The organism is Sphingobium xenophagum, assembly GCF_031457465.1.
Taxonomy (GTDB): domain Bacteria; phylum Pseudomonadota; class Alphaproteobacteria; order Sphingomonadales; family Sphingomonadaceae; genus Sphingobium; species Sphingobium xenophagum_A.
This window is the reverse complement of record NZ_JAVDWV010000013.1, coordinates 110,657-160,466: the sequence shown is the minus strand read 5'-3', so window position 1 is coordinate 160,466 and position 49,810 is coordinate 110,657. Positions and strand designations below refer to the sequence as shown.

Here is a 49,810-nt window from a genome sequence, read left to right as displayed (position 1 = left end):
AGCTCATTCGGTATGGCAGGCTCTTTGCGTCGTGACATAGTGGGACTCCTTGTTACCCATTATGCCCGGCCACACACGGAAATCCTGACAGTCCCTGACACCGGCAATCTTGCAGCGGCTTGATGCGGGCTCGGACAATTCTTATTCGATGCTGCCTTATCTGGCACGAGCCGGTATCGTCGACGTCGGTAGCCTTGAGTCCCCCACTCGCTCCTTCGGGATCCGGATCCTGGCTTGGACCAGTCGTGGGGCTTGCGAGCCGCTGGCGATGGCACTGTCCATGCTGGGGCTTCGTGTGCTCGTTTTCGACGCTACTGCGCCTGGCGTCACCGACGCGGAGGTCGCCACTCTCTTCCGCACGTTCGACGTTCTCATTGATCCACCATTTCTTCCCCATGCCCTCACTGAGGAAATCGCCAGCCTCGTCACCGGCTTGGTATTAGAGCCGACGCAAGCACACCTGATCGACTCCTCTGATCGCCTGAAGCAACTATGGACCATTCTGCCAGGAGACGGGCCTAGCGATGACTGGTGGGCGCCGCTCTGTTTACTGGCGGGGATGAATGCACCGGTGCAAGAGTTTCCCTCTGGCGCACCGACCGACTGGCGTCTCTTCCGCGACAGACGTCGTGATCGCCGGCCCTGTGCTGAGGCCGCCCGGGTCGCGCGACCGATGGCCATGGACGACACGCCATGGGCACTCGGAACAGTCGATGAATGGGCGCCGCCGATCTGCGATCCAGTATCTCGAGAGGAAGATGGCGTAGCTGAAATGCGTTGTCCGCTCACCGAGCCCTCTATTGAGATGCACGCCATGCGTGGGACGTTTCCTGGCAATCTCGCCAACTTTGCACCTGACGCGATCGATCACGGCCGGAACGGTGCCACGATCACGCTGAGTGCTTTAGGAACGGGAGATCGCCCGTTCCGGTCCGGTGCACTCTCGTCGGTCCGTCGGTTCTTGCACGGCCGTTTCGAAATCGAGATGAGGGCCGCGCAGGGAGAGGGCGTAGTTACCGGCTTTTTCCTACACCGGTCCGCACCAAGGCAGGAGATCGACATCGAGATCATTGGAAATGACCCGTGCAAGATGATTCTCAATGTCTACTTCAATCCGGGTAACGAGGGTACCGAGCTGGATTATGGCTACCGCGGTTCGCCCTGCACCATCGATCTGGGCTTCGATGCCAGCGCGGGATTCCATCGATACGCGATTGAATGGTTCCCAGATCGCATCCGTTGGTTCGTCGACGATGCTCTCGTGCACGAACGAGGAAGCTGGGATCCGACACCGATACCGCACTTACCAATGACCATCCATGCCAACCTTTGGTCGCCCCGATCAGTCGAACTGGCGGGTGCCGCCAGCACCCAACTACCTTTGACAACCGCCTCGTTCCGGAACCTCAAAGTGGATGCGATCACCCGAGCATCAATATTTGATCAGTCCGTTCAGACCTTGGCTGAAGGAAGGTCTGCTTTCCGAAAAGTGGTAGCCGAGAGCCGCTAGTCAGCAACCGGCCGGTTGCAGGCTTCATCGGTTGAAAAAGCAGACCGACTGCACTTGAGGATGAAAATAAGCCTTCTGAACGGCAAGGATGGATCGACAGCTACCGTCAGCGAATGCCGCATGATGGGACAAAACGGTCGTGAGGAGCATGCTGAGGAACGGCGGCTTTCCACCTCATTCCAGCCCTTAAATCCCATCAATTACGGCGTGAGATAAGTTGGCATATTTCCTGCAGCCATCCACAGCGCCATAACGACCATCATCACATTTTCAGTGAGCGACAGAAATCCCAAGGGGACATTGCTATCGCCGCCCACGCATGCGCATTTCAGCTCGCGCTTATCCACGTAAACGGCCTTGATGACGGATGCTGCGCCGATAACGCCGATGAACAGTGCGATCGGAACCGACAGCCAATGCAGCGTGCCAGCTATCATTAATATGCCCGCCACACCTTCGGCATAGGGGTAGATGTATGAGAAAGGCACCCACCGCTTGGCGAGAAGGTCGTAATTCAGGAACATGCTTGAGAAGCTATCGACGTTCTGAAGCTTGAGCATCGCCAGCACGCACATCGAATATGCGATGAACCACTCTACCGCGCGCTCGGTAAATGGAGAGGCAAATACGGCGTAGCTGGTGGCCAGCGCCATTAGCGCCGTGATGGCGAATACCGCAGCCACCGGGCGGTATGTCACGGCTTTCGGGTCGCGCACAGGCTTTCCGAACAAGGCGCGCAGATCATCGTAACCACCAACACGCTTACCGTCGATGAAGGTCTGGGGAGTGGCCCTGACGCCATGCTCAGCCTTGAAGTCATCGACCTCCTTGCGCGTATGGAACTGGTGGTCTTCGACTTCATACCCCTGCCTGCGCAGAAGGTCTTTCGCCTTCAGGCCATAGGGGCAGGTATGCTCCTCCATTACCATGCGATAAATCGTGGCTTTTTTATCCTTGGCAGACGCCATTGTCGTTCTCCGCTGGCGTGCCCGTCAGGCTTTGGTGAAGGGGGGTAGCGAGTTCCAGGCGGATGCCGCCGGGAATGAATACAAGAAAGTGGCGCGTTGCCGATCCGGGGCGCATCGGCTCGGGTGGCACGTCGATAATGACTTCGGGGTGGGTGCTAATTCTGCTCCACGCCTTGTCCAGAGCATCATCATTTGCGACAGCCAGTGACAAATGATGCAGGCCGATATTGCCGCGACGATCGAAAGCGCGGGCGGTCATGGGGTCGGCCGCGCGCCAGAGGGTGAGAAGTACCGTGCCATCGGATACGAAGATCGAGGGATAATCCGGTTTGCCGCCAACCAGGTCGAAGCCCAGCACATCGCAGAAGAATGCGCACGCCTGATCGAGATCGGGAACGGTAAGGCCCACATGGTGGATGCCGCAGGTCAGTTTTTCAGTCATGATGTTGTTGCTCCAATTCGGCGACGCGGGCGCGCAAGAGGTCAAGCTCATCCAGCAGGGGCCGGGTAGCTTCCGCGATCTGCGCGTCTGTGAAGCGGGGTGTAATGTGCTGATGGCAGTTCCAATCGAACCCTACTATGTCGATCACGAAAGCCCTCTCTCCTTCGGCGTCGTATCCCGGCACCATCAGCGCTGCGACCTTTTCAGGATCATCGGTGGTATAGGCGTGGCCGATCATTTTGAGCCGACGCCGAGCGGGGTAATCCATCAGGAACAGGCATACGCGATCATCGGCAGCCAGGTTCGCGGTCGAGAGGTATTGGCGGTTTCCACGATAGTCGGCAAAACCGATGCAGTTCCCGGAGATCTGACGCAGAAACCCTGCCGGCCCGCCGCGATGCTGCACATAGGGCCAGCCATCTTCACTCACGCTGGCCAGATAGAAGCTGTCCCGCGCGGCGATGAAATCAAGCTCTCGATTGGTGAGAGCGTCCATCTCGCCGGCATGGGCTTCCATTCGAGCATAGGACGCCCGCGAGCCGTCAATTTCCTGCAAAGCGCGCGACCTTGGGCCGAACATTGTCTTGAGGAATGTTTGTGCCATCGAACATGGGCCTCCCTGGCCGTTTTGGGATCAGCGCTCGACCGACGAGAGCTGCTGGTTATGACAACCGCCCGCCCCATAAGGATGGGCAAAGTTCGGCCAAGCGAGCGCCCCACGGCATCTGTAGGCATAGGCGGCGCCGTGTGGCCGCATCGGCATTATTCTTCGAGCAAACTGCGCAGCATCCACGCGGTCTTTTCGTGAACGTCGAGCCGCCTGGTTAACAGGTCAGCCGTGGGCTGATCGGCGGCAGCGTCCACGATTTCGAAGAGGCTCCGGGCAGTGCGCGCCGTTGCCTCCTGGGCGAAGACGAGGTGATCGACCATTTCGAGCGCTTTCGGCACGCCGACAACCTCGCTGATCGATGTCAGTTCGCCAAACTCGCGATAGGTGCCGGGTGCAGCAAACCCCAGCGCGCGGATACGCTCAGCGATGGAATCGAGGGCGTTCCACTGCTCCGTGTACTGCTCCATGAACATCAGGTGCAGGGTGTTGAACATCGGGCCTGTGACGTTCCAATGAAAATTGTGCGTCGTCAGATAGAGCGTGTAGCTGTCAGCCAGCAGCCTCGACAGGCCGCTCGCGATGCCCGACCGCTGTTCTTCGGTCATCCCGATATTGATTTTCCGCTTGGTATCCATGTCATATCTCCGTTGTTGTCGAGGATCGGTGCCTGCCGGAAGCGCGCCCGCGCTCAGCAAACATCTCGGAATGGGGTTCTTCCGCTGAGCACATTGCGGGCCATGTCGCCCTGATCATGCTCCGCCAGCGACCCGGCGCTGGCGTCTTCCCAGAAGCCTTCATCGGAATAGCAAGCGAGGGCCTGCTCATACCGCGTCATCCGATCGGACTGCTCACGCAGGACGAAAAGGATGGCCTGGACCTCGGAAAAATCATCCCCGCGCCCCTCGCTTACGATAGCCGCGTTGTGCGCCTGGCCGTTGGCCTCAAGGAACCGCGAGGCGATCTTCCGGGATTCTTCGATGATCGATTGTTGCACTGTAGCCCTGGCTCCATAGCGGTTTTCGATTAGGCCGATATTATCGCGGCCCTTAGGCGATCAGGCCGGAGAAATCGGGTCACTGGCTGGGAACGTCTCTTCCAGCGCCTCGTCGAGCAAATCTTCCTGATGCGGAGCATAAGCAGACCGCTCGTAAGGCGTTTGCACGGGGCCATTTTCATTTGCTTGGTTCATGGCGAAATCCTTTCTTTCAATCGTTGCCGGGAGATCGGCCGCTTGCGGACCTCCCGGCGGTGCCCGATCAGCTCTGCACGAAAGCAAGCACATCGGGATTGATGGTGTCGGCGTTCACGGTGAGCATGCCGTGCGAGAAGCCGGGATAGATTTTGAGCGTGGCGCGAGGCAGGATTTCAGCCTGAAGCACACCAGCGTTCTTGTAAGGCACGACCTGATCGTCATCGCCGTGGAGGACGAGCGTGGGTACGGTGATCGCCTTCAGATCGTCGGTCTGGTCGGTTTCGGAGAAGGCCTTGATGCCTTCATAATGGGCCTTGGCGCTGCCCATCATGCCTTGGCGCCACCAGTTGTCGACCACCGGCTCCATCACCTTGGCACCTGGACGGTTGAAGCCGTAGAACGGGCCTGCGGCGACGTCGCGGAAGAACTGAGCGCGGTTGGCTGCAAGGCCAGCGCGCAGGCCGTCGAAAACTTCGATCGGGAGGCCACCGGGATAGCGTGCTGTCTTGAGCATGATCGGCGGCACGGCGCTGACCAGCACGGCCTTTGCGACACGGCCCTTCGGGATGCCGTAACGCGCGACATAGGCAGCCACTTCGCCGCCGCCGGTCGAGTGTCCGATGTGGACGGCATTGCGCAGGTTCAGATGGTCCATCACCGCTGCGGCGTCGGCGGCGTAGTGGTCCATGTCGTGACCCTCGCTGACCTGCTCGGAGCGGCCATGGCCGCGGCGATCATGGGCCACGACGCGGAAGCCCTTGGACAGGAAAAACAGCATCTGCGTGTCCCAGTCGTCCGACGAGAGCGGCCAGCCATGATGGAACACGATGGGCTGGGCGTCCTTCGGACCCCAATCCTTGTAGAAAATCTGGGTGCCGTCTTTGGTGGTGACAAATCCGTTGCTCATGATCGTTTCTCCGTTGCGGGTAGGGTTGGGGTTGGTGAAAGCGGCTGCTGCATTGGGCAGCCAGGGCAGGGTGGCGGCAATGGCGCTGCCAACGAGGACGCTGCGTCGGGAAAGGCTGTCCATGATCGTGCTCCTTGGGAAACTCTGGGTTCGGAACTGGAGATTTCCTGGACAAGCTCAGCCCGACCGGGGGGCATGGGGGGGAAAGGCCGAACTGAGCTTGCCAAGGCCCCTCTTCTAAGGGAGGGGTTGAGCCGACAGCGCGGGGGGCAGCCGCTTGCACTGTCGAGAAACTTGATGGGGGCCGCGTATCAGGCGTCCCTATCGGTGGGTCTGAAGCGCCCGGTTGGTAATCAGGCCTGCGGCGGCAATCGCGCCGCCGGTAATTCCAGCGACATTCGATGCGACGATGACAGGCTGGATTTCGTCAGCCATGCGGCTGAACCACTTCCTGATTGCGGGTACGTGTTTGCCAACGGTCACGGGAATGCCCTCGTGTGTGAATGTCGATTTTGACAGCGCAGAGCATCAGCCCACCACTAGATCGCGCAATGGGGCTAACTGCCGCAGCGCCAAAGCTGTCTGGCAGGCAATGTTGGGAAAGCTGGAATGAACCGCCCGAATGCCGGGCAACTCAAGGAAGGTCAGCCGTAGCGACCGATCGCATCGAGCAAGGTCGACTGTAAGCGATGAACGATCCGCTGAAAGCTGGCATCATCACCAAGCGCCCGGGCCAGGACAATTGCTCCCTGTATTCCAGACACTGCCTCTTCAGCGAGATCCACGGCCATCGCTGGCGGAACCTTTGCCACTTCGAGGCAGTGAGCCAGAGCCGAAATCCACCGAGCGAAGTAGTCCTTCACCTTTACTGCGAAGGTTTCGCCAGAGGAGTTAAGCCCAAGGCACCCGACGACGCACACCCGCCTTCCAGAACGGAAATACGCAGTCACGTCGTCGAACATGGCCGTAACAGCCGCTGCCGGATCAGAAACATTCTCCAGCGGCGAGAAAATCGCGTCAGCGAACCAACCGTCGATGTTCTCAAGGACGGCCTCCATCATCTCATCCTTCCCACCGGGGAAGAAGTTGTAGAGGCTACCTTTGCCAAGGCCCGTCGCCTTCGACAGAGAGGCCAAGGTCGCGCCCTCGAAACCGTGCTCGCGGAATGCCTCTGCCAACGCCGGCAGCGCACTTTCGCGATCAGTGAGGGCGCGCTTGGTACTCAAAGCCCGAGGTCGCTCAGCGAAGCGTGGTCATCGGGACGGCGGCCGAGGGGCCAGAAGAACAGCCGCTCCGATTCCTTGATCGGCATCTCGTTGATGCTGGCATGGCGGTTCGACATGAGTCCGTCTTCGGCAAAGAGCCAGTTTTCGTTTCCGTAGGCGCGATACCACTGCCCGGCATCGTCGCGATACTCGTAGGCGTAGCGCACGGCAATACGGTTGCCGGTGAAGGCCCACAGTTCCTTGATAAGCCGGTACTCGTGTTCCTTGTTCCACTTGCGCTCAAGGAAGCCCTGCGCTTCCTCGCGGTTGGTCGCGAACTCGACGCGGTTACGCCAGCGGGTGTCGAGGGTGTAGGCCAGGGCGACCTTGGCAGCGTCGCGGGTGTTCCAGCCATCTTCGGCAAGACGGACCTTCTCGACAGCGCTTTCGTGGGTGAACGGGGGCAGAGGAGGACGGGACATTGGATTTCCTTTCGAGATGTGAATGGTCTTGGCAAGCGCCGGGGCCGCAAGGGCCGCAGCAGGAAGGGCAGCTATGAAAGTGCGGCGGTTCACTCGTTTCCCCCTATGGGGTTGTTGACTTGTACCTATCGGTACAACGTTTGACCGATCGGTACAAGTCATTTTTTACGCGGTAAATCGGCATCCGGTTCAGCGACTGGAAGACGCTGCATTTTCAGAGCCAGTGGTGTGGAAGGGTGCGCCAAAATATGGGCGGCGCTGGTAGGCGTGGGCCGCGATTAGTGGCTCGTGCGTCGAAACAGTCGGCGCGTCAGAAGGGCTTCGTCGGAAGGTACTTGCCGTCGAGCGTGATGACGCAGCGGTTGCCGCCTTCGGGGTCTTCGCGCTTTTCGAGCTTCAGCTTGAAGTTGATCGCGCTGATGATGCCGTCACCGAAATCCTCGTGGACGAGCGACTTCAGGGTCGTCGCATAGACCTGGATCATCTCGTAGAAGCGATACATGGTCGGGTCGGTCGGCACGCCGTCCGGGAAGCTGCCGCGAACCGGGATCGCCTGCAACAGTTCGATCTCGTCAGCGGTCAGGGCGAGCGTCTCGCCGACTGCTTCGGCGGCACTCGCTGGCAGTGGATGCTGGCCCAGCAGCGCGGCGGTGACGAACTCGCGCGAGAGGCCGCTGTTCGCTGCGATGGCGGTCCAGCTCAGCTGCTTCTCAGCCTTCGACTGGATCACGGCTTCGGTGAGCGCCTTACGGGCGGTCTGGGTCACTTGTACTTGGGTCATGGCTCTACCTTTCATCTGTAACGGTATGGGGGGGTAAGGGGGGCACCCACGCTGGGCGCCGAAATCCAGCGTCCTGCCTTGCAGGGCGTCAGGCAGCGGTGGCGAGGGAGGTCGCGTTCGCTTCGGGATATTCGACCAGATCGACGAACCGGCCAGTCGAAGCGTCATATGCTTCGATCGATCCCTCGCCGATGTCATAGACCCACCCGTGGAGGCGGACGCGCCCTTCGGAGAGCGCCAGGGCGACGGACGGGTGCGTGCGGAGATTTGCGATCTGGGCGATGACGTTTTCGCGCACCATGCCGGCGACCTTGCCGGTCTTGCAGCTATGCGAGTGAGCATCGTTGATCGCCTTGGCTGCATCGGCGTGGCGCAACCAGCTCGAAACGGCAGGCAGCGTGCTCAGGTCGGCATCGTTGGCGATGGCAGTCATCGCGCCGCAGTCGGAGTGACCGCATACCACAATGTCGGCGACACCCAGAACGGCGACAGCATATTCGACAGTTGCAGAGACGCCGCCGTGATGGGGACCGAACGACGGAATGATGTTACCCGCGTTGCGAATGACGAACATATCGCCAGGCTCGCTTTGGGTAATAAACTCGGGAACAACCCGGCTATCAGAGCAGGTAACGAATAACGTCCCCGGTTCCTGCTTGGTTGCGAGTTCATGGAAAAGCGGGATACGCTCGGGATACTCGCCCTCACGGAACTTCTTGAAGCCTTCGATTAGCCTCTGCATTGTTTCGATCTCCTTGCTTGGTGAAGCAGGTATCGACTTGCGGCGTCTGATTGTCCAAGACTGGAAACAGATCAGGTCTATAAGCAGGCGTTATACAGATGCTCCTTCGCCATCTTCGTTACCTCTCGGCGGTCGTGGAGCATGGTAGCTTCACACGCGCGGCGCAGGCCCTGCATGTGTCTCAGCCGGCGCTATCGCAGCAGATACGCCAGTTGGAGGAGCAACTAGGCGTTCAACTGCTGGACCGTTCGGGGAAAGCGGTGCGCGCAACGGATGCAGGCGCAACGTATCTGAGCCATATACACCGGGCCTTTCGGGAGATCGACGCAGCGAGCCGTGCGGCGCAGGACGTGAACGATCTGAGTTCCGGGAGGCTGCGGGTCGGCTTTACTCCCAGCTTCAGCGGCTATCTGATAGCGCCACTCGCGCGGCGGTTCCGCGAGAAATATCCTAGGATTACCCTCGATCTGATCGCCGTGTCCCAAGACGAAATCGAAACCGACCTTGCCGATGACAACCTGGATTGCGCGATTGCATTCTGGGCGTCGAGTGTCACCGGCATCGTTGCGCAGCCACTACACACTGAGCGACTATCGCTGATTGCCCGATACGATCACGCGGTTATGGCGACCGATTCCATTGATGTTGCGGGCATCGAGCGGGAGGAGATGGTTTTGCTGAACGGGGGCTTTGCGACACGTCAAACCATCGACAAGCATTTTAAGCGCCATGGGATCAAGCCAAATGTCGTCATCGAGACAAGTTCGATGACGACGCTGATTGAACTCGTGCGGTCCAGTTCGTTGGTGACAGTCCTTCCGGATGCGGTTGCCTTTGAAAGAGACGACCTGCGTTTCCGCCCCCTTCTACCTGCGATCGATGAACGAAGGGTCGTATTGCTACAACGTGAGGGCGGCTATCGGTCGGCCGCAGCAAGGGCATTCGTCGCTACGCTTGATGCTTTCGTGCAGGAGCTCAGGACCGTCACTGCCTTAGCTTAAACTAGGCACCTCATACCGCGGCGTATGGGGCGAGTACACGTACGGGCGTCAGATTCCCGCGAACGGCCGGTTTCGACCTCAACCGCCACTCTCGCTTCTGAGTGGGAATGACCTAACTTGGTCGCGACCTGCCGGTTACCGGACGGTCCGCACCTGGGGACGCAAAATTGGTACCTGAATGGCAACTAAGGGTCGGTTCCCTCCGAAACGGCGGCACGGTGAACGACTGATTTCAGGATCGCAAAGAGGATGCCGAAAGGTTCGCAACTAGGTGGGGGCAAACGCCTCGCGCCGGTGAAGCGGCGCGACCGCGCTCTACGGCTCGAAGCCAGGCTTCCCGCCGCCGAGCCCCGTCGCCGGGTCTCGGCCTCGCGGTAACGATCGGCTGGCGCGGATCAGCGTCCGCTGACCTGATGGAGCGGGGCTGAGGACGCACACTGCCGGACGGCTGCGCAGCCGGACAGGGTGCGGCGCCCGATGGCGGCCCCGCAGGTACTCCGTCCTCTCGGTCGGGCGGTGCGCCCGGTTTCGCGAGGTTGGCGACAAGTGCCGCCTTGGCCTGCGAATCCCGACCCTGCACCGCTGACCCGACCGCGCCGGCCGGGGGCCATTCTTTCGTTGGCGGTGGCTCCGCCGCCGGGAAGTGCTGCGGTCGCCGCTCGCGCGGCGGCGCTGTCTGTGGCCTCTCCCGGTGGCGCGGGAGTGGGCGGCGCTCCCTGCTAGGCCCGCTCGCGTCCCCGGCAAGCCGTGCTGCGCCCGGCTCCTCCACTTACGTTGCGGCCCTTTGGGTGCCGACGCCGCTCAAGCGGTCCTCTCCGGTTCGCATCTTGCCGCCCACCCCCGCTTCCGGGGGAGGCCATGGTGGTTTTTGGGCGGTGCAGGAGGTGAATGATGCGTGCTCCCACGACCGTCCGCGCGCGCGGCAAGGGCAAGAAACCCAAGGCGTCCGATGGCGGAACCCCCATTGCGGCGACGGCCCGGACGGAGTCCGAAACGGCGCGGACGAACCTTTATGACGAGGTGACGACGCGGATCATCGCCGAACTGGAGGCGGGCCGCTTTCCGTGGGTCCAGCCTTGGGGGCATCCCGATGGTGAGGGCAGCGCGATCAGTCCCGGCCTGCCGCGCAACGCTCTGACCGCGCGCCGTTACTCTGGCGTGAACGTCCTCATCCTGTGGGGCGCGGTCATTGAGCAGGGCTATCCCTCGCAGGGTTGGCTTACCTTCAAACAGGCGCTTGAGGCGGGCGGCTGCGTCCGCAAGGGCGAACGCGGCACCACCGTCGTCTATGCCGACCGCTTCACCCCCGAGGCCGAAAAGGCCCGAGCCGTCGAAACCGGCAGCGACGCGAAGTCCATTCCCTTCCTGAAACGCTTCACCGTGTTCAACGTCGCGCAGTGCGAGGGATTGCGCCCCGGCCTCGCGCCCGATCCGGCCCCCTTGCCCGAACGCCAGATCGTGCCGATCGCCGAGGAAGTGATCGCCGCAAGCGGCATCGAGTTTCGTGTCGGCGGCGATCGCGCCTATTATGTGCCCGCGCAGGACTATGTGCAGGTGCCGCCGCAACCGGCCTTTTTCGAGCAGATCAACTATTACCGGACCTGCCTGCACGAACTTTGCCACGGCAGCGGCCACCCGTCCCGGTTGAACCGCAATCTCGTCAACAGCTTCGGATCGAAGGATTATGCCCGCGAGGAATTGATTGCCGAAATGGGTTCGGCCTTTCTCTGTGCCGCGCTCGGCATCGTGCCGACCGTCCGTCATGCCGATTATCTGGCAAGCTGGCTGGAGGTGCTGCGCGAGGATAACCGCGCGATCTTCCGCGCCGCCAGCGCCGCCAGCAAGGCCGCCGACTGGCTGCTGGCGCGGCACGCCGCCGCCCAAGCTGAGGCTGTCCAAGGCGACACTTCCCACGATGACACCGGCGAACGCCAAGCTCCGCAGGACGAGAGGCTCTCGGCATGATCCTTCTGACCCCCGAACTTCACGCCGTGCTGCGCGTGAATGCCGCAGCGCACCGTGATGCGATGCAAACCGGCACCAACGAACCGGACCCCGCGCCGGTCGTCAAATTCTTCAACCCGCTCGGCGCGGCAACATGGCTGGCAACCGAGCTGTATGATGATGGGGACACGTTATTCGGGCTGGCCGACCTCGGTTTCGGCTGTCCCGAACTGGGATGTTTCAGCCTGTCAGAACTGGCGGCCATCCGGCTGCCCTTCGGCTTGCGGATCGAGCGCGACATCGGCTTTTCGACGGCCGTCCGCCTGTCGGTCTGGGCCGACACCGCGCGCCGGGCCGGGTCGATCAGCCAAGCCCAATCCATCATCTGGCGCATCGAGTCCGCGCCGGTTCCCAAGATTCCGACCGATCCCGAGCAAGGGAAAGGCGGATGACGCGCGGCACGCCCCGCCGCAAGCCTCGCCGGGGAGGTCAACGACCCCGGCAACCGGTCCCGACGCGGCGAAACCGCGAATCCCGTGGCGACGGGACCGGCACTCACAAGGAGTAGACCCATGAAACTCGATTTTATCCCGCTCGACAAGCTGGTCGTGAGCAAGGCCAATATGCGCTACGCCAAGAAGGCCCCCGACGTGTCCGACATCCTGCCGACCGTGCGCAGCCGTGGCATCATCCAGCCCGTCATCGTCCGCCCGAACTGCGCCCCCGAAGGATTCGAGATCGTCGCCGGAAGCCGCCGCTTCCATGCCGCCAAGATCGTCGCCGAAGAACGGCGCGCGGCGGGCGATGCGACACCCGAGCCGATGCCCTGCGCGATTCTCGACGACGGCGACGATGCCGCCGCCATCGAGGCGTCCATGATTGAAAACATGGCGCGACTCGACCCCGACGAGGTGACGCAATGGGAGACTTTCACGCGACTCGTCCGCGAGGGCCGCAAGGTGGAGCAGATCGCCGCGACATTCGGATTGCCCGACCTCACCGTCAAACGGGTGCTGGCGCTCGGCAATCTGCTCCCCGCCATCCGCGACCTCTATCGCAAGGACCAGATCGACGCGGCGACCGTGCGCCATCTGACGATGGCGTCCAAGAGCCAGCAAAAGGCATGGCTGGCACTCGCCGACGACGAGAATGCCTATCTGCCGACCGGCCACCAGTTGAAATCATGGCTGCTGGGCGGGCAGTCGATCCCGGTGAAACATGCACTGTTCGACATGGAGGCAAGCGGGCTTGCGACCATCGCCGACCTGTTCGGCGAGGACCGTTATGTCGCCGATGCCGATGCTTTCTGGACGGCGCAGAATGCCGAGATCGAGGCACGCCGTGCCGCCTATATCGAACAGGGCTGGGCCGACGCGATCATCGTGCCGCCCACGACACATTTCTCGACATGGGAATATGAGAAGGCGGGCAAGCGCAAGGGCGGGCGCGTCTATATCGACGTGCGCGCGACCGGCGAGGTGATCGTCCATGAAGGCTATGTGTCGGGCAAGGAGGCCCGCCGAATCGCCAAGGCGGAAGGGTCGGAGAACGGGACCGGCCAGAAAGCGGCGCGGCCCGAAATGACATCGACGATGCAGACCTATGTCGATCTGCATCGCCACGCCGCCGTCCGCGCCGCGCTGACCGGCCATCCGGCCGTCGCGCTACGCTTGATGGTGGCCCATGCCATCGGCGGTTCGCACCTGTGGCGAGTCAGCCCAGAACCGCAATCCACCCGCAACGACGAGGTGCGCGACAGCCTCGACAACAGCAAGGCCGAGGCCGATTTCGACGAGCGCCGTCGCGCGGTGCTGGCGGTTCTCGGCTTCTGTGCCGAGGAACCGACCGTGACTGGAGGCAATGGCGACGACTATGGCGTCGTCGGCATCTTCCAGCGGCTGCTCGACCTTCCCGATGCGGTCGTCATGGAGGTGATCGCCATCGTCATGGGCGAAACGCTGGCGTCCGGCAGCGCCGCCGTCGAGGCGGTGGGCATGGAGATCGGCGTCGATATGGCCCGCTGCTGGCAGGCCGACGACGCTTTTTTCTCGGCTATCCGCGACCGGGAAGTGCTGACCCGGATTGTCGCCGAGGTGGCGGGCGAAACCGTCGCCAGCGCCAACCGGCAAGAAAAGACAAAGACCCTGAAACGCATCGTCCGCGATTATCTGGACGGCACCAACGGGCGCGACCGGCGCGAAAGCTGGGTGCCGCGCTGGATGACGTTCCCGCCCGCCGCCTATACGGCGCGCGGCGGGGTCGGCCCGGTCGCGGCCCATGCCAAGGCGCAGGCCGCGCGCGAGATCGAGCGGCGGTTGCCGGACGACGACGAGCCTGATCCGGCCGCACCCGGCGCGGTAATGGTCCTGCCGGTCGAAGGGAGTGCCGTGGCTCCCTTCAACGAAGACGAGGCCGACCGCCTCGCCGCCTGATCCTTTGCGGGCGGCGGGAAGCCGCCGCCTGCATCCTTTCATTCACGAAAACTCGGCCGCGCGCCCTCGCCCTGATGGGCTCGGGCGCGCGGGAAAGGAGACCATCATGGCCGACCGCACATCCGCAAGCATCACCATCGGCGGCACCCTGCCGCGATCCCTGCTGCCCGACCTTGCCGCTCTCGTTCAGGCAGAGGGACTGTCCACCGAATGGGACGGCGAACCCTTCAGCCTTGCGATGTTTTGCGAGGGCGTGCCGCTTGAACTCATGGCGCATGAAGTGGCCTGGGGCCGGTTCGAGCAACTCGAAAGCTGGTGCGTCGAGCATGGCCTGCCCTTCGCGCGCTGGTCGGGCGTTGAAGGGAGGCGCGTGACTCCCTCCCATCCGGCCAATGGGGTGCCGAGCGCGTCGTGTTCACCGGCGCGGGCGAGGTGCAGTCCTATGCTGCCGACGAGGATGATTATATCCTGATCTGCCGTTGTACCGTCGATCGTCTCGGCAGCTACGAGGCGATCCTCGCCCACTTCGCGGCGGGGGATTTCGCGGTGCCGCCGCTGCGGTTGGTGCCCTGAATATCGGCCGAGCGCGATTTCAGCCCTGCATCTGGCCTGTCCCGCTTGGGTTTCGGCGGCGTCGATCCCGGCGAAGTGAGCGTCAAGCCGCTCTCCCGCCGGAGGGTGTTGCCATCTTGTGCCTAGCCGACGCGCCCCTGGCCCGGCGGCGCGGCGGCAATCAGCAGGCGCGCGGCGCAGCCTGTCGGAAGGCGAAGGATGTCATCGACATGTCGCTCGCCTCTATCGCCTTTTATATCGGACCCGAAGCCCTGACTGGTCGTCATCGGCCACACCGATGGCAATGCCGGCCGCGTTGCCGTGCGGGCGTTTGGACGGTCGATCCGATGGCGCGGTGGTGCGTCCGCGCTGGGCTCGCCTGATCGTTCGCGAGAGAAGTAACGGCGGCATGGTCGTCGTTTACCACTGCCGTGCCCCGCACCGTTTCCGGCTCCTCGGGCGCATGACCTGGGACGGCCGCAGTTCCGCGAAACCATCGCCGCGCGGCTTATTTCCCCGCCCGCGCCCACCCCACGCGGCAAGCCGCATGGGGACCCTGAGCCTGCGGGCTCCTCGCGGTCGCTACGCTCTCAAATAAGTCTTCGGCTCCGGTCCTCCGCTGCCGCTCCGGCCTGCCGGTTCGCGGGCCTGCTGTGACCGTCCCTCAGGTCCGCCCATCGCCCGGAAACGGTTCGGGGCGACTTTAAGGAGACGAACAATGCCAGCCATCGGTTATGTCACCCGCGACGGAAACGGCTTCAAGGGCCAGCTCAAGACGCTCTCGATCCGCACCGACATCGAGATCATCCCCAACACCCGCAAGTCCGGCGACACCCAGCCCGACTATCGCGTGTCGGCAGCAGGCGTCGAGGTCGGAGCGGGATGGGTCCGGCGCGGCGAAATGAGCGGCAAGGACTATGTGTCGCTGTCACTCGCCGCCCCCGAATTCGGCCCGCGTCGGCTCTACGCCAATCTCGGCCGCGCCGCGGGCCAGGACGATGACGACGCCTTTGCGATCATCTGGAACCCGGCCGACTGAGCGAGCCTCCCCCGCGCCCGAAATGGGCGCGGGGCATCGCCGCCAGCCCGAAACCCCACCCCGAAACAGGGAGGTCGCAATCGCATGGGTCGATTTGCGACCCTGCCGGAGAGGACCGGATCGATCCAATCCGCACCTCTCAGCCGACGCAGGGTGCATCGGCGCAGATGGACCGCCATCATGGACGATACCGCGACACGTGCGCAGGCCGCGCGCGAAACCTGCCCCTTCCTCACCGCCAAGCAGGCGGCCTTTCATCTTGGCCTTGCCTACTCGACGCTTAAGCGCCTGCGCCAGACAGGCAAGGGGCCGATATGCCGCCTGCATGGGCGCACCTGGCGCTATCATATCGACGATATCGAGGCCTGGTCGGCAGCCCGCGCGCGGGGAGGCGACCGTGGTTGAGCGTCGAGGTAATGATCGCCCGCTGCCACTCTTCGCCTGGCTGGAGGTACGGCGCGCCGCCCATGTCCGCCGCCTGCGGCTACGCCGCCGCGCCGCGCTGATCGCCGCTGGCATCGCCTGTCTCGGCCTCACGATTGCGCTGCCGCCGGTGCCCCGGCTAGTGTGGAACGCCAGCGCCAGCGCGCCCATCGGACTCTATGCGGTGTCGCCCGGTGCGGCGCTCCAGCGCGGCGACATGGTGATTGCCTGGCCGCCTACCCAAGCGCGGCAATTGGCTGCACGCCGCCACTATCTGCCATCCAACGTGCCGCTGGTGAAGCGCGTCGTCGGCATGGCCGGAGATAGAATCTGCGCGGTCGATCGCGTGGTGACGTTGAACGGAAGGCCGTTAGCCATCCGCCGCGCCGTCGATGTGGAGGGCCGCGATTTGCCCGCGTGGCAGGGGTGCATCCGGCTGGGACCGGGAATGGTCTTCCTGCTCATGACCGAGATCCCGCACTCGTTCGACGGGCGCTATTTCGGGCCAACGCTGGCGCAGGATGTCATTGGCAAGGCGACCCCGCTGTGGCTGCGCTGAGAACGCTCACGCTCGCCGTCGCGCTGTTCGTCGCGACCCCTGCCGCTGCCGATCCACTCGATCGCTGGCGGGTGGAGATCGCCGAGGCGTCCGCGCGGTTCGGCGTGCCGGTAGCGTGGATCGAGCGGGTCATGCGCGCCGAAAGCGGTGGCCAGACCATGCTTGGCGGGCGACCAATTACATCCCGCGCTGGCGCTATGGGCCTCATGCAACTGATGCCGCCGACGTGGACGGCGATGCGCGCGGCGCACGGCCTGGGGCGCAATCCCCATGATCCACGCGACAATATTCTCGCAGGCACTGCCTATCTACGCGCGATGTATGACCGCTTTGGCTATCCCGGCCTGTTCGCCGCTTACAATGCCGGTCCGGGCCGTTATGCCGCGCATCTTGCATCAGGTCGTGCCTTGCCGGCCGAGACGCGCGCCTATCTCGCACAAGTGTCGGGCACGCCTTCGGGTCCATCGCAATCCCTCTCGCAGCAACCGCCACCAGCATTGTTCGTCGTGCTTCGGGCCAGCCACGAACCCATCACTCCATCACCATCACGCGCGCCAGACGAGCCGTCCGATACGCTGTTCGCGGTCCGCGTACCCCGTTGAGCCTGCAGATGCGGCAGCGTCGAGGGTGTGGGCTGCGAGGGCATCGCGCGATCTCGGACGTAGGAGGGGGCTCGTCTCGGCAAGGTCTAGCATGACGGGCAGCGAAGCGGCTGTGCAAGGCCGGCGGCCCCTCCAATTTTGCCGCGAGCCGGAGGCTGCTGCGCAGCCGAGTCTGTTTGTTGTCAGCGCAACAAAATCGGTTCCTCCGCCGCCGCTGCGCGGCGCTCCGGCTGCGCCTCCGCGGCCCTGACAGCCGCTCCGCCACCCGTCTTCGTAAGGTGTCCTCAATGAGGAGGATTTCAAGCGAAGGAGGCGATCATGACCATGTTTCAACCCATCGGTATAGTGTCGGACCGCGTGGTGGCGACGCTCGTGGCAGGGCTCGAAATCGAGTTCGGCCGGGGCGCGGGCGAGGCGCTGGCACAGCGGTTCCTGGAGGCCGAGGAGAGCGACTTCCTGTGGGACGCAAGGGTGTCGGAACGGTGGCTCGGCGCGTACCAAGCGCAAGAGGAGGACGATTCCGAACTCGGTCGGGTAGCGATTATCGGGCGGTTGGATGGTCGCTGGTTCGTCGCGGTGAGCATCGTCGATGGCGATGGCGACGCGCAGGGATTGATGGGGCGGCGCAGCTTCAGGAGCGAACGGCAGGCCCGCGAAGCCTTTGCGGCGACGCATTGATCAGGGCATCGGAAACGCCGGGACAGGGTGCCGGACAGGCATCGTGTCCCGGCTCTTTTTTGCCTCGGCTCGGGCGACATGGGCGGTTCGAAGGATGGCGAAAATGGGCGACAGGAGCGGTTCAAGCGGAAGGGCGGCGTAAGGCAAGATAAAGCTATGGCACTGGCGAGCCATAAGCCCTTGTCTGCACATCGTTTTTTGGACGCGTGACCGGCACTGCCTTCTGGGCGCCGGTGCCGGTCCGCGCTAAAGGGACGGCATTCCGCCATGTTCGGCGGCACCGGTTTTCATATCGTCGGCTGCGGATCATGCTCGCCGTTCCACACCTTTCGGAATCAGGAAAATGGACGACGACGACAGCTTTGTGCCCACCCTCGGGCGCCAGCGCCAGCAGGGCGGCAAGCGCGCCCGGCGCTATCTCGGCCGCGTCCTCGCCGCCGCCAATCGCGCGCGCAGTGGCGCGGCTGCCACCGGCCTCGCACGAGGGTCGTTCTCGGGCACCCGGATCGGGCGCGGCGCGGGGGTCGGACGGCTGCTCGCCAGTCGCGGCGGTCATGCGGCGTCGAACCGCCGTCGCGTCATCGTCAAGGCGAGCATCGTCAAGCTCGCCGGCAGGGGCGTATCGGCCGCCGCTGCGCACCTGCGCTATCTCCAGCGCGACGGTACGACGCGCGAGGGCGAACGCGGGACGCTCTACGGGCGCGATGCCGATACCGTCGACGGCAAGGCGTTCGGCGAGCGCGGGAAGGGTGATCGCCACCAGTTTCGCTTCATCGTCTCGCCCGAAGATGGCGATCAGTATGACGATCTGAAACTGCTCACCCGCCGGCTCATGGACCGGATGGAAGAGGATCTCGGGACTAGGCTCGATTGGGTCGCGGTCGATCATTTCAACACCGGCCACCCGCACACCCATATCGTAGTGCGTGGGAAGGACATGTCCGGCGCTGATCTCGTCATCGCCCGCGACTATATGACGACCGGAATCCGCGAGCGCGCGGCCGAACTGGTCGATCTTGATCTTGGCCCGCGCACGGACCGTGAGATCGCGCAGGCGCTGCGCGCCGAAGTCGAGCAGGAGCGCCTGACCTCGATCGACCGGGCCTTGCTCAAGGGAGCAGACGCTGCGCGGGTGGTGGCGACCAACGGTCACGACGCCTTCGACCAGACGCTGCGCGCCGGCCGGCTGGCGAAGCTGTCGCGCCTGGGCCTGGCCGAGCCGCTCGGTGCCGGACGTTTCCGGCTCCCGCCCGACCTTGCAGAGACGTTGCGCGCATTGGGAGAACGCAACGACATCATCCGCACCATGCAGCGCGAATTTTCGCGCGCCGCGATTGCCCGAGCACCGGCCGACCAGGCGATCTACGATCCAGCCGCATCCGATTCCCGCCCGCTGGTCGGCCGCGTGCTGGCGCGTGGGCTCGCCGACGAGCATGCCGATCGCCATTATCTGATCGTCGATGGCGTGGACGGGCGCAGCCACTATGTGGCGATCGGCAGGCCTGTGCTGAGCTTCGCCGAAGGGGGCACGGAAACCGACGCCAGCTTGCCGCGCGGCGCGATCGTGCGAATCGATCCGGTCAGCCCGACAGTGCGGGAGGTGGATCGGACCATTGCCGCAGTCGCCGCCTCCAATGGTGGACGATACGATGTGGATACCCATCTTCGCCACAATCCGACCGCAACCCAGGCCTTTGCCGAAACCCATGTCCGGCGGCTGGAGGCGATGCGACGGATATCGGGTATCGTCGAGCGCGAGCCGTCCGGTCGTTGGATCATCGCGCCGGACCATCTCGATCGTGTAGCCATGCATGAGACGCAGCGGCTGCGGGACCGTCCTGTCAAGATCACCATGCTGTCGGCGCAGCCGCTCGACCGGCTGGTCGATGCAGACGCTGCGACCTGGATCGACCGCGAGTTGGTGTCGGGCGCTCCCGTGCCCGTCCGAGATGCCGGTTTCGGCCACGAGTTGCGCGATGCCCAGGCACGTCGGCGGCAGTGGCTGGTGGCGCAGGGTTTTGCCGAGGAGACGGGCGGCAGCACGACATTTCCGAACGGCATGATCGCGGCGCTCCAGCGGCGCGAGCTGCTCCGGGTTGCTGGACAGCTTTCCGATGAGGTGAATATGCCGTTCCGGGAGGCTACCGAGGGCGCCCAGATTGACGGCGTCTATCGCCGTCCGGTTGATCTCGTCAGCGGGCGTTTTGCGCTGATTGAACGTGCCCGTGATTTCACGTTGGTGCCGTGGCGTCCGGCGCTGGAGCGGCAGGTCGGAAAACCGGTGTCCGGTTTGGTGCGGGTTGATGGGATCAACTGGTCGATCGGGCGTGGTCGGAAGGGGCCAAGCATTTCGTAATTGATCGGCACCAGACAGGATCGACCCTTCACGGACGCTCAACATTCAGTTTTCGCTGCCAAGGTGCAGACCGTCCGCTATTTTCTAGGTGTTTTTCTATCCCTCGCTCGCTTTACGGCGACATGGATATCAGACTGCCGAGTTCAGGTCGGTTCAGTCGCGCAAGAGTGCGAGTTCAGGCATCACAACCCATTCGGGCCAATTTAGCACCGCCACTGGGCACGATCTGGTGCCGACCAGCGGAGAATTGTAGATCGCGCTCCAGAATTTCTAGCCATTTCATGGTCGACACTACCCGGTATCCGTCAATGGCATCGATGCGCCCGAAGCGGCCAGCGACTCCCTGACCCGCGCGATCGCCATTTCCATCGGCGCGGTTTCGCCCAAGAGCGCGAAACTTCCGTTAAGGGCAAAGATGCAATGCCCATGGACGGTGGCCACCAGCGATCGCCATCGTTCAACGTCGGTAACATTGATTCGCCGGCGACCTGAATAATCGATGCGCGTTGGGGCGAAGGCCAAGTTGACGCAGCCATTGCGCTTCGAACGCAATTGCACCCAAGCGGCTTTTCATGTGCTGAAGCAGCGATCGAAATTGCATGTGTATCAACCTTTATGATGGTTTTTCACGAACGCGTAGGTTCGCCGATCCGGATGCTGGGCGGCCCGAAATAGCTATCCGGCAGTTTGTCGCGGTAGGCTATGATGGATTCGATCACGATAGTAGGATCGACCATGGCGATGCTGAGCCTGTGTCGTCCAGCTTGAGCAATTGCGGCCTTGAACCGCATGATGCGCATATCCGTCCGGGAATCATGATCATGTGCAGCGCCGAGAAACTCCTCGGTCTCGCGCCGTTCTGGCGTGAAGACGGACACGATCTGTGGTTCCCCGTCATCGATCCACAGCGCCAGCGACAATTGATGCGCAGGATTGACGTTGAGCGTAGGGGCGGTAACCAGATCGAAGGTCCATTCGCCCGTTTCGCCGACGAAGATCGGATAGTCGAGGCGCGGCGCTTTGGCGGGATCGGCAATGGAGGGCGCGTCGACCGGGAAAATCGACATGGCGGCTTCTACCCGGCCATAGTCGGGGATGGCTTCCCACCGGACATTCCCGGCAGGCACCTTGCGGTCGAAGGCATCGGCCGGGATGGAGAACGGCCCGGACAGGCTGCCCCAGCATCCCTTTGCCGATCGCATTTGTTCGGCGGTAGCCTTTATCGCGTTGACCGTGACCGACACGCTGGTTGCGTCATCGCCTTGACTGATCGTGATCGATCCTTCGGACTTGCCGTCCGGCGCTTTGGTCCAGTCGATGTCCACCCAATAGCGCCGATCGGCAGCGCTGGTCGAAAAGGCGGCTTCGTCCTTCAGCATAATCCAAGGTTCGCTGGCCGACACTTTGGCTGCGATCGGCCGCTTGCCGCGGGGAAACACCTCGATCCAGTTCCGCTCGCCGCGCAGGCTGTCGAATGTCGGCAGGCTGGGCGGCAGGTAGAAGCCCGGCCATGCCTGCGTCCGACCCGCGACGGCGACGCCGAACGACGCAACGTCATTCAAATCCAGTTCGGAGACGGGCGGCGGGATGTCCTGCGTGGGCTGATACCAGTCGAAATATCCGATATAGGTTTGGTCCATCAGGTGGTTCCATTTCCCCCCTGACAGATCACGGTTATAGCTGTCCCGTATCTGATGTGCCTGCCCGAACAATCGCTTTACCTCGGCGGCCTCCTGGTTGGTGCTGGCCCGGCCCTGCTCGGCAAACCAGCTATTGCGTGCGGCGGCCACGAGCAATTCGGTCAGATTGCAGCAGCCCCGGATGGGATGAAGCACCAATTGATAATAAGCGGCCCGATAGATTGCCGGCAGCGCCGCGTTCACGGCTTCCGCCCGTTTGCGTAACCCCTGCCACAAGGTCACCATCCGCTCGGCCTCCTGGAAATTCTGGAGGCTGTAAGTTTCAGGGCGCAATTGCTCGGGTTTGCGCCAGGCATTATATTTAGCATAGCGCGACACCAGACTGGCGATTTCAGCCGCGTGAGTCGAACCAAATTCGCGCGCCGCCCATAGCTGGGTCCATTCCGCGATCCGCTCCTTGGTCACCGCCTTGGGATTCCAAGCCATCGCCAGGAAAAATTCGATCGGCAGTTCAAGCGGCTTCAGGTCGCCGATATTGCTGATCCAGATGCGGTTGGCGCCATATTCCAGCGCCAGATTCATCTGTTCCCAGATTTTCGGAAAGGGATTGGTGTTGACCCATTTATAGCTGTAGGGGCCGCCATTCATGTCCATATGATGATAGACGCCAAAGCCGCCCGTGCGGGTCGCGCGCTCCTGCGGCGTGGGCAGGCGGCGGATATAGCCGACATTGTCGTCGGCGAACATCAGCGTCACGTCATCGGGCACCTTCAATCCCGCATCATAATATTTCTGGACCTCGGTAAACAGCACCCACACCTGCGGGATATCCTCGATCCGCTTGCCGGTTTCCTCCTGCAATATGCGGCGCTGATCGGCGATGATCGTTTCGAGCAGTGCGACATCGGACTTGATGCCGCCGGTCCCTTCCATCGCGACGTCGCCGTCGCCCCGCATGCCCACCGTCACCAGCAGTTCGCGGTCCTTACTGCGCCGCGCGCCTTCGCGGAAAAACTGCTGAACCGCCGGACGATTGGTGACATAGTTCCAGTCGCCATTACCGGGCCGACGCGACGTCCATTCCTTATGCGCCCGGTTCATCGGCTCATGATGGGACGTGCCCATGACGATGCCATATTCATCGGCAAGCGGACCGTTTTTGGGATCGTCCTCGTTAAAGGCGTTGTTCCACATGGCGGGCCAGAGATAATTGGCGCGTAGCCGCAGCAGCAGTTCGAACACCTTGGTGTAAAAGTCCGCGTTCATCCCACCGAATTTTTCCGCGGTCCAGGCCGACAGACAGGGCGCCTCATTATTGAGGAAGATGCCGCGATAGCGGACCGCCGGCTCGCCCTGAAAATAACGTCCGTAGGAAATGCGGACCCGGTCGCGCTTCACGACCGGTACATCCGCCCACCAATACCAGGGGGAAACGCCGATATTCTGCGACAGATCGTAAATGCCGTAAATGGTGCCGCGCTTGTCGCTGCCCACGATGACCAGCGCTTCCTTGACGCCCGGCAACGGATCGCGAACCGTCTGCAGGCTGTAGCTTTCCCACTTGCCCCTAATTGGTGCGACATCTATCTTGCCGGTTGCTGCGAGCCGGTCGATCGTTGGACTTTTGCCCAGCGTGCCGATCAGCACCATGCGCGGCTGGTCCGGCATGGGCGACAAGGGGGCGTCCGTTCCCGTTACCCGCTCCACATCCGCTGCAAGATCCCGGGCCGCGCGGAGCACGCCTGCGAAGTCGCCCGGCTCCACGAACAGCGGGATAGCCCCGCCCGGACCAACCAGTTCGAACCCTTTACCTTTTTCATCGAAGCTGACCGCCGCACGCAGAGGACTTGCAGCGAGCGCCGCAGCGATAGATCCGGACAGCATATCGCGACGTGACAGCATCAGAATGTTCCCATTTCCCTAAAACGGCCAGACCACTGGACGAGTGCCCTATCCCTACAGCCGTCAGTATAAGCGAGGGCGACGCATCGCTACGCCGCCCTCTCCTTTCGTCCTTGTTCAGAAGGTGCCGCGCACACCGACGAGATATTGGACGCCTGGCTTGTATTGGGTGAAGGTAGCGCCTTCGAACTGGAAGTAGCTGCGCAGGGTGGAGTTAGTGAAGTTCTGGATGTCCAAGGTTAGTTGCGGTGCGCCCTTCCATCCGAACACCTTTTCGAGGTCGAGGCTGGAGGAGAGGTCCCACTGCTGATAGTCGTCGGAGTAGAGGGCGGCGGCGGGAATGCCGTTCTGGTTGGCACCGCTGCTCTGCGATCCTTCACGGAAGGTGGTGGAAACGCGCAGGTTGACGCCGCCATTTTCATAATAGCCAATGACGTTATAGGTGAACGGTGCGACCCCGAAGGCGGTGGCAGGACCATCGCTGCGCTGATCGACCAGCGTGGCATTGGCGTTAAAGCCAAAACCGCGCACACCGAAGCGATCGGTCAGGAAGTCGAGCGGCTGAACCCACTGGAATTCCAGTCCGTTGACGGTCAGCTTGTTGGGAACGTTGACCTGAGACTGGACCTGGATGGTCGCAGCCGCCGGGCCGCCGCGCAGGTTGATGGCCTGCTGCTGGGTCGGGTTCAGCGAGTCATAATTGATGCCATATTGGGCGAGGAAGGAGAAAGGCTGGGTAGTGATCTGGTTGTTGGTGAAACCAGTTAGCGACTTGCGGAAAGCGCTGAACGATACCAGGCCTTCCTTTCCAGTGTAAAGTTCGACGCCCAGATCCAGATTGTTGGAGAAATAGGGCTTCAACGCGGGGTTGCCGATCGTGGCGGTGGCGGCCGAGGGATCGCCAAAGCCAACGCCAGGCAACTGCGCCGCCGGATCAGGGCGCGTCATCGTCTTCGAATAAGCGGCGCGGATTACGGCCAGATCGCCCAGATCATAGGCGACCGTCGCAGCAGGCAGCCATTTTTCATAGCTGTTATTGGTGCGCACGATGGTAACGATGCTGGGATAGCGCGCGCCGTCGGGGAGTTGCGTAGTGGCGGTAGGCGTGTTGCGCGGATCGCTTAGAGATACGCGGCCTTCGATCGTCTGGTCGGTCTTAACGTAGCGCACGCCGACATTGAAGCGCAGGTCGTTATCGCCGATCTGCTGCTTGCCGCTAGCGGTCAGATAGGTGGCAAAAGATTTCTCCCGGATAAGACCGCCGCTGGCACCCGTGTTTGAGCCGCCCGATTCGGGCGCATTGTCATGAAAGGCGTCATAGTTGGACGCTTTCTTGAACTTGTCCCAGTCGACCGTCACGAAGCCGGCGCGGCCGGGCATCAGGAAGCTGGGCAATTGGCCGACCGGAACCAGCGAACCGCCATAGGTAACGGGACCGGTCTGTCCGGCCGTGTAGCCGGTGCCATAACCTGGATAATTGGGATAGCCGGTTGATCCGGGCACGACGGACGCTGCACCCACGCAGATCGGCTGGCTATTGGGACCAGGCACGAACACATTGGGATTGCCGCCACACACGGCATTCTGCCACGCTTGGCTGTTGTCGAAGCCGCGGATGCGACGGCTGACATCGTCATAATTGCCGCCGAGCTGGATATTGAGCCGCTCATCACCCCAGGTCAGCGCACCGCGCACGCCCTTCGTTTCGTTGACGCGGCGCTCGTCCGAAATGTTGACGCGGCCGCCGTTCCAGACGAAATTATTGGGATCGTTGAGATCGACGCTGGATGTGATCGACGGTGCGCCGTTGGAATTGGCGGTATAATCGACGGTCACGCCGGTCCCCATGGCGGTGACTGGCCCGGCGGTGGGGATTTCGCGGTGGAAGGTGCTGCGGGTATAGTTAGCCTGAACCGACAGTTTCAGGCGGTCGCTCATTTCCCAATCCAGGCCCGGATTGATGCTGTAGAGCTGCGTGGTTTCGGTCAAGGGGCGATATTCGAGGAAGAATTGCGAATTGGCGTAAGTGCCGCTGGTCACCTGACAACCGGCCGAACAATCTTCCTTGTCATAGGTGGTGTTAGTAGGAATGATCTGACCATTGCGGACGATCCAGGCGATATTTTCGCGCGTCAGATTGTTCTTCTTGAAGCCGTAGAGGCCATCGACGTAAAAATGCATCTCGTCATTGGGACGCCATTCGGCGCTGGCGATGGCGTTGATGCGGTCACGACGGCCATATTGCGCGGAGAAGCGACCGAGGCGGGGAATGATGCCATTGTCGATCTGCTGGATGGATGCGCCCGGATTGTTAGCGAGCAGCCAGGCCCGATCGATCGTCTGGCCCGCGATCAGGCCCCCCCCGGCGCCTGCCGGGACAGTGGCCGGGATGGTCCAGTTGCCGCCACCTGTCGCGTTACAGCCTGTAGCCGCACCGCACTGCGCCGCTGTCAGCGCCGGGTTGGTGTAGCCGATCGTCTCGAAGCCGCGGTTGTCGGTGAACAGCCGTTGACCTGACACGCCCACGAGAATGCCCATCGTGTCGTTGGTGGTGCTGAAGATGGCGGAGCCACGCGCGCCGACCTTGTCCACGCCGCTCTGTTTGGTGCCCTGAATATTATAGGTGAAACGCGTGCCGGGGCGATCGAACGGACGGGCCGAGCGCATGTCGATATTACCCGCAGCGCCGCCCTCCAGTAGGTTGGCGGTGTAGCTTTTGTTCACCGTCAGCTTCGTGAAGAGATCAGTGGGGAAAAAGCTCAGATCGACCGAGCGGTCTGTTCCCTGCGCGTCGGTCGCGCCAGATGAGGACACAGCGATCGGCGCGCCGTTCAGCGTCACGTTGGTGAAGTTGGAGCCAAGGCCGCGGATGGCAACGTTAACACCCTCACCATTGACGTCGCGGCTGATGGTGATGCCGGGGATGCGGTTGAAGGATTCAGCGATGTTAGTGTCGGGAAACTTGCCGATGTCCTGCGCGAAGATGGAATCGGTAAAGCCGGTCGATTCTCGCTTGGCATTTGTCGAGCTTTGCAGCGATGCGCGATAGCCGGTGACGACAATGTCGTTGGTCGTCGCGGCGGGATCGTTGGGTGCGATCTGCGGGGCGGCAGGTGCGTCTTGACCTGTGGCATCCTGAACCGCTGCGGTTTGGCCAGCGGCCATCTGCCCAAAGGCGATCGAGCCAAGAGCCGATGCGGCAAGCAAGGCCATGCGAATAGCGGGTTTATGCACCTTCACGATCTATCTCTCCCTAAGTTGCTCCCGCTGTTGCGGCAAGCTCGGTGGTAACGCTACCACGATTCATATGGCAATGCCTGCCAGCCTGTCAAACCAATTCTAAAGTATTTGGAAAACCGGTTTTCCATTCGGCATGACCACTTTCGATCGCTGGATGAATAATCCTATTCTAAGTTCTCGATGTTTCGGACTGCTAATGATTGCGCAACCATTCATCCCTCAATATGCAGCCGTTCCCTTGCCGTCAGAAGGCAACCGAAAGGCCCATTAAGCGTCTTCTGGCTGAGCGGCGGGGAATCTGTTTAGGTCTGCGCGGTAATTGGCCTAACGCCAAGGACGGCCATTAGACCTGCGTATACTGGATCTGATGCACACGGTGCTCGAGTATACGACTCGACTAGCGCAATTGCACCTTGATCGCCATCGATGCATGCCAGGAGCGCCGCGAACAATGGTTCCGGATTAGGATGCTGAGCGCATGGGGCAACTGTGCACTCGGTGCGCTTGCCTCGCACTCTCCACCAGCCGAGCAGGAGACCGAACAGGTTCAGCAGCCCTCGCGTTTGATTGAGCGTGGCGATGCGGGCGTTTGTTGCCTCATCGCGTCTGACTGATGAAGAACAGCGCGCTGTTCTAACGCAGCCGACGAATGTGTGAGAAGTGCAAACGAGATAGGATTTTGTGCGGCTTGTCACTTGGACAAATGTTCGTTTTCCACGATCAGCCGCCTGAAAGCGCCCGGCCTACTACCGGTTCAATGCCAGCCCTTTGTACGACATAAACGTAATACAGTTTTCAGGGGGCTATTTCCCAACGGCCACTTACGGGCGTGGCAACTGCCCCAGCATAGCCGTGCTAGAATGGCGGCTATGCCATTATCATTGCTCCAGAGCCGACCGTCGCGAAAGTCCCATTGGCAGTCAATATAGCTTGTGTGAACTGCTCATTGCCGGGTTGCGTCCCCACCTATTTATTGGCCTACGGAGCTCCAGGTACCATACGGCAAACTTCTTTGCACACTGCGACGATATATCTTTGATTTCCACAAATTGATGGTTGCTATGAGTTCGGTTTTTAACGAGAATCTCGGCTGTGCGCTCTGATGTCGATCATCTGCCCTCAATCCAGCAAGGCGAACTGGATCGGGTGAAGCAATTGCTGATGGTCGAGTTTGCCGAGGCGACGGCGCGCGCAAACCAGCCCTGGAAGAAGAATGGCCGCATCCTCAAGGTCATCCTGTTCGGCAGCTACGCGCGGGACGATTGGGTCGATGAACCCGAGAATGGCTACCAGTCCGATTACGACCTGTTGATCATCGTCAGTCATCCCGATCTTACCGATATTGCAGACTATTGGTACGTCGCCGAGGACAAGATCCTACGCGATACCGCGATCGCCCGGCCGGTGAACATCATCGTTCACACGCTTCAGGAGGTGAACCAAGCGCTGAGCAGGGGTGAATATTTCTGGGTCGATATCGCCCGCGACGGGATCGTTCTCTACGAATTGCCCGGGAGTGCACTTGCCACGCCGCGACCGCTGACGCCCGCTGATGCGTGTGAGATGGCGGGCAAGTACCTCGCTGAATGGCTACCGAGCACCGATAGGGCGTTGACGACGGCACAAGAGCAGGCGCTGAAAGGTGCTGATGATCTCGGATGGCGCAAGGAGGCCGTGTTCTCGCTGCATCAGGCAACGGAGCGGGCCTATATCTGCTTCTTGCTTGTCCGAACCCTGTATTTCCCTCGCTCACACAACATCAAATTCCTGCGGTCACTCGCCGAGGACAGCGAGCCACGGCTGATTCAGGCGTGGCCGCGGGCGACACGGATTGATCGCCGCTGCTTCGAACTGCTGAAGCGTGCCTATGTCGAGGCCCGTTATTCGCCGAGCTACGAGATCGGCAATGAAGACCTTGACGCCTTGTTACAGTCTGCCCGTGCCCTCCGCGAAATCGTCGAGAGCGTTTCGCGCGAACGCGTCGAAACGCTCCGGACAGAAGCCGGCCTCTAACCGCCGATAGCTTCCGGTTCCGGCATTTGACCGGAACAGGCCGGGGCGAGCCCATCTGCGCCCATCAGCGCCGTTCCGTTTTTGGCGTCCGTCACCGAGTCTGAATCCGCCCGAGCCGGTCCTGTCCGGCGGGCGGGAGCCTCGACGTGACACCCACCAAATTGCTCATCGGCCAAATCCTTGTCGTCTTCGCGATCGTGATCGCGGGTGTCTGGGCCGCAACGCAATGGGCGGCAGCGATGCTGGCCTACCAGCCCGAACTTGGCTTGCCGTGGTTCCGGCTCGGCAGCATGCCGATCTACCGTCCCTGGGCGCTGTTCGGCTGGTGGTACCACTATGACGCCTATGCCCCGATCGTCTTTGACAAGGCGGGCATTCTGGCTGGTGCCAGCGGCTTCATCGGCTGCGCGGCGGCGATCTTCGGTTCGCTGTGGCGCGCGCGCCAGTCAAGCAACGTCACCACTTATGGTTCGGCGCGATGGGCAAGCCCCCGCGAGATCGAGCGCGCTGGGTTGCATCGCGACGCAGGCGTCATGCTCGGCTCGCTTGGCGGTCGCTATCTGCGCCATGACGGCCCTGAGCATATCATGGCGTTCGCGCCGACGCGGAGCGGGAAGGGCGTGGGCCTTGTCGTGCCCACCTTGCTGTCGTGGACCGGCTCGACCGTCGTCCACGATATCAAGGGTGAGAACTGGACGCTGACCGCCGGATGGCGCGCGCGCTTCTCGCATTGCCTGCTCTTCAACCCGACCAACGCTGCGTCGGCGCATTACAATCCGCTGCTGGAGGTCCGGCGCGGCATCGACGAGGTGCGCGACGTCCAGAACATCGCCGACATCCTGGTCGATCCCGAAGGCGCGCTCGAACGCCGCAATCACTGGGAAAAGACCAGTCATTCGCTGCTGGTTGGCGCGATCCTGCATGTGCTCTATGCCGAGGAGGAAAAGACACTGGCCCGCGTCGCGACCTTCCTGTCCGACCCACAGCGCAGCTTCGTCGCCACGCTCCGCCGGATGATGACCACCAATCATCTCGGCGATGACAACAACCCCAGAGTGCATCCAGTTGTCGCCTCCGCCGCCCGAGAACTGCTCAACAAGAGTGAGAACGAGCGTTCAGGCGTGCTGTCGACCGCCATGTCCTTCCTCGGTCTCTATCGCGATCCAACCGTGGCTGAGGTAACCTCGCGGTGCGACTGGCGGATCGCCGACCTGATCGAGGCTGAACGGCCCCTGTCACTCTATCTCGTCATTCCGCCGTCGGACATCAGCCGTACCAAGCCGCTGATCCGGCTCGTGCTCAACCAGATCGGCCGCCGCCTGACCGAGCGACTGGACCAGCCCGGTACATCCTCGCGCCGGCACCAACTCCTGATGATGCTCGACGAGTTTCCAGCGCTGGGGCGTCTCGATTTCTTCGAGACCAGCTTGGCCTTCATGGCCGGCTACGGCATTCGCGCCTTCCTTATCGCGCAGTCTCTGAACCAGATCGAGAAGGCCTATGGCGACCACAACGCCATCCTCGACAACTGTCATGTCCGCGTTGCCTTCGCGACCAATGATGAGCGGACCGCCAAGCGCATTTCCGACGCGCTGGGCACCGCGACCGAGCAGCGCGCGATGCGCAACTATGCCGGCCACCGGCTCGCGCCCTGGCTGGCGCACGTCATGGTCAGCCGCCAGGAGACCGCCCGCCAACTCCTGACGCCGGGCGAGGTGATGCAGCTTTCGCCCGATGACGAGATTGTTCTCGTCTCCGGCCTCGCGCCGATCCGGGCGCGCAAGCTACGCTATTTCCTCGATCGCAACTTCTTCGCGCGCATGGCACCCGCACCTATGCTGGCGTCGGGCCAATATGCCGACCGCCCGAAGTCGCGCGGCGATGACTGGTCCAACCAGGTACGCGGCACCGACGACCGACTTCACCAGGCGGAGGACGCCGCGGGCGGCGACGACGATGGCGGCATGCAGCAGCAGCGCCATCCAGGCCTTCCCGAGCAGGTCTCCAAAACAACCGACCCCGCCGAAACGCGCGATCCCCAGATCGTGCCCGACGACGATGATGTTGCCGCCGACAAGCGCGCCATGGACCAGGCGCAAGGGCAGAACGCCATCGTCCGGGGCCATGCCATCAACGAGGGCGCAAAGCGCGACCTCATTCCGGATTTCTGAGGCTGCGATGAAGATCCGCCAGAACCTCTATATAGACCGCGAACTCAGTGACGCGCTGGAGGCACTCGCCGCCGGTCCGCGCGGCAACAAGAGCCACCTCGTCAATGACGCACTGAAGGACTGGCTGGCGCGCCGGGGAACCAAAGAAATAGACGACCTCCTGAAGGTTCGCCTCGACCGTCTGACACGCGAACTCGCCGGCGCGCGACGCGACATCGACGTGTTGCTGGAAAGCCTGGCGCTGTTCGTCCGCTACCAGCTGATGGTGACGGCGCCCTTGCCCGAAGCCGATGCCGCAGCTCGTGCGATCGGTCGCGACCGGTTCGAGGCGTTCGTCTCGCAGGTCGGTCGCCATCTGGCCGGTGGCAAGCGGACGCTTATCCCCCCCGAGGCCGACGGAGCCGCATCATGATGCCGCCTCCCGCCGACAACGTTTCGACGGAACGTCGCCGTGCCATGCTGCGCACCGCGATGGGGCCGGCAATTGCCGCCGCGCTCAGCGACCCGCGCGTCATCGAGATCATGGTCAATCCCGACGGCGCGCTGCGGGTCGACATTCTCGGCGAAGGCCGTGTCGACACGGACGTGAAGCTTGATGCACCCCAAGTCGAGCGGATCATCCGGTTGGTTGCATCCCATGTCCGATCCGAAGTCCATGGCGACAAGCCCATCGTGTCGGCGGAACTGCCACCGCTTGGTTCTGGTGCCGGGCAGCGGTTCGAGGGAATCCTGCCGCCCGTTTCGACCGCCCCGTGCTTTTCGATCCGCAAGCCGGCGGCGCGTATCTATACGCTCATGGACTATGTGACCGACGGCATCATGTCGGCGGAGGCCGCGCGCCTGCTATCGATTGCCGTCGTCGATCGCCGCAACATCCTCGTCGCGGGTGGGACCAGTTCGGGTAAGACCACGCTCGCCAACGCGTTGCTGGCCGAGATGGCGGATCTCGACGAACGGGTGATCCTGATCGAGGATACGCGCGAGCTGCAATCGCCGGCGCGTGACACCGTGGCGCTCAGGACCCGGCCAAACTCATCCGATAAGAACATCGCCGTCACCATGGGCGATCTCGTGCGCTCGACGCTGCGCCTTCGACCCGATCGCATCATTGTCGGCGAGGTGCGCGGCGGGGAAGCATTGGACATGCTGAAGGCCTGGAACACCGGCCATCCCGGCGGGATCGCAACCGTCCACGCCAACAGTGCGGCCTCCGCCCTCTACCGGATCGAGCAGCTCATCCAGGAAGCCGTGGTCACCGTGCCGCGCCGCTTGGTCGCAGACGCCATCGACATGATCGTCTTCATTGTGGGCCGCGGCACTGCGCGGCGCATCGAGACGATCGCCCGCGTCGCCGGACTCGATCCAGACGGCGGCTACGCCGTCGTCGATCTCACCCCAACCCACCTCCCCAACAATGAAGGAGACTGACATGACCATCGTTCGTATTTCCAACCGCGACCGCTTCTTCCTCACCGGGCTGGTGCTCGGCCTGTCGATCACCATGACCAGCCGCGTCTATGCCAGCGGCGCGGGTATGCCGTGGGAAGAACCACTCCAGCAGGTGCTGGAGTCGGTCCAGGGACCAGTCGCCAAGATCGTTGCGGTACTGATCATCATTTCCACGGGGCTTGCTCTCGCATTCGGCGAGACCTCCGGCGGCTTCCGCAAGCTCATACAGATCGTCTTCGGCCTGTCGATTGCGTTCGCGGCGTCGAGCTTCTTCCTGTCCTTCTTCAGCTTCGGCGGCGGGGCGCTCGTCGCGTGAGCCACATCGAGGGATTTGAGGCACCCATCCACGCCAGCCTAGGGCAAGCCATCCTGCTGGGTGGCGCGCCCCGCGGCATCGCGATCGTCAACGGCACGATCGCGGCCGCGGTCGGCCTGGGTTTGCAGCAATGGCTAGTCGGGATGGCGATCTGGGCGATCGGCCACAGCATCGCTGTGTTCGCGGCCCGCCGCGACCCGGACTTCGTGCCGGTGCTGCTCCGCCATCTGCGCCAAAAGGGATATCTGGCATGCTGAACGTCGCGGAATACCGGTCGCGTGCCGACCGGCTTGCCGATCATCTACCCTGGGCCGCGCTGGTCGCACCCGGCGTCATCCTCAACAAGGACAGCAGCTTCATGCGGTCCTTCGCCTTTCGCGGTTCCGATCTCGAAAGCGCGACCGAAGCGGAACTCGTGTCCGCCTGCGCGCGCGCCAACAACGTGCTCAAGCGGCTCGGCTCGGGCTGGGCATTGTTCTTCGAGGCCGAACGGCGCGAGGCACTCGGTTATCCGAACGACGCATTCCCCGACGCAGCGTCGTGGCTGGTCGAACAGGAACGGCGTGCCGGGTTCGAGGCCGAGGGCCAGCATTTCGAGAGTGTCTATCACGGCACACTGGTCTGGCTGCCGCCTGCCGACAGCAGCGATGCGGCGAGGCGGACACTGGTCGAGCGGCCTGACGACGCGAAAGGCAGGGACTGGCACGCCAGCCTTGCCGGCTTCATCGCCGAGTCCGACCGCGTGCTCGATCTCCTGTCGGGTTTCATGCCCGAGGTGCGCCCCGTAAGCGACGCCGAGACGCTGACCTATCTCCACGGCACCGTTTCCAGCCGCCGTCATCCGGTCGCCGTGCCGGAGACGCCGATCTATCTCGACGCGCTGCTCGCCGACACGCCGCTGGTCGGCGGGCTGGAGCCGAGGCTCGGCGACCGGCATCTGCGCACTCTGACAGTGCTGGGATTTCCGAACCTCAGCCGGCCCGGCATCCTCGACGCGCTCAACCACCAGGATTTCGGTTACCGCTGGGTGACCCGCTTTATCGCGCTCGACAAGACCGATGCGACCAAGGCGCTGACCAAGATTCGCCGGCAATGGTTCAACAAGCGCAAGTCGATCACCGCGCTGCTTCGCGAGGTGATGTACAACCAACCGGTCCAGCTCCTCGACAGCGACGCCGACAACAAGGTGGTCGACGCCGACCTCGCGCTGCAGGCGCTCGGCGGCGATCACGTCGCCTTCGGTTATCTGACGACAACGATCACGGTGTCGGACGCCGATCGTAACCGTGCCGACGACAAAGTTGGCGCGGTCGAGCGAATCGTCAACGGCCTCGGCTTCACAGCCAAGCGCGAAGGCGTCAACGCGGTCGAGGCGTGGCTGTCGTCGCTGCCCGGCCAGGTCTACGCCAATGTGCGCCAGCCGCTGGTCCATACCCTCAACCTCGCCCATCTCATGCCGCTGTCGTCTGTCTGGGCAGGCCCGACGGAGAACCGGCACCTCGGGGGATCGCCGCTGCTCTACGCGCAGACTGGCGGATCGACCCCGTTTCGCCTTTCGACCCATGTCGGCGATGTCGGCCACATCCTCGTCGTCGGCCCTACTGGAGCGGGCAAGTCGGTACTGCTAGCACTCATCGCATTGCAGTTCCGGCGCTATCCCGGCTCCCAGCTCTATATCTTCGACAAGGGCTTTTCAGCACGCGCGGCGGTGCTTGCGATGGGCGGCGCGCATCATGCCCTCGGTCTTGGCACGGACACCGGCGAAACCCTTGCGTTCCAGCCACTGCGCCGCATCGACGATGCCAGCGAACGCAGCTGGGCGTCGGAATGGATCGCCGCGCTGCTGGCACACGAGAAGGTCATGGTCACTCCAGAGGTGAAGGACGCCGTCTGGTCGGCCTTGGGCAGTCTCGCATCGGCACCCCCGGAAGAGCGCACCCTGACGGGGCTCGCCATGCTGCTCCAGTCCAATGCACTACGCACCGCGCTCACCGCCTATACGCTCGACGGCCCCTATGGCCGGCTCCTCGACGCGGCCGAGCAAGATCTCGCGCTCGCCGACGTCCAGTGCTTCGAGACCGAGGCGCTGATGGGACAGGTCGGCGTGGTCGCCCCGGTGCTGACCTATCTCTTCCACCGGCTCGAGGAGCGTTTCGACGGCCGCCCGACGCTGCTGGTGCTCGACGAAGCCTGGATCTTCCTCGACCATCCGCTCTTCGCGGCCCGTATCCGTGAATGGCTGAAGACGCTCCGCAAGAAGAATGTGGCGGTCCTGTTCGCGACGCAGAGCCTTGCCGACATCGCCGACAGCAGCATCGCGTCGGCCATCATCGAAAGCTGCCCGCAACGCATATTGCTGCCCAACGACAGGGCGATCGAACCGCAGTCGCGCGCTGCCTATGAGCGGTTCGGCCTCAACGAGCGGCAGATCGAACTGGTCAGCCGCGCCACCCCCAAGCGGCATTATTATCTGCAATCCGCACGGGGCAACCGCCTGTTCGAACTCGGCCTCGGCCCGATCGCGCTCGCGCTCTGCGGAGCCTCCGATCCCGCGACGCAGGCGCGGATCGATACCCTCCTTGCCGAACACGGGCCGGGCGATTTCGCCGCCCGCTTCCTGTTCGACGCCGGTCTCGACTGGGCCACGCCGCTCCTCGCCGAATTCACCAACCCCAATCCCAACCCCGCCCCGAAGGAGTGAAACCATGCCAGCATTTCCCGTCCGCAAATACATGACAGCCAGCTTGCTCGGTATCGCCGCCGCAAGCGCCGGGTTCGTCGGCACAATGCTGCCTAGCGCGCCCGCACGCGCGATCGTCGTGTTCGATCCCAGCAATTACAGCCAGAATCTGCTTACCGCCGCCCGAACCCTTCAGCAGGTCAACAACCAGATCCGCTCGCTTCAGAACCAGGCGCAGAGCCTGATCAATCAGGCCAGGAATCTCGCCACGATCAACTTTCCCGAGATCCAGGCGATCACAAGCACGCTCCAGCAGATCGACCTGTTGATGGGCCAAGCGCAGGGCATCCAGTTCCGCGTCGACGGTCTCGACCAGCAATTCCGCCAGCTCTTTCCCCAGAGCTTCAACCAGGCGCTGACCATGAACGGCCAGGTTGTTGCCGCTCGGACCCGGCTCGATACCGAGATGACGGCCTACAAACAGACAATGGGGGTGCAGGCGCAGGTCGTCGAGAATGTCCAGGCTGACGCGCAGACCCTGGGTGGCATCGTATCGCGGAGCCAGGGCGCCGAGGGCGCTTTGCAAGCGCAACAGGCGACCAACCAACTGCTCGCACTGACCGCCAAGCAACAGTTCCAGATCCAGAACCTGATGGCGGCGCAATATCGGGCGCAGACGATCGAGCAGGCGCGCCGCGCGCAGGCCGAGATCGACGCACGCGCCGCAACCACCAAGTTCCTCGGTTCCGGCTCGGCCTACACCCCCCAATAGGCCAGCCAGTGCGCAGGCAGCGGCGAATTCGCCTCTTCGCCGCTGCCGCCGCGGGGTTCGGTCCCGCTCCCCAGATCGGACCCCGCGGCTTCATGTCCAGGATTTCCATATGAACGACCTGAACGTCATCGACCGGTTCCTACAGACCTTCATCCGCTACATCGACAGCGGGTTTGGGCTGCTGGGCGGCGACGTAGCCTTCCTGACGACGACCCTGATCGGCATCGACATCACGCTCGCCGGCTTGTTCTGGGCAATGGGCGGCGAACAGGACGTGATCGGGCGTTTCCTGCGCAAGATAATCTATGTCGGCGCGTTCGCCTTCATCCTGAACCGCTTCTCGACGCTTGCCGATATCATTTTCCGCTCCTTTGCGGCAGCCGGTCTGACTGCCGGAGGCGGCACGCTTTCAGCGGATGATCTGCTGAAACCCGGCCGCCTTGCTGGCACCGGTTTCTCGGCAGCCTGGCCGCTCCTCGAACAGGTGTCGAATCTGATGGGTTTCACCAGCTTCTTCGACAATTTCCTGACCATCATTGTGCTGCTGTTCGCCTGGGTGATCGTGATCATCGCCTTCTTCGTCCTCGCCGTGCAGATGTTCGTGTGCATCGTCGAGTTCAAGCTGACCACGCTCGCCGGCTTCGTGCTGGTGCCCTTCGCGCTCTGGAACCGGACCAGCTTCCTCGCGGAGCGTGTGCTGGGCAACGTGGTCAGTTCAGGCATCAAGGTGATGGTGCTCGCCGTCATCGTCGGCATCGGGTCGAATTTCTTCAATGAGTTCACCGCTGCCCTGCAGGGCCAGGAACCCGACATCGGCCAAGCCATGAGCCTCGTGCTGGCGTCGCTCACGCTGTTCGGCCTCGGTATCTTCGGTCCCAGCATCGCCTCGGGCCTTGTCGCCGGTGCCCCGCAGCTTGGCGCGGGTGCAGCGGTCGGCACGACGGTCGGCGCAGCCGGTATCGTTGCGCTGGGCGGCGGCGCCGCGATGGGCGCCGCCCGCGCGGTCGGCGGGGCCGCGCTCGGCGCGATCCGGGCCGGCACGACGATGGGTTCGGCGGCTTCGGCCTCCTATCAGCTCGGCCAGACCGCGGCCGGATCTTCGAGCGTCGGTGCCGGCATCGGCGGCATGGCGCAGGCCGCCGGCAACGCTGCGCGTCAGAAAGCATCGGCGGCGCTCGGATTGGGCCAGGCCGCCGAACGCGGCCGTGACGCCGCCTGGTCCGCCCTCAACGGCGGAGCGGGATCGAGCGGACGGACTTCGGACGCCACCACCGACGGCGCTCCATCCTGGGCACAGTCGCTGCGTCGCCAGCAGAACGCCCGTCACCACCGCCAAGTCGCCGTGCAGACATTGAAGGAAGGCGATCGCGGCGGCGCATCCGCCACTCCAGACATCAAGGAAAGGGAAGATTGAGCCATGATCTTCATACCTCATGTTCTTTAAGCGCACCGTCCAGCGCTACGCGCAGACGCCTGAGCCGGAGACCCCCTATCAACGCGCCGGCCAGATCTGGGACGACCGCATCGGGTCGGCCCGTGTCCAGGCCCGCAACTGGCGCCTTATGGCGTTCGGCACGCTGTCGTTGTCGACTGTCATGTCGGGTGCGCTCATCTGGCAATCGCTGCAGAGCATGGTCACGCCCTATGTCGTCGAGGTCGATCGACTGGGCGAGGCCCGGGCGGTGACCGAGGCCGAAGCGGGCTATCGCCCCACCGATCCCCAGATCGCCTGGCATCTGGCAAAGTTCATCGAGAATGTCCGTGGGGTCTCGCTCGATCCAGTGCTGATGCGCCGCGATTGGCTCTCGGCCTATGACTTCACCACGACGCGGGGGAGTCAGTTCCTTGGCGACTATGCCCGCGCCGCAGACCCCTTCGCCAGAATCGGCGAGCGCACTGTGTCAGTCCAGGTAACCAGCGTCGTCCGCGCATCCGAACGGTCGTTTCAAGTGAAATGGACCGAGACGGTCTATGAGCGTGGGAGTAAGGCGGGTTCCTCGCACTGGACCGGCATCCTGACGATCCTGACTAAGCCGCCGGTATCGGCCGACTCGCTCCGCAAGAACCCGCTCGGCATCTACATCGACGCGATCGACTGGAGCCGCGAACTAGAGCCCGCGGCGTCGACTGCTCCCGCGCGCACCGCGCAACCGCCCAGCAATGTGCCGCTCGGCTCGCCGCTCGACCCGAACCTTGCCGCTCAACCTACCGTCAATACGGAGACCCAGCCATGACCCGAACTCTCACAACCACGCTGCTGGCGCCTTGCTTCATCCTTCTCGCCGGCAGCACAGGGGCGAGTCCGCCGATCCGCAACGCGTCGCGCGAAGTCGCGCCGGTCGCCATCGCCAATCGCGCGGCGACGATCGAGCCGACCGCGCAGGGGTTCATCAACGCCGTCCAGGTCTATCCTTTCACCGACGGCGCCATCTATCGAGTCATTACCGCACCGGAGCGGGTGACCGACATCGCGCTGCAACCAGGCGAAACATTGGTGGCCGTGGCAAGCGGAGACACTGTGCGCTGGGTGATCGGCGATACCACCAGCGGGTCGGGCACGGAGAAGCGGACCCATATACTGGTGAAGCCATTCAGTGCCGGTCTGTCCACCAACCTGGTCATCACCACCGACCGGCGCAGCTATCATATCGCGCTGACCAGCGGGATGACGACGGCGATGGCCGCACTTTCCTGGACCTATCCCCAGGATGCATTGATCGCTTTGAAGCGCGCCGCCGCGGCGACCGAGGCGGCAGCTCCTGTGGCGGCCGGGATCGAGGTCGAGCAGTTTCACTTCAATTATGCTGTCTCCGGCGATCGACCGGCTTGGCGGCCATTTCGTGCTTTTGACAACGGGCGGCAGACCTTCATCGAATTTCCCGCTACGCTGGCCGTAGGCGAGGCGCCGCCGATCTTCCTGGTGGACGGGAAAGGCGAGGCCCAGCTCGTCAACTATCGCGTGAAGGGCCGCTTCTATGTCGTCGATCGCATCTTCGACGTCGCCGAGCTTCGCCTCGGCACGAAGCACCAGCAGATTGTCCGGATCAGCCGGGTGGCGGACGGCGCGCCCACGCGGAGGGGATCATGACCGTCAAGGCGGAAGCCTCATCGGCGCCCGGGACCCCCACCACACCGGGCAAGGTGGACCCGGAAACACTGGCGCTTCGCGCGCAGCCGGCGCGGGCGATCCGCTTCAAGCGGGGCGCCGTCGTGGCAATCGCGGCGCTTGGTTCCGTCACCCTGATCGCGGCAGCGTGGGTCGCGCTGCGGCCGTCGGCATTGCACCTCGCTGGACAAGCCGACGACCAGACCGTCGCGGCGAAAGCGCCGACCGATACGCTGAGCCGCTTGCCGGGCAGCTATGGCGACGTGCCCAAACTCGGACCGCCCTTGCCGGGCGATCTCGGCCGACCCATCCTCAATCATCAGCGTGCGATGGGCGTGGAATCGGCGAGCGCCTCAGCCGGTCGTGCGGACCAGGCCGCCGCGACCGAGCGCGATCGTCGCGCGGCGGAGCTGAAGGCGGCGCGCGAGTCGGAATTGCTGGTGCAATCCGGCAACCGCACCGATCCGACCCGCGGTGCCGCCGCAACGCCGTTATCTCCCCCGGCCGTAGCGAGCGATGCGTCGCGCATCGCCATCGATCCTGATCGCGATCCCAACGCCCAGCAGCGCAAGGCTGACTTTGTTGCAGCCCGCGACACTGGCGGCGATGTCAACAAGCATCGGTTGAGCCCACCGGCGTCGTCGGACATGCTGTCCGCTGGCAGCGTTATCGCGGCGAGCCTCATTACGGGACTCAGGTCCGACCTCCCCGGCCTCGTCACCGCTCAAGTCACTGAACGCGTCTTCGACAGCGCAACAGGCAACGTCCTTCTCATTCCGCAGGGCGCACGGCTGATCGGCAGTTACGACAGCGTCGTTGCCTTCGGCCAGCAGCGCGCGCTGGTCGTATGGCAGCGCATCATCTTGCCGGACGGCAGCTCGATCAAGCTCGACAACGTGCCAGCAACCGATCCATCGGGATATGCCGGGTTTGCCGACAAGGTCGATTTCCACACCTGGGCGCTGCTCAAGGGCGTCGCGATATCGACATTGCTCGGCGTCGGGGCGAACGTCACCTTCTCCGGTGAAAGCGATCTTGTCCAAGCGATCCGTCAATCCACGCAGCAGAATGTGTCCCGCGCCGGAGACCAGATCACATCCCGCAATCTTCAGATCCAACCGACCATCACCATTCGGCCCGGTGCCCCGGTCCGACTCATAGTGCATCGCGATCTCATTTTGGCACCGTGGACAGAATAGGAGCACGATATGACGGATATTAAACTTGGTCGTCTGCCCGACAGAACGCCGGTCAAACTAGCTATCAGCGTCCCGCCAGACCTTCATTTGGCGTTGGCGGATTATGCCACCATCTATCATGAGACCTATGGCGATGATCAGGCGATCGCCGATTTGGTCCCGCATATGCTTTCTGCCTTCCTCGCGAGTGACCGCGGCTTTGCCAAGGCGCGGGCAGGGCTCGCCGCACGGCGTAAATGACGACAGGCAGCGACAAAATACAACATGTCGACTGAGCCGGTTATCCCTATCGGCCTGTGTCAAACACCGCGAAGGCTTTAGAAGATCGTGACAATCTCAGCATTCTGACATCCGGCCGCAGGCGTAAATTTAGCTGATGGCCAGCATCAATGGTTCAGCGTGTGAGCCGGAACGCACGCTTACCTTGGTAATCGATAAGCAAGGAGATGCACATGGAAGTGCTAGCAATCTCTATTAACGACACCGCTAAGGCGCTCGGCATCGGTCGGTCATCGGTTTATGCCTTACTCAAATCTGGCAAACTTGATGCGATCAAAATCGGTAGGCGAACCTTGCTGACCACTGAGTCCATCAAGCGGCTGGCACAATCCCGAGATATGGCTTGATACGCCAGCGCTACACGGCTCTTGCTGAAAAATTGCCCGCGGTAGAGTAGGGCAGGGCGGGCCCGTCATCTGTTTCCGCCGCTTCGCAGTTCATCCATATAGTCGCTCCACCACTGCGCCATTTCAACACGTTCGGCCCAATAGGCGGACTGGTTATATATGCGACGTACGGACCCGGCCACCATATGTGCCAGTGCACGCTCGATGGCATCCGGGTTCCATTTGCCGGATTCGTTCAACAGCGATGATGCGGACGTGCGGAAGCCGTGGGCCGTCATTTGCTCTTTGGAATAGCCCATGCGCCGCAATGCCGCGTTGATGGTGTTTTCACTGATCGGTCTTGCTCGGGTGCGGATCGAAGGGAACACATAGCGCCCGGAGCCGGATAAGGATCGCATGGCTTGCAGTATCGCGAGAGCCTGCCGAGAAAGAGGCACCGAATGGGGCTGGCGCATTTTCATCTTTGTTACCGGGATCGTCCAGACAGCTTTGTCGAAATTAACCTCAGCCCATTCCATTTGCCGCAGTTCGCCCGGGCGCTGGAAGACATGAGGTGTGAGTTTAAGGGCGTACATGACGGCGGGATCGCCCTGATAATCCTCGATAGCGCGCAGGAGAGCGCCGAACTCGTTTGGATCGATGATGGCGGCGAAGTGCTTGACTCGCGGTGTGGTCAATGCGCCGATCAGGAGTTGCGCCGGATCACGTTCGGCACGCGCCGTTGCGACTGCAAAGCGGAAAACGCGGCTGGCAAAGGCGCGCAGCAGATTGGCGGTTTCCAAGCGGCCACGTCGTTCATGCTTCTGCAGTTCATGAAGAAGTTCCTGAGGCGTGATATCGGTGACAGGCCGCTTTCCGAAGTCTGCCCCCATCAGTTTCACAAACCAGCGCATCTTCTCCAGCGTTGGCTCAGCCAACCCCTCACGCGCTTTCTTCTCTATCAATTCCTCGGCCACGCTAGCGAAGCTGTTGCTGGCCCGAATGCTCGCCTCAATACGGGCTTGTCGTTTGGCTACGTTGGGATCGATCGCATGAGCCAGCTGCCTACGGGCGGCATCCCTGGCAGCGCGCGCCTCGGCCAAGGTAATCTCGGGATACGCCCCGAGCGACAGTTTCCGTTCTACGCCGTCGATCCGGTATTTGATTCGCCACAGCTTGCTGCCTCTTGGATTGACGAGCAGATACAAACCTTGGGAGTCAGTAACCTTGTAAGGCTTATCTGCGGGCTTCGCATTGCGGATAGCGGTATCGGTTAGCACCATTGGGGGCCTCGATTCTGCTGGGGCCTTTTGAGGCCCCCAAATTAGGCCCCAATCATCCGCAATTGCAGGCAAACAAGGGCATCCACTGACAATCAGAGAATGCCCATAAACTACCGGAAATCAGGGATTTTTCAACTGTTGGCAGACGTCGCCAGACAGGATTTTGGAGGCCCGAGCCGGAATCGAACCGGCGTGCAAGGATTTGCAGTCCTCTGCGTAACCACTCCGCCATCGGGCCTCAGTCAAGTGGGTGGCCGCAGATGTGCGGCTTTGGTCGCAAAGTCAAGCGGTAGCGCGGCGACCCATGGCAAGAATCTCGCATGCCGCCGCGCAAAGCCGCTTGGCGTGGGGCGGCTGCTGATTTAGAGGTCCGTTGATCCCCTTACTGTATTGCATTAACAATACAGTTGTGCCAAGCCCCCTGGACCAAGCGAGAAACTATCGTGACCGAGCAGAAACATTCTTTGATGCGGGCCGCCATGGTCGAAAGCCAGTTGCGGACCAGCGACGTCAATGACCCGCGCGTGATCGCGGCGATGGCGAAGGTGCCGCGTGAGGAGTATGTGCCCGCGCATCGCCGCGCCATGACCTATATCGACCGGGCCATTCCGCTGGATGGCGGTCGCGCGATCAACCCGCCACTGGCGACCGGACGCTTGCTGACCGAAGCGCAGGTTGCGCCGGGGGACAAGGTGCTGCTGATCGGCGCGGCGACGGGCTATTGCGCCGCGCTGCTGGCCGAAATGGGCGCGCAGGTGGTTGCGGTCGAGGAAGAAGGCGGGCCTGAGAGCATTGGCGCTGCGGTCACGCGCGGGCCGCTGAGTGCCGGGGCGGTCGACGGCGCACCCTATGACCTTCTGTTCATCGACGGCGCGGTAGAGGAAGTGCCCGCGACGCTCGTTCAGCAGCTTGTCGATGGCGGACGGGTGGTGACCGGCCTGGTCGAGCGCGGCGTGACGCGCCTGTGCAGTGGTCGCGTCGTGGGCGGGGTGCTGGGCCTTTCCAGCATTGCCGACCTCGAAATGGTGGTGCTGCCGGGCTTTGCCGCACCGGAACAGTTCGTTTTTTGAGACGGGGATCATGACAGCAAAGCGACATATTTTTGGGCGGGCAACCGCTACAGCCTTGCTGTTATTGTCCTCCGCTCTGTCGGGACCGGCCATGGCCGAAACCTTGCAGGGCGCGTTGGCCAAGGCCTATGCGTCCAATCCGACGCTGACCGGCGCGCGCGCCGGGCAGCGGGCGACGGATGAGAATGTGCCGCTGCAGAAGGCGGCAGGACGCCCCACCGTCCAGTCGCAATTGCAGTTTCAGGAACTGGTGGTGCGGCCGTCCAACAGCTTTCTGGCACCACAGCGTTCGGCGAGTGCGAGCGCCAGCATTGATGTCCCCATCTATCAGGGCGGCGCGGTGCGCAATGGCGTGAAGGCGGCGAAGATTCGCGTGGAGGCGGGGCAGGCCAATCTGCGTGGCACCGAAGCCAGCATTTTTTCGCAGGTGGTGGGCGCTTATATGGATGTGATCCGCGACAGTGCGATCGTGTCGTTGAACCGCGCCAATGTGCAGGTGCTGGAAGTCAATTTGCAGGCGACCAACGATCGGTTTGAAGTGGGCGATGTGACCCGTACCGATGTCGCCCAGTCGCAATCGCGGCTGGCGCTGGCGCAGTCGGACTTGCAGATCGCCGAAGCCAATCTGATTACCAGTCGCGAAAATTATATCGCGTTGGTGGGGGAGGCACCCGACGCGCTGGAGGCACCGCCGGCCTTGCCGGACTTGCCCGCGTCGCCACAAGTGGCGGTCGAGATTGCGCTGGCCGACAATCCCGATATTCTGGCCGCGCAAAAAGCGCGGGAGGCGGCGCGTTATGATGTGAAGGTCGCCAAGGCGGCGACGTCGCCGACGCTGAGCGGCTTTAGCCAGGGCAGCTATACCGACTATCTGGACCCCGATATTCGCGAGAATAAGCAGGCGGCCGTCGGTGCGACGCTGAACCTGCCCATTTACCAGGGGGGGCGGCCCGCCGCGCAAGTGCGTCAGCGGCAAGCGCAGGAATCGCAGGCAATTGAGCAAGCGATCGAGATTGAGCGCAGTGTCATCGCCCAGACCCGCGCAGCCTATGCCAGTTGGCAGGCATCGTTGCAGACGATCCAGTCCAACCAGACGGCGGTCGATGCGTCGAGCCTGTCGCTGGAGGGGGTGCGCGCCGAAAATTCGGTCGGCAGCCGCACCATTCTCGACATACTCGACGCCGAGCAGGAAGCGCTCAATGCGCGTGTGCAGCTCGTGTCGGCACGGCGCAATGCCTATGTCGCCGGGTTCAGCCTGCTTGCCGCCATGGGACATGCCGAAGCCGATGATCTGGGTCTGGCAAGCGGCACCCTTTACGATCCGATCGTCCATTATGAAGCGGTGCGGGGCAAATGGTTTGACTGGGACTATGGCCCGCAGCCCGTGCCCGTGGCCACACGCACCGTTGACAGCGTGCCGCAAAACGCCAATGTGAGTCCTGAAATGGCACGACAGCCCTAACTTGCTGTCAACCAGCCGGAATCAGGGGGCGTCGGTGGGCGATATGAGCAAGGAACCGTCGATGGAAGAGATACTCTCGTCCATCAAGCGGATCATCGCCGAGGAAGGCGAGGAAGCGGCACAGTCCGCGCCCCGCCGGGTTCGGGCCGATGCGGCAAAGGCGGCCGCCGCGCCAGCGCCTGCCGATCTGGGCAATGATGAAATTTTGGAACTGACCCAAGAGGTCAGCATGGAGGACGCCATGCCTGCTCCCAAAGCCGCGTCGCCCAAGTCCGCCACCGCCAAGCCTGCTGCTGCCGCGCCGGCTGCCGAAACGATCCTGTCGGTCGAGAGCGAGGTGGCCGCGCGGCATTCGCTTTCCGCTTTGTCCTCTATGTTGATCGCGCCGCAGGATGGCGGGGACAATACGCTCGAAGGGCTGGTGCGCTCTTTGCTCAAGCCGATGCTCAAGGAATGGCTGGACGCGAGGCTGCCGATCCTGGTCGAAGAGATGGTGGCCAAGGAGATTGCGCGCATTACGGCGCGGTGAAACCTGGCTTACGCAAACCGCTGACGTAATTACCATTTTATGCTATATACGACCCGGTTCTGATTGACTGGGGGATGGCGGCATGATGGTCCTGATCGCAGCGACGGCTTTTGTCGGCACGCATTTTCTGTTGTCGCATCCGCTGCGCGCGCCTTTGGTGGCGCGGATGGGGGAAAAGGGCTTTCTGGGCCTCTATTCCCTGGTTGCGGCCGTGACACTGATCTGGACGATCATCGCCTATCGCGCTGCGCCAGTGACCCCGATGCTCTGGCCGGTCGGCGATGCGCTATGGGCGGTTGCGACCGTCATCATGCTCGTCGCGTCGATCCTGCTGCTGGGGTCGCTGGTCGGCAACCCGGCAATGCCGCACCCGGACGGGCCGACCATGGTTCCGGCAGAAGCGAAGGGCGTGTTCGCTATCACCCGCCATCCCATGATGTGGGCGTTCGCCCTGTGGGGACTGGCGCATATAGTGGTCTATCCCGTCACCGCGAACATCATCCTGTCCGGCGCGATCATCCTCCTGTCGCTGGTTGGTGCCGCCTTGCAGGACCGCAAGAAGGAGCAACTGACCCCCGCCGCCTGGCAGCATTGGGAATCGCGGACGAGCTACTGGCCCTTTGCCGCGATCCTCGCCGGTCGCGCGCGGTTCGGGCAGTTCGGCCTGCATGCGCTGGCGGGTGGGCTGGTCGTCTGGCTGGCCGCGACATGGGCGCATATGCCGCTGGCGGGCTGGTCTGCGGGCATATGGCGCTGGTTGGACTGATCTTTCGGCTGGAATGGGGCGGCAAGGCGCATTAAGGCCCGTGCCATGACCGAACTGCCCAAAACATTCGACCCCGCCGCAATCGAAACCCGCTGGTATGCCCATTGGGAAGAAAAGGGCCTGTTCCGCCCCGAACGGCCGGACGCGCAGCCTTATACCATCGTCAATCCGCCGCCGAACGTCACCGGCAGCCTGCATATCGGCCATGCGCTCGACAATACGTTGCAGGACATCATGATCCGCTACGAACGGCTGCGCGGCAAGGATGCTTTGTGGGTGGTCGGCACCGACCATGCGGGCATCGCGACGCAGATGGTGGTCGAGCGGCAGATGAACGCGCGGGGCGAAAAGCGCACCGATTACACGCGCGACGAATTTGTCGCCAAGGTGTGGGACTGGAAGGCCGAGAGCGGCGGCACCATCACGGGTCAGTTGCGGCGGCTGGGCTGTTCGATGGACTGGAGCCGCGAACAATTCACCATGGACCCGCATTTCAGCAAGGCCGTGGTCAAGGTGTTCGTTGAGCTTTACCATCGTAAGGATGCGGACGGTAATCCTGCCCCGCTGCTCTATCGCGACAAGCGGCTGGTCAATTGGGACCCGCATTTCCGGTCGGCCATTTCCGACCTGGAGGTCGAGACGAAGGAAACGCAGGGCGGCTTCTGGCGGTTCAAATATCCGCTGGCCGATGGCGTGCGTTTGGCCGACGGGGCGGACCATATCGTCGTCGCGACGACCCGGCCCGAAACGATGCTGGCCGACATGGCAGTCGCGGTCCATCCCGACGATCCGCGCTATCAAAGCGTGATCGGCAAGGAGATTTTGCAGCCGATCACCGGGCGGCGCTTGCGGATCGTCGGCGACGACTATGCCGATCCCGAACTGGGGTCCGGCGCGGTCAAGATCACGCCGGGGCATGATTTCAACGATTTCGAGGTCGGCAAGCGGGCGGGGATCGCGGCGGGCCAGATGCTCAACATGTTCGATGCGGATGCGCGGGTTGTTCAGCCCAAGCAGTATGCTTTGAAAGTTGTAATGGTGGCAGATCAGGGAGGCACTTCTGATGATGTCGCCGGTGCAATCCCCCGCCGATTCATTGGACTTGATCGCTTTGACGCTCGAAAAGCTGTCGTTGAAGAAATGAAAGTGCTGGGCTTTTTGGTTCCGCACGTCACCAAGAACAAAGAAGGCGAAGAAGTCGCCGCCGATTTCGAGCCGCGCGTCATCCAGACGCCGTTCGGCGATCGGTCGGGCGTCGTGATCGAACCATGGCTGACGGACCAATGGTATGTCGATGCTGCCCAATTGGCTGTCGCGCCAATGCAGGCTGTCCGGGACGGACGGATCGAGATCGTCCCAAAGAGCTGGGAAAAGACTTTCTTCAACTGGATGGAGAATATCCAGCCCTGGTGTGTGAGCCGGCAATTGTGGTGGGGGCATCGGATTCCGGTTTGGTACGGAAAAGACGTTAGCGCCTCTGGAAGTGTGCCAATTACTGGCCGAGGGCCGGAAGTGTGGAAGCCATTTGTTGCGGAAAATGGTGCATTTGCGAGCGATTTAGCTCAAGCTCATTACGCAGAAATATTCGGCACTGAGGTTGAGGTCGAGATCGTTAACGACGCTGCCGCAGTGGGTTTGATGGACTGGGTTGAATTAGGCGAGGATCATCCTCCGCGTATACGTCTTTGGCGCGATGAGGACGTCTTGGACACCTGGTTCTCCTCGGCGCTGTGGCCGTTCGGGACGCTGGGCTGGCCGGAGGGCGCAATGGAAAAGCCCCTCCCCTTCAGGGGAGGGGTTGGGGTGGGGGCCATCGACCAGGCACAGGATTTGGGGCACGCCCCCACCCCCGACCCCTCCCCTGAAGGGGAGGGGAGCAACTCGCTAGTATCCCGCCACTATCCCAACGATCTCCTCATTTCCGGCTTCGACATCCTGTTCTTCTGGGACGCGCGGATGGCGATGCAGGGGATGGAGTTCATGGGTGACGTGCCATGGCGCAAACTCTATCTCCACGGCCTCGTCCGCGCCGCCGACGGGCAGAAAATGTCCAAGTCCAAGGGCAATGTCGTCGATCCGCTCGGCCTGATCGACAAGTTCGGGGCCGATGCCCTGCGTTTCTTCATGGCGGCGATGGAGAGCCAGGGCCGCGACGTGAAGATGGATGAGAAGCGGGTCGAGGGCTATCGCAACTTCGCGACCAAGCTGTGGAACGCCGCGCGCTTCCTCCAGTCGAACGGCGTGAAGGCCTCGACCAGTCATGAGGCACCCGCCGCGCACCTGCCGGTCAATCGCTGGATCATCGCCGAAACGGTCGCGACCGTGCAGGCGATCGACAGCGCGCTCGCCGACCTGCGCTTCGATGCGGCGGCCAACGCCATCTATCATTTCGTCTGGGACCAGTTTTGCGACTGGTATATCGAACTGACCAAAGGCGCGATGGATGACGAGTCGCGGGCCGTCGCGGGCTGGGCGTTCGACCAGATTTTGGTGATGCTGCACCCCTTCATGCCTTTTATCACCGAAGAGTTATGGCACCTGACCGGCGCGCGCGCGAACGAGTTGATCGTTGCGCAATGGCCGCAGGCTCTGGCCGCGGTGGACAGCGAAGCACAGGCGGAGATCGACTGGTTGATCCGCTTGGTGAGCGCCATCCGTACCGCGCGGACCGAACTCAACGTGCCGCCGGGGGCAAAGCTGCCGATGGTGGTGAGCGACGGGTCGGAGGAGACGCATCGCCGTCTCGATCGGCAGGGTGCGGCGCTGGCGCGGCTGGGGCGGATCGAGAGCCTGACCTTTGGCGAAGCGCCGACCGGCGGCGCGGCGCAGATCGTGGTGGATGAGGCGACCTTCATCCTGCCGCTGGAAGGCGTGATCGACATCGCGGCGGAAAAGGCGCGGCTCGCCAAGGCACTGGCCGCGGCGCAAAAGGAGCGCGATGCGCTGGGCGGGCGGCTGTCCAACCCCAGTTTCGTCGAGAAGGCCAAGCCCGAAGCCGTCGCCAAGGCGCGCGAGGATCATGGCGAGAAGACAGCCGAGGCGGAAAGATTGCAGGCGGCGCTCGACCGGCTGGGGTGAGTAGGTGTCTGTAAGCGTTGAGACAGAGGCGATCATATTTGATGGCGTGTTGAGACAAGCTGATCCTCCCCTGGCAGGGGAGGTGGCAGGCGAAGCCTGACGGA

At 62.7% G+C, this 49,810-nt stretch carries 47 protein-coding genes and 1 tRNA gene; 32 read left to right on the top strand and 16 right to left on the bottom strand.

The window, feature by feature from the left end; translation table 11 throughout:
- Window positions 1-109: 109 nt before the first annotated feature.
- The gene (locus tag J2W40_RS14870) at window positions 110-1,510 is read left to right on the top strand and encodes a family 16 glycosylhydrolase (RefSeq protein WP_310226145.1); all 1,401 of its coding nucleotides are present in this window, start codon (window positions 110-112) and stop codon (window positions 1,508-1,510) included.
- 200 nt (window positions 1,511-1,710) lie between these two features.
- Here J2W40_RS14870 and J2W40_RS14865 read toward each other — a convergent pair whose 3' ends face one another.
- From J2W40_RS14865 to J2W40_RS14815, 11 genes are all read right to left on the bottom strand, one after another.
- Window positions 1,711-2,478, bottom strand: coding sequence for a glutaredoxin family protein (locus J2W40_RS14865; RefSeq protein WP_310226144.1), 768 nt, complete (start codon window positions 2,476-2,478; stop codon window positions 1,711-1,713).
- Window positions 2,459-2,920: a VOC family protein gene (locus J2W40_RS14860; protein WP_310226143.1), complete on the bottom strand. Its 462-nt coding sequence runs from the start codon at window positions 2,918-2,920 to the stop codon at window positions 2,459-2,461. The genes J2W40_RS14865 and J2W40_RS14860 overlap by 20 nt, the downstream gene beginning before the upstream one ends.
- The gene (locus J2W40_RS14855) at window positions 2,913-3,524 is read right to left on the bottom strand and encodes a pyridoxamine 5'-phosphate oxidase family protein (RefSeq protein ID WP_310226142.1); all 612 of its coding nucleotides are present in this window, start codon (window positions 3,522-3,524) and stop codon (window positions 2,913-2,915) included. The genes J2W40_RS14860 and J2W40_RS14855 overlap by 8 nt, the downstream gene beginning before the upstream one ends.
- Window positions 3,525-3,682: 158 nt before the next feature.
- On the bottom strand, window positions 3,683-4,135 hold the full coding sequence (locus J2W40_RS14850; protein WP_310226140.1) for a ferritin-like domain-containing protein: 453 nt from the start codon (window positions 4,133-4,135) through the stop codon (window positions 3,683-3,685).
- Between the two features lie 83 nt (window positions 4,136-4,218).
- Entirely contained in the window at window positions 4,219-4,524 is a 306-nt protein-coding gene (locus J2W40_RS14845; protein ID WP_310226138.1) for a hypothetical protein, read from the bottom strand.
- A 60-nt stretch (window positions 4,525-4,584) separates the two neighbouring features.
- A complete protein-coding gene (locus J2W40_RS14840) occupies window positions 4,585-4,719 on the bottom strand; it encodes a hypothetical protein (RefSeq protein WP_007683902.1) in 135 nt (44 codons plus the stop codon).
- 67 nt (window positions 4,720-4,786) lie between these two features.
- The gene (locus J2W40_RS14835; protein ID WP_310226180.1) at window positions 4,787-5,629 is read right to left on the bottom strand and encodes an alpha/beta fold hydrolase; all 843 of its coding nucleotides are present in this window, start codon (window positions 5,627-5,629) and stop codon (window positions 4,787-4,789) included.
- 644 nt (window positions 5,630-6,273) lie between these two features.
- Complete coding sequence (locus J2W40_RS14830; RefSeq protein WP_310226134.1) at window positions 6,274-6,855, bottom strand: TetR/AcrR family transcriptional regulator; 582 nt, start codon at window positions 6,853-6,855, stop codon at window positions 6,274-6,276.
- Window positions 6,852-7,316 (bottom strand): nuclear transport factor 2 family protein, encoded by a 465-nt coding sequence (locus J2W40_RS14825; RefSeq protein WP_310226178.1) that lies wholly within the window; start codon window positions 7,314-7,316, stop codon window positions 6,852-6,854. Before J2W40_RS14825 ends, J2W40_RS14830 begins: the two co-directional genes overlap by 4 nt.
- A gap of 310 nt (window positions 7,317-7,626) precedes the next feature.
- Window positions 7,627-8,097, bottom strand: coding sequence for a cyanase (cynS, locus tag J2W40_RS14820; protein ID WP_310226132.1), 471 nt, complete (start codon window positions 8,095-8,097; stop codon window positions 7,627-7,629).
- A gap of 88 nt (window positions 8,098-8,185) precedes the next feature.
- Window positions 8,186-8,839, bottom strand: a complete 654-nt coding sequence (locus J2W40_RS14815) for a carbonic anhydrase (RefSeq protein WP_310226130.1) — start codon at window positions 8,837-8,839, stop codon at window positions 8,186-8,188.
- Between the two features lie 98 nt (window positions 8,840-8,937).
- On the opposite strand from J2W40_RS14815, the gene cynR reads away from it, so the two are divergent.
- The 12 genes from cynR (at window position 8,938) to rlxS (ending at window position 20,425) form a co-directional block, all read left to right on the top strand.
- Window positions 8,938-9,840, top strand: a complete 903-nt coding sequence (gene cynR / locus J2W40_RS14810; RefSeq protein ID WP_310226128.1) for a transcriptional regulator CynR — start codon at window positions 8,938-8,940, stop codon at window positions 9,838-9,840.
- Window positions 9,841-10,803: 963 nt separating this feature from the next.
- Window positions 10,804-11,805 (top strand): ArdC family protein, encoded by a 1,002-nt coding sequence (locus J2W40_RS14805; RefSeq protein ID WP_409050385.1) that lies wholly within the window; start codon window positions 10,804-10,806, stop codon window positions 11,803-11,805.
- A complete protein-coding gene (locus J2W40_RS14800) occupies window positions 11,802-12,236 on the top strand; it encodes a DUF2958 domain-containing protein (protein ID WP_310226126.1) in 435 nt (144 codons plus the stop codon). The genes J2W40_RS14805 and J2W40_RS14800 overlap by 4 nt, the downstream gene beginning before the upstream one ends.
- Window positions 12,237-12,356: 120 nt before the next feature.
- Window positions 12,357-14,216 (top strand): ParB/RepB/Spo0J family partition protein, encoded by a 1,860-nt coding sequence (locus tag J2W40_RS14795; protein WP_310226124.1) that lies wholly within the window; start codon window positions 12,357-12,359, stop codon window positions 14,214-14,216.
- A gap of 106 nt (window positions 14,217-14,322) precedes the next feature.
- Window positions 14,323-14,688 (top strand): hypothetical protein, encoded by a 366-nt coding sequence (locus tag J2W40_RS14790; RefSeq protein ID WP_310226122.1) that lies wholly within the window; start codon window positions 14,323-14,325, stop codon window positions 14,686-14,688.
- Window positions 14,649-14,789 (top strand): hypothetical protein, encoded by a 141-nt coding sequence (locus tag J2W40_RS14785; RefSeq protein ID WP_310226120.1) that lies wholly within the window; start codon window positions 14,649-14,651, stop codon window positions 14,787-14,789. Before J2W40_RS14790 ends, J2W40_RS14785 begins: the two co-directional genes overlap by 40 nt.
- Before the next feature lie 697 nt (window positions 14,790-15,486).
- Window positions 15,487-15,807 carry a DUF736 domain-containing protein gene (locus J2W40_RS14780; protein ID WP_179510978.1) on the top strand — a complete coding sequence of 107 codons (321 nt, stop codon included), beginning with the start codon at window positions 15,487-15,489 and terminating at the stop codon, window positions 15,805-15,807.
- A gap of 180 nt (window positions 15,808-15,987) precedes the next feature.
- Window positions 15,988-16,212, top strand: a complete 225-nt coding sequence (locus J2W40_RS14775; RefSeq protein WP_310226118.1) for a helix-turn-helix transcriptional regulator — start codon at window positions 15,988-15,990, stop codon at window positions 16,210-16,212.
- On the top strand, window positions 16,205-16,789 hold the full coding sequence (locus J2W40_RS14770) for a S26 family signal peptidase (protein ID WP_310226116.1): 585 nt from the start codon (window positions 16,205-16,207) through the stop codon (window positions 16,787-16,789). The genes J2W40_RS14775 and J2W40_RS14770 overlap by 8 nt, the downstream gene beginning before the upstream one ends.
- Window positions 16,777-17,391: a lytic transglycosylase domain-containing protein gene (locus J2W40_RS14765; protein WP_310226114.1), complete on the top strand. Its 615-nt coding sequence runs from the start codon at window positions 16,777-16,779 to the stop codon at window positions 17,389-17,391. The genes J2W40_RS14770 and J2W40_RS14765 overlap by 13 nt, the downstream gene beginning before the upstream one ends.
- A gap of 318 nt (window positions 17,392-17,709) precedes the next feature.
- On the top strand, window positions 17,710-18,069 hold the full coding sequence (locus J2W40_RS14760; RefSeq protein ID WP_310226112.1) for a hypothetical protein: 360 nt from the start codon (window positions 17,710-17,712) through the stop codon (window positions 18,067-18,069).
- Window positions 18,070-18,412: 343 nt separating this feature from the next.
- Complete coding sequence (rlxS, locus tag J2W40_RS14755) at window positions 18,413-20,425, top strand: relaxase/mobilization nuclease RlxS (RefSeq protein WP_310226110.1); 2,013 nt, start codon at window positions 18,413-18,415, stop codon at window positions 20,423-20,425.
- Between the two features lie 291 nt (window positions 20,426-20,716).
- On the opposite strand, the gene J2W40_RS14750 is transcribed toward rlxS, so the two are convergent.
- The 3 genes from J2W40_RS14750 to J2W40_RS14740 all read right to left on the bottom strand — a co-directional run bounded on the left by J2W40_RS14750 (window position 20,717) and on the right by J2W40_RS14740 (window position 27,207).
- On the bottom strand, window positions 20,717-20,947 hold the full coding sequence (locus J2W40_RS14750) for a hypothetical protein (protein ID WP_310226108.1): 231 nt from the start codon (window positions 20,945-20,947) through the stop codon (window positions 20,717-20,719).
- A 104-nt stretch (window positions 20,948-21,051) separates the two neighbouring features.
- Window positions 21,052-23,967 (bottom strand): glycosyl hydrolase 115 family protein, encoded by a 2,916-nt coding sequence (locus J2W40_RS14745; RefSeq protein ID WP_310226106.1) that lies wholly within the window; start codon window positions 23,965-23,967, stop codon window positions 21,052-21,054.
- Between the two features lie 117 nt (window positions 23,968-24,084).
- Window positions 24,085-27,207, bottom strand: a complete 3,123-nt coding sequence (locus J2W40_RS14740) for a TonB-dependent receptor (protein ID WP_310226104.1) — start codon at window positions 27,205-27,207, stop codon at window positions 24,085-24,087.
- Window positions 27,208-28,353: 1,146 nt separating this feature from the next.
- On the opposite strand from J2W40_RS14740, the gene J2W40_RS14735 reads away from it, so the two are divergent.
- The 14 genes from J2W40_RS14735 (at window position 28,354) to J2W40_RS14670 (ending at window position 41,539) form a co-directional block, all read left to right on the top strand.
- Complete coding sequence (locus tag J2W40_RS14735; RefSeq protein ID WP_310226102.1) at window positions 28,354-29,220, top strand: HEPN domain-containing protein; 867 nt, start codon at window positions 28,354-28,356, stop codon at window positions 29,218-29,220.
- A gap of 146 nt (window positions 29,221-29,366) precedes the next feature.
- Window positions 29,367-31,391, top strand: a complete 2,025-nt coding sequence (locus J2W40_RS14730; protein WP_310226100.1) for a conjugal transfer protein TraG — start codon at window positions 29,367-29,369, stop codon at window positions 31,389-31,391.
- A gap of 7 nt (window positions 31,392-31,398) precedes the next feature.
- Complete coding sequence (locus tag J2W40_RS14725; RefSeq protein ID WP_310226098.1) at window positions 31,399-31,803, top strand: CopG family transcriptional regulator; 405 nt, start codon at window positions 31,399-31,401, stop codon at window positions 31,801-31,803.
- The gene (gene trbB / locus J2W40_RS14720) at window positions 31,803-32,819 is read left to right on the top strand and encodes a P-type conjugative transfer ATPase TrbB (RefSeq protein WP_310226173.1); all 1,017 of its coding nucleotides are present in this window, start codon (window positions 31,803-31,805) and stop codon (window positions 32,817-32,819) included. The genes J2W40_RS14725 and trbB overlap by 1 nt, the downstream gene beginning before the upstream one ends.
- 1 nt (window position 32,820) lies before the next feature.
- Window positions 32,821-33,156, top strand: a complete 336-nt coding sequence (locus J2W40_RS14715; RefSeq protein ID WP_062731517.1) for a TrbC/VirB2 family type IV secretion system protein — start codon at window positions 32,821-32,823, stop codon at window positions 33,154-33,156.
- The gene (locus tag J2W40_RS14710; protein WP_310226091.1) at window positions 33,153-33,413 is read left to right on the top strand and encodes a VirB3 family type IV secretion system protein; all 261 of its coding nucleotides are present in this window, start codon (window positions 33,153-33,155) and stop codon (window positions 33,411-33,413) included. Before J2W40_RS14715 ends, J2W40_RS14710 begins: the two co-directional genes overlap by 4 nt.
- Window positions 33,407-35,857 carry a conjugal transfer protein TrbE gene (trbE, locus tag J2W40_RS14705; protein ID WP_310226089.1) on the top strand — a complete coding sequence of 817 codons (2,451 nt, stop codon included), beginning with the start codon at window positions 33,407-33,409 and terminating at the stop codon, window positions 35,855-35,857. Before J2W40_RS14710 ends, trbE begins: the two co-directional genes overlap by 7 nt.
- Before the next feature lie 31 nt (window positions 35,858-35,888).
- Entirely contained in the window at window positions 35,889-36,608 is a 720-nt protein-coding gene (gene trbJ / locus J2W40_RS14700) for a P-type conjugative transfer protein TrbJ (protein ID WP_409050384.1), read from the top strand.
- A 109-nt stretch (window positions 36,609-36,717) separates the two neighbouring features.
- Window positions 36,718-38,022, top strand: coding sequence for a P-type conjugative transfer protein TrbL (gene trbL, locus J2W40_RS14695; RefSeq protein WP_310226085.1), 1,305 nt, complete (start codon window positions 36,718-36,720; stop codon window positions 38,020-38,022).
- 19 nt (window positions 38,023-38,041) lie between these two features.
- Window positions 38,042-38,842, top strand: coding sequence for a conjugal transfer protein TrbF (gene trbF, locus J2W40_RS14690; RefSeq protein ID WP_310226083.1), 801 nt, complete (start codon window positions 38,042-38,044; stop codon window positions 38,840-38,842).
- The gene (gene trbG / locus J2W40_RS14685; RefSeq protein ID WP_310226081.1) at window positions 38,839-39,696 is read left to right on the top strand and encodes a P-type conjugative transfer protein TrbG; all 858 of its coding nucleotides are present in this window, start codon (window positions 38,839-38,841) and stop codon (window positions 39,694-39,696) included. Before trbF ends, trbG begins: the two co-directional genes overlap by 4 nt.
- On the top strand, window positions 39,693-40,913 hold the full coding sequence (locus J2W40_RS14680; protein WP_310226079.1) for a TraB/TrbI/VirB10 family type IV secretion system protein: 1,221 nt from the start codon (window positions 39,693-39,695) through the stop codon (window positions 40,911-40,913). The genes trbG and J2W40_RS14680 overlap by 4 nt, the downstream gene beginning before the upstream one ends.
- A gap of 9 nt (window positions 40,914-40,922) precedes the next feature.
- Complete coding sequence (locus J2W40_RS14675; protein ID WP_310226077.1) at window positions 40,923-41,153, top strand: DUF2274 domain-containing protein; 231 nt, start codon at window positions 40,923-40,925, stop codon at window positions 41,151-41,153.
- Between the two features lie 212 nt (window positions 41,154-41,365).
- Window positions 41,366-41,539, top strand: a complete 174-nt coding sequence (locus J2W40_RS14670) for a helix-turn-helix domain-containing protein (protein ID WP_062732997.1) — start codon at window positions 41,366-41,368, stop codon at window positions 41,537-41,539.
- Between the two features lie 65 nt (window positions 41,540-41,604).
- Here J2W40_RS14670 and J2W40_RS14665 read toward each other — a convergent pair whose 3' ends face one another.
- Together J2W40_RS14665 and J2W40_RS14660 are read right to left on the bottom strand one after the other, a co-directional pair.
- On the bottom strand, window positions 41,605-42,801 hold the full coding sequence (locus J2W40_RS14665; protein ID WP_310226073.1) for a tyrosine-type recombinase/integrase: 1,197 nt from the start codon (window positions 42,799-42,801) through the stop codon (window positions 41,605-41,607).
- 164 nt (window positions 42,802-42,965) lie between these two features.
- A tRNA-Cys gene (locus J2W40_RS14660) sits at window positions 42,966-43,039 on the bottom strand.
- Between the two features lie 205 nt (window positions 43,040-43,244).
- Between J2W40_RS14660 and J2W40_RS14655 the strand changes: the two genes are divergently transcribed.
- From J2W40_RS14655 to J2W40_RS14635, 5 genes are all read left to right on the top strand, one after another.
- Window positions 43,245-43,871 (top strand): protein-L-isoaspartate O-methyltransferase family protein, encoded by a 627-nt coding sequence (locus J2W40_RS14655; protein ID WP_310226071.1) that lies wholly within the window; start codon window positions 43,245-43,247, stop codon window positions 43,869-43,871.
- Window positions 43,872-43,881: 10 nt separating this feature from the next.
- Window positions 43,882-45,333: a TolC family outer membrane protein gene (locus tag J2W40_RS14650; RefSeq protein WP_409050380.1), complete on the top strand. Its 1,452-nt coding sequence runs from the start codon at window positions 43,882-43,884 to the stop codon at window positions 45,331-45,333.
- A gap of 34 nt (window positions 45,334-45,367) precedes the next feature.
- On the top strand, window positions 45,368-45,862 hold the full coding sequence (locus J2W40_RS14645) for a DUF2497 domain-containing protein (protein ID WP_310226067.1): 495 nt from the start codon (window positions 45,368-45,370) through the stop codon (window positions 45,860-45,862).
- An 85-nt stretch (window positions 45,863-45,947) separates the two neighbouring features.
- Entirely contained in the window at window positions 45,948-46,628 is a 681-nt protein-coding gene (locus J2W40_RS14640) for an NnrU family protein (protein ID WP_409050383.1), read from the top strand.
- A 45-nt stretch (window positions 46,629-46,673) separates the two neighbouring features.
- Window positions 46,674-49,706, top strand: a complete 3,033-nt coding sequence (locus J2W40_RS14635) for a valine--tRNA ligase (protein ID WP_310226063.1) — start codon at window positions 46,674-46,676, stop codon at window positions 49,704-49,706.
- Window positions 49,707-49,810 lie beyond the last annotated feature (104 nt).

Excerpts from the sequence above, each read along its gene's own strand:
- J2W40_RS14865 (WP_310226144.1), bottom strand. The coding sequence starts at position 2,478 with ATGGCGTCTGCCAAGGATAAAAAAGCCACGATTTATCGCATGGTAATG.
- J2W40_RS14860 (WP_310226143.1), bottom strand. The coding sequence starts at position 2,920 with ATGACTGAAAAACTGACCTGCGGCATCCACCATGTGGGCCTTACCGTT.
- J2W40_RS14855 (WP_310226142.1), bottom strand. The coding sequence starts at position 3,524 with ATGGCACAAACATTCCTCAAGACAATGTTCGGCCCAAGGTCGCGCGCT.
- J2W40_RS14850 (WP_310226140.1), bottom strand. The coding sequence starts at position 4,135 with ATGACCGAAGAACAGCGGTCGGGCATCGCGAGCGGCCTGTCGAGGCTG.
- J2W40_RS14840 (WP_007683902.1), bottom strand. The coding sequence starts at position 4,719 with ATGAACCAAGCAAATGAAAATGGCCCCGTGCAAACGCCTTACGAGCGG.
- J2W40_RS14835 (WP_310226180.1), bottom strand. The coding sequence starts at position 5,629 with ATGAGCAACGGATTTGTCACCACCAAAGACGGCACCCAGATTTTCTAC.
- J2W40_RS14825 (WP_310226178.1), bottom strand. The coding sequence starts at position 7,316 with ATGTCCCGTCCTCCTCTGCCCCCGTTCACCCACGAAAGCGCTGTCGAG.
- cynS (WP_310226132.1), bottom strand. The coding sequence starts at position 8,097 with ATGACCCAAGTACAAGTGACCCAGACCGCCCGTAAGGCGCTCACCGAA.
- J2W40_RS14815 (WP_310226130.1), bottom strand. The coding sequence starts at position 8,839 with ATGCAGAGGCTAATCGAAGGCTTCAAGAAGTTCCGTGAGGGCGAGTAT.
- cynR (WP_310226128.1), top strand. The coding sequence starts at position 8,938 with ATGCTCCTTCGCCATCTTCGTTACCTCTCGGCGGTCGTGGAGCATGGT.
- J2W40_RS14800 (WP_310226126.1), top strand. The coding sequence starts at position 11,802 with ATGATCCTTCTGACCCCCGAACTTCACGCCGTGCTGCGCGTGAATGCC.
- J2W40_RS14795 (WP_310226124.1), top strand. The coding sequence starts at position 12,357 with ATGAAACTCGATTTTATCCCGCTCGACAAGCTGGTCGTGAGCAAGGCC.
- J2W40_RS14790 (WP_310226122.1), top strand. The coding sequence starts at position 14,323 with ATGGCCGACCGCACATCCGCAAGCATCACCATCGGCGGCACCCTGCCG.
- J2W40_RS14780 (WP_179510978.1), top strand. The coding sequence starts at position 15,487 with ATGCCAGCCATCGGTTATGTCACCCGCGACGGAAACGGCTTCAAGGGC.
- J2W40_RS14775 (WP_310226118.1), top strand. The coding sequence starts at position 15,988 with ATGGACGATACCGCGACACGTGCGCAGGCCGCGCGCGAAACCTGCCCC.
- J2W40_RS14760 (WP_310226112.1), top strand. The coding sequence starts at position 17,710 with ATGACCATGTTTCAACCCATCGGTATAGTGTCGGACCGCGTGGTGGCG.
- rlxS (WP_310226110.1), top strand. The coding sequence starts at position 18,413 with ATGGACGACGACGACAGCTTTGTGCCCACCCTCGGGCGCCAGCGCCAG.
- J2W40_RS14745 (WP_310226106.1), bottom strand. The coding sequence starts at position 23,967 with ATGCTGTCACGTCGCGATATGCTGTCCGGATCTATCGCTGCGGCGCTC.
- J2W40_RS14725 (WP_310226098.1), top strand. The coding sequence starts at position 31,399 with ATGAAGATCCGCCAGAACCTCTATATAGACCGCGAACTCAGTGACGCG.
- trbB (WP_310226173.1), top strand. The coding sequence starts at position 31,803 with ATGCCGCCTCCCGCCGACAACGTTTCGACGGAACGTCGCCGTGCCATG.
- J2W40_RS14715 (WP_062731517.1), top strand. The coding sequence starts at position 32,821 with ATGACCATCGTTCGTATTTCCAACCGCGACCGCTTCTTCCTCACCGGG.
- trbE (WP_310226089.1), top strand. The coding sequence starts at position 33,407 with ATGCTGAACGTCGCGGAATACCGGTCGCGTGCCGACCGGCTTGCCGAT.
- trbJ (WP_409050384.1), top strand. The coding sequence starts at position 35,889 with ATGACAGCCAGCTTGCTCGGTATCGCCGCCGCAAGCGCCGGGTTCGTC.
- trbL (WP_310226085.1), top strand. The coding sequence starts at position 36,718 with ATGAACGACCTGAACGTCATCGACCGGTTCCTACAGACCTTCATCCGC.
- trbF (WP_310226083.1), top strand. The coding sequence starts at position 38,042 with ATGTTCTTTAAGCGCACCGTCCAGCGCTACGCGCAGACGCCTGAGCCG.
- trbG (WP_310226081.1), top strand. The coding sequence starts at position 38,839 with ATGACCCGAACTCTCACAACCACGCTGCTGGCGCCTTGCTTCATCCTT.
- J2W40_RS14680 (WP_310226079.1), top strand. The coding sequence starts at position 39,693 with ATGACCGTCAAGGCGGAAGCCTCATCGGCGCCCGGGACCCCCACCACA.
- J2W40_RS14675 (WP_310226077.1), top strand. The coding sequence starts at position 40,923 with ATGACGGATATTAAACTTGGTCGTCTGCCCGACAGAACGCCGGTCAAA.
- J2W40_RS14670 (WP_062732997.1), top strand. The coding sequence starts at position 41,366 with ATGGAAGTGCTAGCAATCTCTATTAACGACACCGCTAAGGCGCTCGGC.
- J2W40_RS14665 (WP_310226073.1), bottom strand. The coding sequence starts at position 42,801 with ATGGTGCTAACCGATACCGCTATCCGCAATGCGAAGCCCGCAGATAAG.
- J2W40_RS14650 (WP_409050380.1), top strand. The coding sequence starts at position 43,882 with ATGACAGCAAAGCGACATATTTTTGGGCGGGCAACCGCTACAGCCTTG.
- J2W40_RS14640 (WP_409050383.1), top strand. The coding sequence starts at position 45,948 with ATGGTCCTGATCGCAGCGACGGCTTTTGTCGGCACGCATTTTCTGTTG.
- J2W40_RS14635 (WP_310226063.1), top strand. The coding sequence starts at position 46,674 with ATGACCGAACTGCCCAAAACATTCGACCCCGCCGCAATCGAAACCCGC.